We start from the raw sequence: 55515 nt of genomic DNA on the forward strand, positions 1-55515 counted from the left end.
ATCAGCACCGGCGCGCCGGCACCGGTCGCCAGAGCCGAGGCATAGGCGCCGACGGCGAAGAAGCCAGCGAGGCCGAGATTGACGAGGCCGGCGCTGCCCCAGATCAGGTTCAGGCTGAGCGCGAGCAGGCCGTAGATGGCGCAGAGCGTCAGGGTGAAGATCAGATAGGACAGCATCAGGCGGCCCTTTCCCCGAGGAGGCCGCGCGGCCGGAAGGTCAGCATCAGCAGGATCGCGACGAAGCCGACGCCGGTGCGGTAGGTCGCGGGCACGACGAGCAGCGCAAGCTCCTCCGCGATGCCGAGCATCAGCGCGCCGGCGACCGCGCCGGGGATCGAGCCCAGACCGCCGAGCACGGCGGCGGCGAAGACCGAGAGCAGCACGCGATAACCGGTGAGCGGGTCGATCGAGGTGTCCAATCCGATCAGCACGCCGCCGACGCCGGTCAGGCCAGCGCCGAGAAAGAGCGTGACGATCGCGATCTTCGCGGGGTCGATGCCCTTGAGCCGGGCGAGGTCGGGATTGTCGGCGACGGCGCGCATCGCCTTGCCGAAGCGGGTATAGCGCAGGAACAGGAACATCGCCGCCATGATCGCGACGGCGAGCAGCAGGCTCTGGAGCTGCTGCGGGCCGATGCGCAGGTCGCCGAAGCGCATGTCGCGCGCGATCGGCAGGTCATAGCCGCGCATCTCGTTGCCGAAGATGAAGCGGACGATGTTCTCCAGCACGAGATTGAGCGCGATCGAGGCGATGGCCACGATCAGCGCGCCGTTGCCGCGCAGGCGCTTCAGCGAGGTTTCCTCGGCGACGACCCCGACGAAACCGGTCACCGCGAAGGCGACGAGGAGCGCGGCCGGTATCGGCAGCCCCATCGCGACATTCGCCCACCAGGCGGCAAAGGCGCCGATGGTGGCATAGGCCGCGATGGCGAAGTTCGGATAGCGCAGCACCGCGAAGATGGCGGAGAAGCCGATGGCCGGGACGGCGATCAGCGTCCCGGTCATCACCCCGTTGATGAGCGCCTGCAGGAGCTGGCTCACGCGATCTTCACCAGCGCCAGCTTGCCGCCTTGAACCTGCTCGTAGCGGAACTGGCAATCGGCGATGTCGCCGGTCTCGGTGAAGTCGCAGGGGCCGCTGGCGCCGTCGTAATCGACCGGCTGCTTGGCGGCGATCGCCTTGAGCCCGTCGATGGCGTTGTCGACCTTGGCTCCGCCCTGCGCCTGGCTGACCTTGCGGACCGCATCCTTGATCGCGGTGCCCGACGTGTCGCCGGCGATGGCGATCGCCATCAGGATCAGGTTGATCTGGTCGTAGACCTGGGTGGTGTAGGGATCGGGCGAGGCGACGCCGATCATCTTGACCAGCCTTGCATAGGCCTTGGATCCCTCGGCCGGCGAGGGCGCGATGGTGAAGGTCTTGTCGACCACCTCGGCCGGCACACTCTCGACCAGCTTCTGGTTGACCGCATAGCCGAAGGCGACCTTCAGCCCCGTATAGCCGGCGCGATAGGCGTCCTTCAGCATGACGGCGGTATCGGGCGTGTAGCCGCCGAAGATGATCGCGTCGGGCTTGAAGCGCAGCACCTCGTCGACCTCGCTGCGATAGGCCGGCTTCTTGTCGTCATAGATCAGCGAGCCGGTCTCGCCGCCGGCCTTCTTCACGGCCTCGGTGATGTTGTCGAACTGGCTCTTGGCGAAGGGCGTCTGCGGCGAGAGGAAGAAGACGCGCTTGGCCTTCTCTGCGATGCAGAACTCGCCGAACTTGCGGCCCTGCAGCGTCGTGTTCGGCTGGGTGCGGATCAGGTAGCCCTGATGCGGCAGCTGCGTGATCGAATCGGCGCCGGAGACAGTCGCGAGGAAGGTCTTCGATTCCCAGCACAGCGGGGCCACGGCGGTGGTGACCGCGGAGGACCAGGTGCCGAGGATGGCCGAGACCTTATCGACATCGATCAGCTTGCGGGCGGCGCGCACGCCGGCTTCCGGGCTGGTCTGGTCGTCTTCCGAGATCAGCTCGACCTTGCGGCCGAGCACGCCGCCTGCGGCATTGACCTCGTCGACGACGGCCTTGACCGCCTTGACCATGACCGGGCCATAGGGACCGCCGGCGCCGGTGAGCGGCGTCAGCGTGCCGATTTTGATCGGGGCGCCCTGCGCGAGCGCGCGGCCGGGCAGGGCGGAGAGGCCGGCAAGTGCGGCGGCGCCAGCCAGAAGCGTGCGGCGGTCGGTCGTGAAAGCGGTCATGATGTTCCCCTGTTGTCTTGTTGGTTTGATGTCGTGTCGGCGTCGTCCTAGCCGCCGAGGAAGAGCCGGCGGATTTCGGGATCGGTGGCGAGCGCGGGGCCCGCGCCCTCGCGGCTGTTGCGGCCGGAGACCAGCACATAGCCGCGCGTCGAGATCTGCAGAGCTTCGAGCGCATGCTGCTCGACCATCAGGATGGGCAGGCCGCCCTTGTTGAGGGCGACGATCGCGTCGAACAATTCATCCGCCGCCTTGGGCGAGAGCCCGGCCGTCGGCTCGTCGAGCAGGAGCAGGGCAGGGGCGTTCATCAGCCCCATCGCCATGGCGAGGATCTGGCGCTGGCCGCCCGAGAGCGTGCGCGCCAGCGCCTTGCGCTTCTCCGCCAGCATCGGATAGCGCGCATAGAGCTCCTCAGCGCGCGCGCCGACCTTGCCCGGCTCCTGGAAGCCGCTGATCTCGAGATTCTCGGCGACCGTCATTGCGCCGAACACGTTGCGCTCCTGCGGCACGAAGCCGATGCCGGCCTTGGCCCGCCCGAGCGCGTTCTCGCGGGTGACGTCGCCGCCCTTGAGCCGGATGGTGCCATCGCGCGCCTGGACCAGACCGGCGATCGTCTTGAGCAATGTCGACTTGCCGGCGCCGTTCGGGCCGATGATCGAGACGATCTCGCCGGGTGCCACCTTGAGAGAAGTGCCCTTCAGGATCTGCTCGGCCGCGCCATAGCCTGCGACGACACCGTCGACGGTGAGCAACTCACCCTGTGCCGCGCTCAATGACGCCTCCCGAGATAGGCTTCCTGCACGCGTGTGTCGGCGGCGACCTCGTCGAACGTGCCCTGTGTCAGCGTCTTGCCCTCGGCCATGACGATGACGGGCGCGCAGAGCTTCTTGATCAGCCCCATGTCGTGCTCGATCAGGCAGATGGTCAGCCCATCGCGGTTGAGCGCGACGAGATGCGCGGCGATCTGCTCGGTCAGGCTCGGATTGACGCCGGCCATCGGCTCGTCGAGCAGCAGCAGCTTCGGCTCGGCCATCAGCGCACGGCCGATCTCGACCAGCTTCTTCTGGCCGCCGGAAAGCGCGGTCACGGGATTGTCGAGCACATGGTCGAGCTTCAATCGGCGGGCAATGCCGAAGGCGCGCTCGGACAGCTCGGCCTCGCGCCGCTTGGCCCCGCCCGTGCCGATCAGCCCGGCCAGCAGGCCTTCGCCCGGCTGGTCCGCGCCATAGAGCATCAGATGCTGGAACACGCTGAGCTTGGGAAAGCCGCGCGCGAGCTGGAAGGAGCGCACCAGCCCCGCCGCGACGAGCTTCTCCGGCGGCATCCCGGCCGTTTCCGTCGTGCCGAGCCGGACCGATCCGGCCTGCGGCCGGTAGAGCCCGGAGACCGCATTGAAGAGGGTCGACTTGCCGGCTCCGTTCGGCCCGATCAGCCCGGTGAATGAGCCCTGCGGCACCGCGAAATCGACGCCGCGCAATACCTGCACGCCGTAGAAGCCGAGCTTCAGCCCATGGATGGTCAGTGCAGCCGTCATGCCGTCGCCGTCTTGCGCCGGCCGGTGAGGGCGGCCGCGGGTTTCATCGGGAAATGCTGCCGAACCTGCTGCTTCCAGAAGCCGAGCAGCCCCTCGTAATAGGCCGGATCGTTCGGCCGCAGCACGGTCTGGCTGATCATGCCGCGCACCAGGCACATCGTCGCGTTCATCACGGTGCGGGTATGGTCGGGGTCGGTGCCGGCGCGGGCGGCGAGCGCGGTCCAGACCGCATCGAGCCCGGCATGGAATTCCTTGACCGTCGGAATGAGATCGGCGCGGAAGGCCGGGTTGTGGCGGGCCTCCGGCAGATATTCCATCGTCACGTAGAACAGCCGGTCGTCCATCATCCGCCAGGCGTAGTCGACGATCTCGTCGCTGGAGCCGCCGCGCGCCATGAAATCCTCGGCGAAGCGGTGCAGGTCGCGGGCTGCCTTGCCCAGCATGTCGGCGACGGAGGCGCTGATGATCGCCTCGCGCCCGGCGAAATGATGGGTCAAAGCCCCGCGGGAGACCCCGGCCATGCGGGCGATCTCCGGGGTGGTGGTGCGGGCCAGCCCCTGGTCGTGCAGCAGGTCGATGGTCGCGTTCATCAGCCGCGCGGATGTCTCCGCGCTGCGCTCCTTCTGCGATCGTCGCTTGCCGGAAACCCTCATGCCGACCTCGCTCCCCTGACGATTGGAAAACGGTGTGACTCAACTTACAAACAGTCAAGCCTGTTTTTTGAAAGCCGAGAGAGTATCCTGAATGCGGGACCTGTCGTGACTTTCAAAGGAGCGGGCATCCCGGGCGGAGCGCAGCGGATCGTCGTCATGGTCGGGCTTGTCCCGGCCATCCACGTCTTCATTGATGCCGTGCGGTGTCCAAGACGTGGATGCTCGCCACAAGGGGCGAGCATGACGTGAGCTGGAACCGCGCCTTCGCGGAAAGGATCCTACCAGGGCCGCCGCGGCCCGGTGTCGATATGGATCAGGCCGTTCCAGTAGACATGATGGCCACCGACCTCGGGCATGGCGCGCACCCATTCCAGCACGGCGCGGGGCCTGGCGCCGGGGACGCGGAAATCCATCGCCTGGCAGCCCTTGTGATAGGAGCCGCGCCGGGCGCGCCAGGGCGGCCGCCAGGTCGAGGTCACCTTAACCGCCCCGTACTTGTCGGCGATCTTGCCGAGAATCTGCTTCAGCTCCTGCGGCAGGCAGGCGGTCGAGGTGCCGGGATCGGTCGAGATGCCCGGTCGCTCCGCCCGCTCGTTCGGGTCGAAGTCCGGCTCGGCGCCGGCCTTCTGGCCGGGCGTCAGCTTCGGCCATTCGACACCCTCGTCGTCGTCCGGCTCGCCGGGGCTGGGCGGTGACGCGGGAGACGCCGGCGTCTCCGATCCCTTTGTCACCGCAGGCGTCTCTTCGGAGAAGGCCAGCGCGGGCGTATCGGGGGCGGAGGCGCGCGGCGTCGGCGGCGGTACCACGATCGGCGGCAGTTTCGGCGTGCCTTCGAGATCGAGGTCGAACGGGCGCTGCGGCGGTAGCGGCGCGCGCATCGGCTCGCCGTCCTGAGCGCGGATAACGGTCGTCGAGAGCAGCAGGGCGAGCGCCGGCATGGCCAGAACCCGCGGAAGGCCGGCGCGGGTCATCGTGCCGTCATGCGTCCGGATTCAGCTGGCAAGGAGGAGGGGCGAGGGGCACGAAACATCGCAGGCCTTTCGGGGAGAGCGCTCGCACAGCCGGCAACGATTCGGCAGGGTGAACGGATGATTGCCGTTCCCGCATGCCGAAAGCAGGCGGTTTTGTCGGATTTTCGCCACTGCTCTGCAGGGCGATGGCGGGACGTGGCCGGATTTTGCCGCATTCTGCGCTGGGTTCAACCCGGATACGGCGATTGTGCGGCGCGGCGGAGTCTTGCTTCATTCTAATCGAGGGTCTAAGCGACTGGGACAGCGCGCCGCCCCACGGCCGTCTGAAGTGAGTTCGACCATGCAAGCTGCCACGGTGCCTTCCATCCTGAGCGACTACCTGCCTCTGGTGCTGTTCATCGGCGTCTCGGCGGTCATCGGCCTGGCCCTGCTCATCGCGCCCTTCGCGATCGCCTATTCGAAGCCGGATGCGGAAAAGCTCTCGGCCTATGAATGCGGCTTCAACGCCTTCGACGATGCGCGCATGAAGTTCGACGTCCGGTTCTACCTGGTCGCGATTCTCTTCATCATCTTCGATCTGGAGGTCGCGTTCCTGTTCCCCTGGGCCGTCGCCTTCGGCGGGCTCGGCTGGTATGGCTTCTGGTCGATGATGATCTTTCTCGGCGTGCTCACCGTGGGTTTCATCTACGAGTGGCGCAAGGGCGCGCTGGAGTGGGACTGACTGTCGGGTTGCGAGGCGGCGCTCCGCTTTCGATCCGGCAGGCAAAGGTTCACAAGGATTAGGTTATGGCAATCACAGCGATCGATCGTGGTGATCCGCTCGTTGCGCAGGCGCCGAGGGGCTTGCTCGGTCCCGACGGCAAGCCGCTGGGGACGCGTGATCCCTTCTTCGTCGAGATCAACAACGAGCTGGCCGACAAGGGCTTCCTCGTCACCGCGACCGACGATCTGATCAACTGGGCCCGCACGGGCTCGCTGATGTGGATGACCTTCGGCCTGGCCTGCTGCGCCGTCGAGATGATGCAGCTCTCGATGCCGCGCTACGATGTCGAGCGCTTCGGCTTCGCGCCGCGCGCCTCGCCGCGCCAGTCCGACGTGATGATCGTCGCGGGCACGCTGACCAACAAGATGGCTCCCGCTCTGCGCAAGGTCTACGACCAGATGCCGGAGCCGCGCTACGTCATCTCGATGGGCTCCTGCGCCAATGGCGGCGGCTACTACCACTACAGCTACTCGGTGGTGCGCGGCTGCGACCGCATCGTCCCGATCGACATCTATGTCCCGGGCTGCCCGCCGACGGCAGAGGCGCTGCTTTACGGCGTCCTGCTGCTGCAGAAGAAGATCCGCCGCACCGGCACGATCGAGCGCTGAGCGCTCCGTCGGTCGATGCTGCAGGCGATGAAGGTGAGACGATGAGCGAAGCGCTCGTACAACTCGGCGAAGAGATCAAGGCCGCGCTGCCCGGCGCGGTGACGGAGGCGGTCGTCGCCTTCGAGGAGCTCACGATCCATGCCGAGGCGGCTTCGATCGTCGCGGTCCTGCGTGCGCTCTACAGCGATCCGCGCTTCCGCTTCGTGAACTTCACCGATCTCGCCGGCGCCGACTATCCCGGCCGCGAGAAGCGCTTCGACGTCGTCTACCATCTGCTGGCGCCGCATCATAACCGCCGCATTCGCGTCAAGGTCCAGACCGACGAGGCGACGCCCGTCCCCTCCGTGATCGAGGTCTTCCCGGCGGCGAACTGGTTCGAGCGCGAGGCTTACGACTTCTACGGCATCCTGTTCTCCGGCCATCCTGACCTGCGCCGCATCCTCACCGATTACGGTTTTGAGGGTTATCCGCTGCGCAAGGACTTCCCGCTGACCGGCTTCGTCGAGGTCCGCTACGACGACGAGCAGAAGCGTGTCGTCTACGAGCCGGTGAAGCTCAACCAGGAATTCCGCAACTTCGATTTCCTCTCGCCGTGGGAAGGCACGGACTACGTGCTGCCGGGCGACGAGAAGGCGAAGGGGGCGTGATGACGGCTGCGGCGGAAAAACTCTCCGGCGGTTGTCTCTGCGGTTCCATCCGCTTCACGGCGACGCCCAAGAACGATGAGATGGATGTCTGCCATTGCGGCATGTGCCGGAAATGGAGCGGCGGCGTCTTCATGGCCGTGTCCTGTGGCGACGTGACGATCGAGGACGACAGCCAGCTCGGCAGCTACGTCTCGTCCGAATGGGCGATGCGGCAGTTCTGCCGGAACTGCGGCTCGAGCCTGTTCTGGCGCCTGCGCGAAGGCGAGGGCCATGTCGCCGTGGCCTTCCAGAGCTTCGACGACACCGGATCGTTCAAGTTCCTCGAAGAGATCTTCATCGATGAAAAGCCGGCGCTTTATGCCTTCGCCGGCGAGCGCCCGCGGCTGACGGGTGCCGAAGTGATGGCGCGCTTCCAGGCGCAGCAGGAAGGCCGGTCATGACCGAGCACAATATCCGCAATTTCTCGATCAATTTCGGCCCGCAGCACCCGGCCGCGCACGGCGTGCTGCGCCTCGTGCTGGAGCTCGACGGCGAGATCGTCGAGCGCGTCGATCCCCATATCGGCCTGCTGCATCGCGGCACCGAGAAGCTGATCGAGGCCAAGACCTATCTCCAGGCTGTGCCCTATTTCGACCGGCTCGACTATGTCGCGCCGATGAACCAGGAGCATGCCTTTGCGCTCGCGGTCGAGCGCCTCGTCGGCGTGACCGTGCCGCGCCGCGGCCAGCTCATCCGCGTGCTCTATTCCGAGATCGGCCGCATCCTCTCGCATCTGCTCAACGTCACCACGCAGGCGATGGACGTCGGCGCCCTCACGCCTCCGCTCTGGGGCTTCGAGGAGCGCGAGAAGCTGATGATCTTCTACGAGCGGGCCTGCGGCGCGCGCATGCATGCGGCCTATGTCCGGCCCGGCGGCGTGCACCAGGATATCCCGGTCTCGCTGATTCATGACATCGCCGAGTGGTGCGATCCCTTCCTCAAGGTCTGCGACGACCTCGAAGGGCTGCTCAGCGACAACCGCATCTTCAAGCAGCGCAACGTCGATATCGGCGTGGTCGATCTCGAAACCTGCTGGAAATGGGGCTTCTCGGGCGTGATGGTGCGCGGCTCCGGCGCGCCCTGGGACCTGCGCAAGTCGCAGCCCTACGAGTGCTACGAGGAGATGGAATTCGACATCCCCGTGGGCAAGAACGGCGATTGCTTCGACCGCTATCACATCCGCATGGAAGAGATGCGCCAGTCGGTGCGCATCATGAAGCAGTGCTGCGACAAGCTCTTGGCGCCTGATGGCGGCGGCCCGGTCTCCTCGCTCGACGGCAAGATGGTTCCGCCCAAGCGCGGCGAGATGAAGCGCTCGATGGAAGCGCTGATCCACCACTTCAAGCTCTATACCGAGGGCTACAAGGTGCCGGCCGGCGAGGTCTATGCCGCCGTCGAGGCGCCGAAGGGCGAGTTCGGCGTCTATCTGGTCTCCGACGGCACCAACAAGCCCTATCGCTGCAAGATCAAGGCCCCGGGCTTCGCCCATCTCCAGGCCATGGATTTCATGTGCCGCAAGCACATGCTCGCCGACGTCTCCGCGATCCTCGGCTCCCTCGATATCGTCTTTGGTGAGGTGGACCGCTAATGTCCGTCCGTCGTCTCGCGCCCGATCCCATCCAGCCTGCCTCCTTCGCCTTCACCGCGGCGAACGAGAACTGGATCGACCAGCAGATCGCCAAGTACCCCGAAGGCCGCCAGGCTTCCGCCGTCATCCCGCTTCTGTGGAAGGCGCAGGAGCAGGAGGGCTGGGTCTCGCGCGCCGTGATCGAGACCGTCGCGAAGCGCTTAGGGATGGCGCCGATGCGCGTGCTGGAGGTCGCGACCTTCTACACGATGTTCAACCTGCAGCCGGTTGGCGAGTTCTTCGTCCAGCTCTGCGGCACGACGCCCTGCGCCCTGCGCGGTGCGGAGGCGCTGAAGAAGGTCTGTGAGGACGTCATCGGCCCGCAATCGACCGTGACCGCCGACGGCAAGCTGTCCTGGCTCGAGGTCGAGTGCCTGGGCGCCTGCTGCAACGCCCCGATGGCGCAGATCAATGTCGATTACTACGAGGACCTGACGCCGGCTTCCTTCCGCCAGCTTCTCGACGACATGCGCAATGGCCGCGCCACCAAGCCCGGCCCGCAGAACGGCCGCACCGGCTCCGAGCCGGAAGGTGGCCCGCAGACGCTGACCGACAAGGCGCTCTATGACGGCTCGATGATCGGCGCCGGCGACTGGCAGAAGCGCGTCGTCGAGCAGCGCAAGGCTGCCGCCGAGGCCGCCGCCGCCAAGGCCGCCGCCGAGGCTGAGGCCAAGAAAGCTGCCGAAGCCGAGGCGAAGAAGGCCGAGGCGACCCCGGCCGCCGTCGCTACCAAGCCTGCGACCGAGACGGCCGCTGCCGGCCGTCCGAAGCCCTCTGCTCCCGCCCAGCCTTCGAGCGCCGCGAACGATACGCCGGCCGCCAAGGGCAAGGTCGAGAAGAAGGATGTCGCCGAGGCTGCCAAGCCTGCTGCTACGGCCAAGCCTGCTGCTGTGGCGAAGCCCGCGCCTGCGCCGGCTGCAACCGACGAGAGCAAGCCCGAACTGCTGACCGCCGCGCGCGGCGGCAAGGGCGACGATCTCGAACTGATCTGGGGCGTCGGGCCGAAGCTGGCTAAGATGCTCAACGAGATGGGGGTCTGGCATTACGACCAGATCGCCAAATGGACACCGGCGGAGCTCGCCTGGGTCGATGCGCGGCTGACCGGCTTCAAGGGCCGGGCGCTGCGTGACGACTGGATTGCTCAGTCGAAGAAGCTCGCGACGGGCTGGCGCCCGGAGTCGAAGCTTGGCGACAAGCCGGCAGAGTGAGGCACTAGGACATGCTCGCAGATCGCGATCGCATCTTCACCAATCTCTACGGCCTGCATGACCGTACCCTGAAGGGTGCGATCCAGCGCGGCGCCTGGGATGGCACCAAATTCCTGCTGGAGCAGGGCCGGGACTGGATCATCGACGAGATGAAGAAGTCCGGTCTGCGCGGCCGTGGCGGCGCCGGCTTCCCGACCGGGCTGAAATGGTCGTTCATGCCCAAGGTCAGCGACGGGCGCCCGCATTATCTCGTCGTCAACGCCGACGAGTCGGAGCCGGGCACCTGCAAGGACCGCGAGATCATGCGCAACGACCCGCATACGCTGGTCGAGGGCTGCCTGATCGCCTCCTTCGCCATGGGCGCGCATGCGGCCTATATCTATATCCGCGGTGAATATATCCGCGAGCGCGAGGCGCTGCAGCGCGCCGTCGACGAGGCCTATGCCGCCAAGCTCATCGGCAAGGACAACGTCCACGGCTATCCCTTTGATCTCTATGTGCATCACGGCGCCGGCGCCTATATCTGCGGCGAGGAGACGGCGCTGCTGGAGAGCCTCGAAGGCAAGAAGGGCATGCCGCGGCTGAAGCCCCCATTCCCCGCCAATATGGGCCTCTATGGCTGCCCGACCACGGTGAACAATGTCGAGTCGATCGCGGTCGCGCCGACCATCCTGCGCCGCGGCGCGAGCTGGTTCTCCTCGCTCGGCACGCCGAACAATGTCGGCACCAAGGTGTTCTGCATTTCCGGCCACGTGAACAAGCCCTGCAACGTCGAGGAGGCGATGGGCATCCCGTTCCGTGAGCTGATCGAGAAGCATTGCGGCGGCATCCGCGGCGGCTGGGACAACCTCAAGGCGGTCATCCCCGGCGGTTCTTCGGTCCGCATGGTCCCGGCCGAGCAGATCATCGACACGCCGATGGATTTCGATTCGCTCTCGAAGCTGCGCTCCGGCCTCGGCACGGCGGCGGTCATCGTGATGGACAAGTCGACCGACATCGTCCGCGCCATCGCCCGCATCAGCCATTTCTACAAGCACGAGAGCTGCGGCCAGTGCACGCCCTGCCGCGAAGGCACGGGCTGGATGTGGCGCGTCATGGAGCGCATGGCCGAGGGCCGCGCCCAGAAGCGCGAGATCGACATGCTGCTCGACGTCACCAAGCAGATCGAGGGCCACACCATCTGCGCGCTCGGTGACGCAGCCGCCTGGCCGATCCAGGGCCTGATCGCGCATTTCCGTCACGAGATCGAGCAGCGCATCGACGACTATGCCGCCAATCCGCACAGCGAGCCTGTGCGCCTGATGGCGGCGGAGTGAGACCATGACGAAACTCCTCATCGACGGCGTCGAGGTCGACGTACCCGCCGAGTACACGGTTCTCCAGGCCTGCGAGGCGGCTGGCGCCGAGGTGCCGCGCTTCTGCTTCCACGAGCGCCTCTCGATCGCCGGCAACTGCCGCATGTGCCTCGTCGAGGTGAAGGGTGGCCCGCCGAAGCCGCAGGCTTCCTGCGCCATCGGCGTGCGCGATCTGCGCCCCGGCCCGAACGGCGAGCCGCCGGTCGTCCTGACCAAGTCGCCGATGGTCAAGAAGGCCCGCGAAGGGGTGATGGAGTTCCTGCTCATCAACCACCCGCTGGATTGCCCGATCTGCGACCAGGGCGGCGAGTGCGACCTGCAGGACCAGGCCATGGCCTATGGCGTCGACACCTCCCGCTATGCCGAGAACAAGCGCGCGGTCGAGGACAAGTATATCGGCCCGCTGGTCAAGACCTCGATGACGCGCTGCATCCAGTGCACGCGCTGCGTCCGCTTCACCACCGAGGTCGCCGGAGCCTCCGACCTCGGCGCCATCGGCCGTGGCGAGGACATGGAGATCACGACCTATCTCGAGCAGGCGATGTCGTCGGAGCTGCAGGGCAACGTCGTCGATCTCTGCCCGGTCGGCGCGCTGACGTCCAAGCCCTACCAGAACAAGGCCCGGCCCTGGGAGCTCTCCAAGACCGAGAGCATCGACGTGATGGACGCCGTCGGCTCGGCCATCCGCGTCGACTCGCGCGGCAAGGAAGTGATGCGCATCCTGCCCCGCCTCAACGAGGCGGTGAACGAGGAGTGGATTTCCGACAAGACCCGCCATGTCGCCGACGGCCTGCGCACGCAGCGTCTCGACCGGCCCTATATCCGCGAGAACGGCCGCCTGCGCCCCGCGAGCTGGAACGAGGCTTTCGCCGCCATCGCCAACAAGGTGAAGGCGACGGCGCCTGAGAAGATCGGCGCCATCGCCGGCGATCTCGCGGCGGTCGAGGAGATGTTCGCGCTGAAGAGTCTGATCGCCTCGCTCGGCTCCGCCAATCTCGACGCCCGCCAGGACGGCACCAAGCTGCATCCGAAATTCGGCCGCGCTTCTTACGTCCTCAACGCCGGCATCGCTGGCATCGAGGATGCGACCTCGCTGCTGATCATCGGCTCGAACCCGCGCCGCGAGGCGCCGATCCTGAACGCACGCATCCGCAAGCGCTGGCTGCGTGGCGACTTCAAGGTCAGCGTCATCGGCGACAAGGCCGACCTGACCTACGCTTACGATTATCTCGGCGCCGGCCCGGAAACGCTGGCCGAAATCGTCAAGTCGGCCAAGGCCACTGGGGCCAAGCCGATGGTGCTGGTCGGGCAGGGCGCTCTCGCCCGCGCCGACGGCGAGGCCGTGCTCTCGCTCGCCGCCAAGGCGGCGCAGGCGCTCGGCGCCGTCGCCGAGGGCTGGAACGGCTTCGGCGTGATCCACACCGCCGCCGCCCGCGTCGGCGCGCTCGATCTCGGCTTCGTGCCGGGCGAGGGCGGTCTCGATGCCGCCGCGATGGTGAAGCCGGGCGCGCTCGACGTGCTCTTCTTGCTCGGCGCCGACGAGATCGAGGTGCCGGACGGCGTCTTCGTCGTCTACCAGGGCACGCATGGCGACAAGGGCGCTCACCGCGCCGACGTCATCCTGCCGGGCGCGGCCTATACCGAGAAGTCCGGCACCTATGTGAACACGGAAGGCCGTGTGCAGATGGGCGACCGCGCCACCTTCCCGCCGGGCGATGCCCGCGAGGACTGGGCGATCCTGCGCGCGCTCTCAGGGGCTCTCGGCAAGACACTGCCCTTCGACTCGCTGCCCGGCCTGCGCAAGGCGCTCTACGAGGCGCATCCGCATTTCGCGGCGCTTGACGGCCTCCCGGCCAACGACGCCTCGGAGATCGGCAAGCTCGCCGGCCTCGGCGGAAAGACCGACAAGGCGGGCTTCGCGCCCGTCGTCGCCGATTTCTATCAGACCAACCCGATCGCGCGTGCCTCCGCCGTGATGGCGGAATGCTCGGCGCTGGCCTCCGGCCGGCATCAGCAGGCGGCGGAGTAAGCGACCATGAACTGGGACCTCGTCCTCGATATCGCGATCATCCTCGGCAAGAGCCTGCTGCTGCTGGTCTGCCTGCTGGTCTTCATCGCCTATATCCTGCTGGCCGACCGCAAGGTCTGGGCGGCGGTGCAGCTCCGCCGCGGCCCGAACGTGGTCGGACCCTGGGGCCTGTTCCAGAGCTTCGCCGACCTGATCAAGTTCGCGCTCAAGGAGCCGATCATCCCGTCCGGTGCCAACAAGGGCATCTTCCTGCTGGCGCCCTTCATCTCCTGCCTTCTGGCGCTCGGCGCCTGGGCGGTGATCCCGGTGGCGGAAGGCTGGGCGATCGCCGACATCAATGTCGGCGTGCTCTATATCCTCGCGATCTCCTCGCTCGGCGTCTACGGCATCATCATGGCCGGCTGGGCCTCGAACTCGAAATACCCGTTCATGAGCGCGCTGCGCTCGGCGGCGCAGATGGTGTCCTACGAGGTCTCGATCGGCTTCGTGATCATCACCGTGCTGCTCTGCGTCGGCTCGCTGAACCTCTCGGCGGTGGTCGAGGCGCAGCAGAACCGCGGTTTGGCGCATGCGCTCGGCGTGCCGTGGCTCTCGATCCTGAACTGGTACTTCATCCCGCTCTTCCCGATGTTCGTGGTCTTCTTCATCTCGGCGCTGGCCGAGACGAACCGGCCGCCCTTCGATCTGGCCGAGGCGGAATCCGAGCTCGTGGCGGGCTTCATGGTCGAGTATTCCTCGACCCCGTACCTGCTGTTCATGCTCGGCGAATACGTGGCGATCATGACCATGTGCTCGCTGACCACGATCCTGTTCCTCGGTGGCTGGGCGCCGCCGGTCGCGCTGCCGCCCTTCACCTGGCTGCCCGGCGTGTTCTGGTTCGCGCTCAAGGTCTGCTTCGTGTTCTTCATGTTCGCGCTGGTTAAGGCCTTCGTGCCGCGCTACCGCTACGACCAGTTGATGCGCCTGGGCTGGAAGGTCTTTCTGCCGCTCTCCATCGGTAGCGTCGTGATCGTGGCGCTGGTGCTGCAGTTGACCGGCTGGGGCCCGGTCGCGGGATGAGTTGGGCCGGCCCGCTCGGCGCCCTGATCGGCTTCGGGCTCGGCCTGCTGGAATACCGGCTGATGTCGGCCGTGGTGATCGGGGCGCTCCGGCGCACGGATCGCTCGGAGACCGAAGCCGAGAGAGCTGACTACGAGCGCCGCATTCGCATCCTGCGGGCGGTGCTGGTTGTGATGACGATCGGCGTGATGCCGGTCCTGGGTTTCGTGATCGGCCGGACTGTGTTCGGCTGAGGATGTAAAGGACGAAGGCGATGTCACTCGCGCAAGCCGCAAGGGGCCTGCTGCTGAAGGAGTTCGTCGGGGCTATCGGCCTGTCGATGCGCTATTTCTTCAAGCCGAAGGCGACGCTGAACTACCCGTTCGAGAAGGGCCAGCTTTCGCCGCGCTTCCGTGGCGAGCACGCACTGCGCCGCTATCCGAACGGCGAGGAGCGCTGCATTGCCTGCAAGCTCTGCGAGGCGATCTGCCCGGCGCAGGCCATCACCATCGAGGCCGGCCCGCGCCGCAACGACGGCACGCGCCGCACCACCCGTTACGACATCGACATGACCAAGTGCATCTACTGCGGTTTCTGCCAGGAAGCCTGCCCGGTCGATGCCATCGTCGAGGGGCCGAATTTCGAGTTCGCGACCGAGACCCGCGAGGAGCTGTTCTACGACAAGGACAAGCTGCTCGCGAACGGCGCGCGCTGGGAACGCGAGATCGCGCGCAACATCGCGATGGATGCGCCCTATCGGTGATCGACCGACCTCCGGCGTCGTCCCGCGATGATGCCGAAGGGTGCGATTGAGTTCACAGACCCGCCGTGCGGTTGTCCCGCCCGGCGGGCCTGATTATAGACGCTCCAAATTGCTGCGGGCCTTCTGAGTCCCGGAGCACGAACCAAACGAGGACCGCGCCGAAAAGGGGCGGGAAGGGCTGGCCGAGATGAATGCCGCAGCGGCTTTCTTCTATCTCTTCGCAGGGGTGACCGTGGCATCCGCCTTCATGGTGGTGACCTCGCGCAACCCCGTGCATTCCGTGCTGTTCCTGATCCTGGCCTTCGTCAACGCGGCCGGGCTCTTCATGCTGCTCGGCGCCGAGTTCCTCGCGATGCTGCTGGTCGTCGTCTATGTCGGCGCGGTCGCGGTGCTCTTCCTCTTCGTGGTGATGATGCTCGACGTCGATTTCGCCGAGTTCCGCCAGGGCTTCCTGAATTACCTGCCGATCGGCGCGCTGATCGGCTTCATCTTCGCCGTCGAGCTGCTGCTGGTCGTCGGCGCCTGGGTCATCGATCCGCAGATCGTCAAGGCGCCGGTCGCCGCGATCCCGGCGGGCATCTCGAACACCGAGGCGCTCGGCCGCGTGCTCTACACCCAGTATGTCTATTACTTCCAGGCGGCCGGCCTCGTGCTGCTCGTCGCCATGATCGGCGCGATCGTGCTGACGCTGCGCGACCGCGCCGGCATCAAGCGCCAGCACGTCCCGACGCAGAACGCCCGCACCAAGGACGCGGCGATGGCGGTCAAGCAGGTGCCTTCGCGCGCCGGTGTCCCCGAGGAGATGGCGTGATGACGATCGGACTGGGCCATTATCTCGCCGTCAGCGCCATCCTCTTCACGCTCGGCGTGCTCGGCATCTTCATCAACCGCAAGAACGTCATCGTCATCCTGATGTCGGTCGAGCTCATCCTGCTCTCGGTCAACATCAACTTCGTCGCCTTCTCGAGCTTCCTGAACGACATCGTCGGCCAGGTCTTCGCGCTGCTCGTGCTCACGGTGGCGGCGGCTGAGGCCGCGATCGGTCTCGCCATTCTCGTCGTCTACTTCCGCAACCGCGGCACGATCGCGGTGGAAGACATCAACATGATGAAAGGCTGAGCGCACCCACGCGCCTGGACCTCACTGCCATGTATCACGCGATCGTCTTCCTCCCTCTCATCGGCTTCCTGATCGCCGGCCTCTTCGGCCGGCTGATCGGCGCGCGCGGCTCCGAGATCGTCACGACCTCGCTGCTGATGGTCTCCGCCGCCCTGTCCTGGGTCGCGCTCACCCAGGTCGGCTTCGGCTCCGGCACGACCCGCGTGCAGGTCGCGAGCTGGATCTCCTCCGGCGAATTGCAGGTCGACTGGGCCTTCCGCGTGGACACGCTGACGGCGGTGATGCTGGTCGTGGTCAACACGGTCTCCAGCCTCGTGCACCTCTACTCGATCGGCTACATGCACGAGGACGAGCACCGCTCGCGCTTCTTCGCCTATCTCTCGCTCTTCACCTTCGCGATGCTGATGCTGGTGACGGCGGACAACCTCGTCCAGATGTTCTTCGGTTGGGAGGGCGTCGGCCTGGCCTCCTATCTGCTGATCGGCTTCTGGTACCAGAAGCCCTCGGCCAATGCGGCTGCGATGAAGGCCTTCATCGTCAACCGCGTCGGCGATTTCGGCTTCCTGCTCGGCATCTTCCTGATCTTCGTGCTCTTCGGTGCCGTCACCTTCGACGCCATCTTCCCGCGCGCCGGCGAGATGGTGAGCCAGAGCTTCCGCTTCCTTGGCTATGACTGGAACGCCCTGACCCTGACCTGCCTGCTGCTGTTCATGGGCGCGATGGGCAAGTCGGCGCAGTTCCTGCTGCACACCTGGCTGCCGGACGCGATGGAAGGCCCGACCCCGGTTTCGGCCCTCATCCATGCCGCGACGATGGTCACGGCCGGCGTGTTCATGGTGGCGCGGCTGTCGCCGGTGTTCGAATACGCGCCCGTCGCGCTCACCGTTGTCGTCGTCATCGGCGCGACCACGGCCTTCTTCGCGGCGACGGTCGGCCTCGTGCAGAACGACATCAAGCGCGTCATCGCCTATTCGACCTGTTCGCAGCTCGGCTACATGTTCGTCGCGCTCGGCGTCGGCAATTACGGCGCCGGCATCTTCCACCTCTTCACCCATGCCTTCTTCAAGGCGCTGCTGTTCCTGGGCGCCGGCTCGGTCATCCACGCGATGCATCACGAGCAGGACATGCGCCACATGGGCGGCCTCCGGAAGCACATCCCCCTGACCGCCGCCGCCATGACGATCGGCACGCTGGCGCTGACCGGCTTCCCGGGCTTCGCCGGCTACTTCTCGAAGGACGCCGTCATCGAGAGCGCCTATGCCTCGGTGGCGCATGGCGGCCTCGCCTCGTCCTATGCCTTCGTGCTGCTGGTCGTCGCAGCCGGCATGACCTCGTTCTACTCCTGGCGGCTCTATTTCATGACCTTCGAGGGCGCCCCGCGCTGGGGCCATGGTCACGACGCGCATGGTCACGGCCATGACGATCACGCCCATGCCGCTGATGGGCACGACGATCACGGCCACGGCCATGACCACACGCCGCATGAGAGCCCCTGGACGATGCTGGTTCCGCTCGCCGTGCTCTCGCTCGGCGCGATCGTGGCCGGCTACGCCTTCAAGGAAGCCTTCATCGGCCACGACTTCGAGCATTTCTGGAAGTCGGCGCTGTTCATGGGCAAGGACAACCACATCCTGCACGCCATGCACGAAGTGCCGAAATGGGTCGTCTGGTCGCCCTTCGTGGCGATGGTGATCGGCTTCGCGCTGGCCTGGTACATGTACGTCCGTCGGCCCGAGATCCCGGGCAAGCTGGCGGCCGCCAACCCGGCGCTCTACCAGTTCCTGCTCAACAAGTGGTACTTCGACGAGCTCTACGACTTCCTGTTCGTCAGGCCCGCGAAGTGGCTCGGCCGCTTCCTCTGGAAGAAGGGCGATGGCCTCGTCATCGACGGCTTCGGCCCGGACGGCGTCTCGGCCCGCGTGGTCGACGTCACCAATCGGGTGGTCCGGCTTCAGACCGGCTATCTCTATCACTATGCCTTCGCCATGCTCATCGGTGTCGCTGGGCTCGTGACCTGGTATCTCGTGGCGCGCGGGTGAGATGATGTTCGGTTTCGGTATCCTCACCGGTCTCCTGATCCTGCCGCTGGTCGGCGCTGCCTTCATCCTGGTGCAGCGTGGCGACGAGGCTTCGGTCAACTCCAATGCGCGCTGGGCGGCGCTCGTCACGACGGTGCTCACCTTTGTGCTGGCCTGCGTCGCCTGGGGGCGCTTCGACACGGCCAATCCCGGCTTCCAGCTGGTCGAGACCCATGGCTGGGTTTCGGAGTCCATCAAGTTCAAGCTCGGCGTCGACGGCTTCTCCTTCCCCTTCATCGTGTTGACGGCGTTCCTGATGCCGTTCTGCATCCTCGCGTCCTGGACCTCGGTCGAGAAGCGGGTGCGCGAGTACATGATCGCGTTCCTGGTGCTGGAAGCGCTGATGATCGGCGTCTTCGCTGCGCTCGATCTCGTGCTGTTCTATCTGTTCTTCGAGGCCGGCCTGATCCCGATGTTCCTGATCATCGGCATCTGGGGCGGCAAGCGGCGCGTCTACGCCTCCTACAAGTTCTTCCTCTACACGCTGCTCGGCTCGGTGCTGATGCTGCTGGCGGTGATGGCGATGTACTGGAACGCCGGCACCACCGACATCCCGACACTGCTGGCGCACAAGTTCCCGTCGCAGATGCAGCCCTGGCTGTGGCTGGCCTTCTTCGCCTCCTTCGCGGTGAAGATGCCGATGTGGCCGGTCCATACCTGGCTGCCCGACGCCCACGTCGAGGCGCCGACCGCCGGCTCCGTCGTGCTGGCGGCGATCCTGCTGAAGATGGGCGGCTACGGCTTCATCCGCTTCTCGATTCCGATGTTCCCGGAAGCCTCGGCCCTGTTCGCGCCGCTGGTCTTCGCCCTCTCCGTCATCGCCATCGTCTACACCTCGCTGGTGGCGCTGATGCAGGAGGACATGAAGAAGCTGATCGCCTATTCCTCGGTCGCCCATATGGGCTTCGTCACGATGGGTCTCTTCACCCTGACGCCGCAGGGCATCCAGGGTGCGATGTACCAGATGGTCAGCCACGGGCTGGTCTCCGGCGCGCTCTTCCTCTGCGTCGGCGTGATCTACGACCGCATGCACACCCGCGAGATCGCCGCCTATGGCGGGCTGGTGAACCGCATGCCGGCCTATGCCGTGGTCTTCATGATCTTCACCATGGCCAATGTCGGCCTGCCCGGCACGTCCGGCTTCGTCGGCGAGTTCCTGACGCTGCTCGGCGCCTTCCGCGCCAACCCCTGGGTGGCTTTCATCGCGACGTCGGGCGTCATCCTCTCGGCTGCCTACGCGCTCTGGCTCTACCGCCGCGTCGTCTTCGGCGAGCTGGTCAAGCCGGAGCTGAAGGACATCAAGGACCTGAACCCGCGTGAATTCGTGATCCTGGTCCCGCTCGTCCTGCTGACAATCTGGTACGGCATCCAGCCGCACACGATCCTCGACGCCTTCGCGGCGCCGACCGAAGCGCTCATCAAGAACTATCAGGCAGCCCTCGCCGTCGCCAAGACGGCGCTGGCGGCCGCGCAGTAAGGTCTCGTCATGGCTCTGCCCGCTCTCGGCCCGGCCCTGCCGGAAATCATCCTCGCCCTCGGCGCCATCACGATGGTGCTGGTCGGTGCGATCCAGGGCGAGCGCGCCACGCGCCTGCTCGAAGGGCTGGCGCTCGCGCTGCTCGCGGTCGCGCTGGTGATGGTTGTCTCAGGCAGCGGCAAGATGCTGACCTTCAACGATGGCTTCATCGTCGACGGCTTTGCCCGCTTCATGAAGGTGCTGACGCTGCTCGGTGCCGGCGCCTCCATCCTGCTTTCGGCCGATACGCTGCGGCGCCAGGGCACGATGCGTTTCGAATTCCCGATCCTGGTCGTGCTCGCGACGATCGGCATGATGATGATGATCTCGGCGAACGATCTCATCAGCCTCTATGTCGGCCTCGAGCTGCAGTCGCTGGCGCTCTATGTCGTCGCCGCATTCGACCGCGACAACGCGAAATCGACCGAAGCCGGCCTGAAGTATTTCGTGCTCGGCGCGCTCTCCTCCGGAATGCTGCTCTATGGCGGCTCGCTGGTTTACGGCTTCACTGGCACCGTCACCTTCCCGGGCATCGCCGCGGCGACGGCGGGCGGCCATGCCGGCATCGGCCTGATCTTCGGCATCGTCTTCATCGCCGCCGGTGTCGCCTTCAAGATCTCGGCCGTGCCGTTCCACATGTGGACGCCGGACGTCTACGAGGGCGCGCCCACCCCGGTCGCGGCCTTCTTCGCCTCGGCGCCCAAGATGGCCGCCATGGCGATGGTGATCCGCGTCTTCATCGGCGCCTTCCCGGGCGCGATCCATGACTGGCGCCAGATCATCGTCTTCATCTCGATCGCCTCGATGGCGCTCGGCGCCTTCGCCGCGATCGGCCAGCGCAACATCAAGCGCCTGCTCGCCTATTCCTCGATCGCCAACATGGGCTACGCGCTGGTCGGCCTCGCCGCCGGCACGGCCGAGGGCGTGCAGGGCGTGATGACCTATATGGCGATCTATCTCGCCACGACACTTGCCGCCTTCGCCTGCGTGCTGATGATGCGCCGCGACGGCAAGCTGGTCGAAGACATCTCGGAACTCGCCGGCCTGTCCCGCACCAATGGCTGGATGGCGTTCGCGATGTCGATGATGATGTTCTCGCTTGCCGGCATCCCGCCGCTCGCGGGCTTCTGGGCGAAGTGGTACGTCTTCCTCGCCGCGATCAATGCGAAGCTCTATGTGCTCGCCGTCATCGGCGTGCTGACCAGCGTGGTCGGCGCCTATTACTACCTGCGCCTCGTCAAGGTGATGTATTTCGACGAGCCGAAGCCGGCCTTCGAGACGTCCGATCTCGGCGTTCGCGCGGTGCTGCTGGTCTCGGCGGTCTTCGTGCTGGTGCTCTCGCTGGTGCCGGCACCGCTCTTCGACTCGGCGGCTGCTGCGGCCAAGTCGCTGTTTTGATGTCTCCCCGCCATGGTCGGGCTTGTCCCGACCATCCACGTCTTCGGTCGGCGAGCGTGGTGTTCAAGACGTGGATGCTCGCCACAAGGGCGAGCATGACGGCGTCGACCAACTCCCATGCTCGGTGAGGCCGCCCGCGCCGCGGGCTATCGGCTGATCGTCCGCGACGAGGTCGGCTCCACCATGGAGGAGGCGCGTCGCGCGCTCGATCAGGGCGAACCGGGCAAGCTCTGGATCGTCGCCCGCAGCCAGAATTCCGGCAGGGGTCGTCATGGCCGGCAATGGGGCTCGCCGCCCGGCAATCTCTACGCCAGCCTGCTGCTGACCGATCCGTGCGAACCGGCGCTGGCGCCGCAACTGGGTTTCGTGGTGGGCCTCGCCTTGCACGATGCCGCCGCGAAGCTGCTTGGTCCGGCCGCATCCGGGCTGAAGCTGAAATGGCCGAACGACCTGCTGCTCGACCGCGCCAAGACCTCCGGCCTGCTGCTGGAGGGCGAGAGCCGGGCAGGGCGGCTCAACATTATCGTCGGCTGCGGCGTCAACATCGCCTCCTGCCCTCCCGATACGCCCTATCCCGCTACCTTTCTCAAGGCTACGGCGCCGCAGGCCAATGTCGAGGCCATGCTCACGGGCCTGAGCGACGCCTTCGCCCGGCGCTTCGCCGTCTGGTCGCAAGCCGGCGGCTTCGGCCCGACCCGCGCCGCCTGGCTGGAACGCGCCGCCTTCCTGGGTGAGACCATCACCATCCGCCTGCCCGAAGGGCCGCTCACCGGCATCTTCATCGGCCTCGACCCGACCGGGCGCCTCGAACTCGAAACCGAAGCCGGCCGCCGCGTCATCGATGCCGGCGACCTCTTCTTCGGCCCTCCGGGCTGATCCAGCCATCTCTCCAGCCTCCGTCGATCTGGAGGCTACCTTGCTGGCGTGCTAGGGCTCGTTGCCATCACGCGGCATAAGATCAAGCCATTGCCAAAATCAGGATTGCCAGTGACCCGTTCCAGCGACCAGCTCGTCTTCGTTCCCCTCGGCGGCCTCGGCGAGATCGGCATGAACGCCGCTCTCTACGGCTTCGGGCCCGAGGGACGGCGAAAGTGGATTCTGGTCGATTGCGGCCTGTCCTTCGCCGGGCCGGAGGCGCCGGGCGTCGATATCGTCCTGCCCGACCTGCGCTACATCATCGAGGAACGGGCGAACCTGCTCGGCATCGTCATCACCCATGCCCATGAGGACCATATCGGCGCGCTCGCGGCGCTGTGGCCCTCCCTGCGTGCGCCGGTCTATTGCACGCGCTTCGCCGCCGGCCTTCTCGCCACGCGCCGCCTCTCGGAGCCTGGCGCGCCGAGCGTCGAGATCAACGTCGTGCCGCAGGGCGGGGCGATCACGCTCGGTCCGTTCGATATCGAGTTCGTGCCGGTGGCCCACTCGATCCCGGAATCGAACGCGCTGGCGATCCGCACGCCCGCCGGCCTCGTCGTCCATACCGGCGACTGGAAGATTGATCCGACCCCGCGCGTCGGCCTGCCCACCGACGAGAAGCGCCTGCGCGAGCTCGGCGACGAGGGCGTTCTGGCGCTGATCTGCGATTCGACCAATGTCATGCGTGACGGCACGAGCCCGAGCGAGGCCGATGTCGCCGCCAAGATGAAGGAACTGGTCGCCTCGGCGCCGGGGCGCGTCGCCGTCACCACCTTCGCCTCCAATGTCGCGCGCCTGCGCGCCGTCGCGGAAGCCGCGATGGCCAACGACCGCGAGGTCGTGGTCGTCGGCCGTGCGATGGACCGCGTCATCGATGTCGCCCGCGAATGCGGCTATCTCGACGGCATTCCCGGATTCCGCGCGGTCGATGCCTATGGCTACCTGCCGCGCGACAAGGTCGTGGCGCTGGTCACCGGCAGCCAGGGCGAGCCGCGCGCCGCGCTCTCGCGCATCGCCTCGGATGACCATCCCGAGATCGCGCTCTCGCCCGGCGACCGCGTGATCTTCTCCTCGCGCACCATTCCCGGCAACGAGAAGTCGGTCGGCAACATCCTGAATGCGCTGGCCCGCGACAAGATCGAGATCATCACCGACAGGACGCATCTGGTCCATGTCTCCGGCCATCCGCGCCGCGAGGAGATGGCCCGGCTCTATGGCTGGCTGAAGCCGCAGATCGCGATCCCCGCCCATGGCGAGGACCTGCATCTCGCTGAGCATGAAACCTTCGCCAGAAGCCTCGGCGTGAAGCATGTGCTGCGCGCCGGCAACGGCGACGTGGTCGCGATCTCGGGCGAGGGCGCCCGCAAGGTCGACGAGGTCCGGCATGGCCGGCTCTACCAGGACGGCTCGCTGCTGGTGAACGCTCTCGAGAAAACCATTCAGGAGCGTCGCCGCCTGTCCTTCGCCGGCATCGTCTCGATTGCGGTGGCTATCGACGACAAGGGTGGCATCGCCGGCGAGCCGGAGATCGCCGTGCTCGGCCTGCCGCCGCGCACCCTCGGCGGCATCGATTTCGACGAATACGTCGCCGATACCGTGGGCGATCTGCTCGATAATATCCCGAAGGCCCGCCGCCGCGACCCCGAGGCCCTGCGCAACGCGCTGGAGCGCGGCGTGCGCAGCGCCGTCAACGACGAGTGGGGCAAGAAGCCGCTGGTGCATGCTCTCGTGATCGAGGTGTAGAAAGGCCGTACGGCCACGCCGGAGAGGATGAAGATGATCGGACGCCTGAACCACGTCGCCATTGCGGTGAAGGACCTCGAAGCCTCCACGGCGCTCTACCGCGACACGCTGGGTGCGCGCGTCTCGCAGCCACAGCCTGAGCCGGAGCACGGCGTCACGGTCGTCTTCGTCGAGCTGCCGAACACCAAGATCGAATTGCTGGAGCCGCTCGGCGCCGACTCGCCGATCGCGAAGTTCCTCGAGCGCAATGCGGATGGCGGCATCCATCACATCTGCTACGAGGTCGACGACATCCTCGCGGCGCGCGACCGGCTGAAGGCCCAAGGTGCCCGCGTGCTCGGCTCCGGCGAGCCGCGCATCGGCGCCCACGGCAAGCCGGTGCTCTTCCTGCACCCCAAGGACTTCCTCGGTACGCTGGTCGAACTCGAACAGGCCTGACGACAATGACCGCCATTGCTTTTCTCGGCCAGCCGGAAGCCGGCTCGCCACGCCCCTTCAGCGCCGCGACCGTCGCGGGCGGGCTCGTCTTCGTCTCCGGGCATTCGGCGCCGCATGACCCGGCGCGTGGCGTCCATCGCGGCGCGACACCCGCCGAGGAGGTCCGCAATGCGCTCGGCCGCGTCGCCGAGATACTGGCGGAGGCGGGAAGTTCCCTCGACCGCGTCGTGCAGATGACGATGCTGATCACCGACCCGGCCGATTATGCCGCCTGCAACGCCGAATACGTGAAGCATTTCCCCGGTGGCCTGCCGGCCCGTCATACTGCGCGCTTCGGCGTGCCGACCGAGGCGAAGGTCGCCTTTTCCTGCATCGCGCTCGCGGGGGCCTCAGCATGAATATCGTCGGCGGCCTCGCGCTTTATTTCGTGATCTGGTGGATCACGCTCTTCGCGGTGCTGCCCTTCGGCATCCGCAGCCAGCACGAGGCAGGCGAGGTCGTGGCCGGCACCGAGCCTGGCGCGCCCGTGTTCCCCGGATTGCTGAAGAAGGCCGTCATCACCTCGCTGATCGCGGCCGTGATCTTCGCCGGCGTCTGGTATCTCTGGGTGAGCTACGACATCTGAGGTCAGGCGCATCCGCTCAGGGTACCGCCCAAGAAAAAAGGCAAGGCCGATGCCTTGCCTTTGGTAGTCCGCTTTTACCGCTGCACCGGCGCACGTCTCCGAAAAGCGTGCGACTCATTTTGCAAGGCGGGCGTTTGTTCCTCCCAAGACCTGGTCCGCAGCGCTTCGACTGGCAAAGCGCTCCCAGCGCCGGAAGGATTAGCCGATTGTGACGGCTCTGTCACCAGTTTAGGCAGCATCAGCCTGGAATTTTTGCAAGATTAGTCTTCCTTGCACTTGTGCAGTGCAGCAAGGGCGGGCGCGTGTCGATCCGATGCCTTGTTCCGGTCAAAGGATAGGGCTATCGACCGGCATCCGCCGGGCTCGCCGGCGGCCATGGAGATTTTCATGCTGCGCAGCTCGCTCGCCGCCCTTGCCGTCGTCGCCTCGCTCGGTTTCGCCCAGGCACAGAGCCCGAAGGCCGATCCGGAAAACACCGTCATCCTCGAGACCAAGGATGGCCCCGTGACGATCCGCCTGCGGCCGGATCTCGCGCCGAAACATGTCGCCCAGATCAAGGCACTGGTGAAGCGCGGCTTCTATGACGGCATCGTCTTCCACCGCGTCATCGACGGCTTCATGGCCCAGACCGGCGATCCGACCGGCACCGGCACCGGCAAGTCCGACCTGCCGAACCTGCCCGCCGAGTTCACCCCGACGCCCTACAAGGTCGGCTCGCTCGGCATGGCCCGTTCGTCCTCGCCGGATTCAGCCAATTCGCAGTTCTTCATCTGCTACGAGGGCTGCGGCTCGCTGACCGGCCAGTACACGCTCTTCGGCGAGGTCGTTTCCGGCATGGATGCCGTGCGCAAGATCAAGAAGGGCTCCAGCGCCAATAACGGCCAGGTGAGCAATCCCGACAAGATCGTCCGCATGCGCATGCAGGCCGACGCCAAGTAAGCCGGCTCAAAGCGGGCAGGACGAGCCGGGGAGGTGCGGCGATGCTTCGGACGGCCCTGATCGGGATCGCCCTGGTGCTCGGCCTGGGCGGAGCGCTCGCGCAGGAGACGCGCGATCTCGGCCTGCCGCCGCCGTCCGGCTCGCAGAATCCGGTTCTGCCCCCGCCTTCGGGCTCGCAGAACCCGATCTTGCCGCCGCAGAGCGGCCAGCGCTACAATCCGGGTGTCGGCGGTCCCTTCAGGGGCGACGACATTCCCGGCCTCGACCAGCGCCGGCTCGGTTCGCCGCGCGTTCTGCAGGGCACTGGCGAGATCGGGCTGATCGGTCAGGTCACGCCTGACGCGCCGCCGGACGGCACGGAAACCGTCGACCGGCTCGACGAGATCGCGCCGGCTGTGCGGCGCTGCTGGAACCCGCCGCCATTGCCCGGCGATCTGACGGGCGCGATGGTGTCGCTGCGCTTCAGCCTGCGGCGTGACGGCAGCCTCTTCGGGCAGCCGCGCGTCACCTGGGAGACCAAGCGCGGCGATGCCGCATTCCAGCAGCGCTTCAGCGATTCCGCCGTCGCCGCGATCCGTTCCTGCACGCCGATGAGGTTGTCGGCGGGCCTCGGAGCGAGTATCGCGGGGCGACCCTTCACCATCCGCTTCCACGGCCGCACGCGGCTCAATGAAAGGCAAACCTGATGTCCCTCGATCCCGAGAACACCCTCGTCATGGAAACCACCAAGGGCAAGGTGGTCATCAAGCTGCGTCCCGATCTCGCGCCGGGCCATGTCGAGCGCATCAAGCTGCTCGCCCGCGAGGGCTTCTATGACGGCATCGTCTTCCATCGCGTCATCGACGGCTTCATGGCCCAGGTCGGCTGCCCGCACGGCACCGGCACCGGCGGTTCGAGCTATCCGGACCTGAAGCAGGAGTTCAACGCCGAGCCGCATGTCCGCGGCATCTGCTCGATGGCCCGCGCCCAGAACCCGAACTCGGCCAACAGCCAGTTCTTCATCGTGTTCGACGATGCCCGTTTCCTCGACAAGCAGTACACCGTCTGGGGCGAGGTCGTTGAAGGCATGGACAATGTCGACCTGATCAAGCGTGGCGAGCCGGTGCGCGATCCCGATTCGATCGTCTCGATGAAAGTGATGGCCGACGCGGCCTGATCATCGTGGATGTCGGGCTCTTCGATTTCGACCTGCCCGAGGACCGTATCGCGCTGAGGCCCGCAAGCCCGCGCGATGCGGCGCGGCTGCTCGTGGTGCGCCCGGACGCACCCGAGCCGCTGGAGGATCGCGGCATCCGCGACCTCGTCGCGTTGCTTGAGCCCGGTGACGCGCTCGTCCTCAACGACACGCGCGTCATCCCGTCCCGCTTGCGCGGACGGCGCTATCGCGGTGAGGATTCGGCCCGCGTCGAGATCATGTTGCACAAGCGCGAGAGCGAGGATCGCTGGCTCGCCTTCGCCCGGCCGGCCAAGAAGCTCGCCATCGGCGAACGTGTGGTTTTCGATTCGGACGCCGCCAGCAATGCCTGCGAACTCGGCCGCCTGCACGCCGAGGTGATCGCCAAGGGCGAGGGCGGCGAGGTCGAATTGCAGTTCAGCCTGACCGGCGCCTATCTCGACGAGGCGATCGAGCGGCTCGGCGAATTGCCGCTGCCGCCCTATATCGCCGGCAAGCGCCCGACCGACAGCGCCGACACGGCCGATTACCAGACCAATTTCGCCCGGAAGGACGGCGCCGTCGCCGCCCCGACCGCGGGCCTGCATTTCACGCCGGAGCTATTGGCGGCGCTGGAGGCGCGCGGCGTCAGCCGGCATTTCGTCACGCTCCATGTCGGCGCCGGCACCTTCCTGCCGGTGAAGGCGGAGGACACCGACGACCACCGCATGCATGCCGAGTGGGGCACGGTCTCAGCCGAGACGGCTGCCGCGCTGAACGCCGTCAAGGTGAAGGGCGGGCGGATCGTCTGCGTCGGCACGACCTCGCTGCGCCTGATCGAGAGCGCGGCCGCCGAGGACGGCACGATCCGGCCGTTCTCCGGCGACACCGCAATCTTCATCACGCCGGGCTACCGCTTCCGTGCGGTCGACATGCTGATGACGAATTTCCATCTGCCGCGCTCGACACTCTTCATGCTCGTCTCCGCCTTCTGCGGACTCGACATGATGAAACGGGCCTATGCCCATGCGATCGCGGCAAATTACCGCTTCTACTCCTACGGCGATGGCAGCCTGCTCTTCCGGGCAGGCTGACCGCGCCCGCAGGCCTTACTTCGCCGGCAGCGGCGGCACGCCCTTCTGCCAGACCGGCCAGTCCGCGACGATGTGATCGACCACCTTCGAGCCCACCGCCGCGACATTGGCGACGGTCTCGGCGAAGCCGCCCGCCGTTTGGCCCGGCGCCGGGTCGAGATGCTGCAGCGTCGTCTCGTTCGGGTTGCCCTGGTCGAAATTGACAGCGCCGCGCAGGCTCATGATCCGGTCAGTGCCGAATTGCCGCTTGATCACCAGCGTGATCGCGGCCGCCTCCATTTCGGTAATGACGTAGTCGTCGGCGCCGTAGAGCTTGGCCATATATTGCGCCTCCTTCGACAGGCCCGGCCCGTGGAAGAAGGTGTCGCCGGTCATATGCGTGCCGACCTGTACGGAGGGCGCGGCCTGCGCCTTCTTGTCGGGGTAGCGCATGCGATACTGCTTCGCGGAGTCGGAATCCTGAAGGTTCACGCCGGAGCCGAGCTTCACCGCCCAGTTCACCAGAACCGGGTTGAGCTGGAAGACGCGGTAGCTCTCATAGCCCTTGCGCGGCATGAAGACGGGCTCGCCCGGCTTGCCTTCCTCCGGCGCCCAGCGATGACCGAGATCGTAATCGACCAGCCAGCTCCCCCAGGAGACATCGCCGATCGTACCGCGCGAAGGCGGCGTGCCGGCGACGCCGCTCAGCACGAAATAGGCCTGCGAGAAATCATAGGCCGGGTCGAGCAGGATCGCCTGCATCGAGGAGGACGAATTGACCTTGCCCATGCCGAGCACGCTGCCGCAGACGCCGTCGCTGTTGCAGAAGACCGGCTTCAGCGCGCCCTTGACCTCATGCGGCTGGCTCGCCTTCCAGTAGCGCTCGTACCAGTGCTGGAACTCGCCGGCCCGGTCGCCGGTATTCTCGCCGATCTCGAACATCGCGGCGATGAACACCTTGACCTTGATCGGTTGGGTCTGCGCGGCAGCAGGGGCCGCGAGCGCACCAAAGGCGGCGAAGGCGAGGGCGGCGAGGCCGGCCCGTCTGGTTGTCGTCTGCTTCATGGAACTCTCCACGGCCGAAAGCTGAAAGGCCGTCCGGGGCGGGCGCAGCAGGGGCCGAGCCAATTTTGCCATGTTCGGAGCCCGCTCGTCCATCATGGTCGATGCTCCATGCACTGAACCGGCTCGCATTCCCCGGCTGAAAATGCTACCGGGCTCCCAACAGGGATTTTGACAGTCAAATGGCCGATATTTTTCGCGAGATCGAAGAGGAAGTCCGCCGCGACAAGGCGGCGGAGCTCTGGAAGAAATATGGCTGGGTCATCACCGGCCTCGCCGTGCTGGCGGTGCTGGCCGTCGCCGGCTGGCAGTTCTGGCTGCACCGCGAGAATCAGGCCTCGCAGGCCGTCGGCGCGCGCCTCGAAGCGGCGCTGAAATCCTCGCGTGACGGCGACGCTACCCAGGCCGAGACCATCCTGAAGGAGCTCTCGACCACGGCGCCGGCTGGCTACCGCCTGATCGCCCGCTTCCGCCTCGCGGCCGAGACGGCCAAGCGCGACCCGGCCGCCGGCGCCGCCGCCTTCGACGCCCTCGCCGGCGACGCCTCGCTCGACCAGACCTATCGCGACCTCGCGAAGCTGCGCGCCGGCATCCTGCGCGTCGATCTCGCGCCCTATCCGGAGATCAAGGCGGCGCTGGAGCCGCTGGCCTCTGCCCAGGGCGTCTGGCGCCACACGGCTCGCGAGTTCCTCGGCATCGCCGCGCTCAAGGCCAACCTCTTCGAGGATGCCGGGCGCTGGTTCGATGCCGCGATCACCGATCCGCAGGCGCCGCGCGGCCTGCGCCAGCGTGTCGAGCTCTATCTCGCTCTGGTCCGTGGCGGCCCCGTCACGGTGAAGAACTGAACCGGAGCCTCGCTCCAACGCCGCCGCCGCCCCGGTCCTTCGCTTCGGCGAACCGGGACGACGGCGAAAATGTGTGAAATCTGATGACAGCCATCGTCGCCCTGATCGGGCGCCCCAATGTCGGCAAGTCGACGCTGTTCAACCGGCTGGTCGGCAAGAAGCTCGCCCTGGTCGACGACCGGCCGGGCGTGACGCGCGACCGCCGCGAGGGTGACGCTACCCTCGGCCATCTCCGCTTCAAGGTGATCGACACCGCCGGTCTCGAAGAGGCCGACAAGGAATCGCTGGCCGGCCGCATGCGCGCCCAGACCGAGACCGCGATCGCGCAGGCCGATGTCGTGCTCTTCATGATCGACGCCCGCCTCGGCATCACGCCGATGGACCAGCCCTTCGCCGATCTGGTGCGCCGCTCCGGCAAGCCCGTGATCCTGCTCGCCAACAAGGCCGAGGGGAAGAAGGGCACCGACGGCATCATCGAGTCCTACGGGCTCGGCCTCGGCGATCCCGTGCCGTTCTCGGCCGAGCATGGCGAGGGCACCTCGGACCTGCTCGAGGCGCTCGCGCCTTACATCCCCGATGAGCCCGAGGACGACGAGGACGAGACGGCCTGGGCGGACGTTCCCGCCGCCGATTCGGATGACGAGGAGGATATCGATCCCGATCGTCCCTTGCGCGTCACCATCATCGGCCGCCCGAACGCCGGCAAGTCGACGCTGGTCAACCGCATGATCGGCGAGGACCGGATGCTGACCGGCCCCGAGGCCGGCATCACCCGTGACACCATCTCGGTCGACTGGGAATGGCGCGGCCGCAAGGTCAAGCTCTTCGACACCGCCGGCATGCGCAAGCGCGCCCGCATCGAGGAGAAGCTGGAGAAGCTTTCGGTCGCGGATTCGCTGCGCGCGATCCGTTTCGCCGAGGTCGTCGTCGTGCTGCTCGACGCCACCATCCCCTTCGAGAAGCAGGACCTGACGCTGGTCGACCTGACCGAGCGCGAGGGCCGCTCCGTCGTCATCGGCCTCAACAAATGGGACCTCGTCGCCGACAAGCAGGGCCTACTGGCCGAGCTCAAGGAGAAGGCCAACCATCTCCTGGCGCAGGTCCGCGGCGTGCCGATCATTCCGCTCTCCGGCCTCGCTGGCGAAGGCATCGACAAGCTGATGCAGGGTGTGTTCTCCGCCTACGGCGTCTGGAACCGCCGCGTTTCGACCGCGCGGATCAATCGCTGGCTCGAAGGCGTGCTCTCGGCGCATCCGCCCCCGGCCGTGGCCGGACGGCGCATCAAGATCCGCTACATGACGCAGGCCAAGGCCCGCCCGCCGACCTTCGCGCTGTTCGGCAACCAGCTCGATCATCTGCCGGTGTCCTACACCCGCTATCTCGTCAACAATCTCCGGGAAGCCTTCGAATTGCCGGGCACGCCGATTCGGCTGCATCGCCGCGGCGGCGACAATCCCTATGACAAGGGGCGCAAGAGCTGATGAGGGTCGCTGTCGTCGGGGCCGGTATCGCCGGGCTTTCCACCGCCTGGTCGCTGAGCAAGCGCGGGCATGAGGTGACGCTGTTCGAGCAGGCGCCGCAGATCCCCAACCCCTATGCGGCCTCGGGCGACCAGCACCGCATCATCCGCCGCGCCTATGGCGGCGCCGACGGCTATGCCCGCACCATCACCGAGGCCTTCGACGCCTGGAGTGAACTCTGGGCCGATCTCGGCAAGCAGCATTACGCGCCTTGCGGCGTGCTCGGCATCTCCCAGACCGAGGGCGACGAGGGCGAGGAGTATCGCGAGGGCCTCGACCGCATGGCCTCGCCCTACGAGCTCTACGAAGCAGGCGAGGCCGCCCGGCGCTATCCCTTCATCGATCCGGCGACGATCCGCTACGCCTATCTCAGCCCCGAGGGCGGCGCGCTGTTCCCGGCCCGTATCGCCGCAGACATGGTCCGCCTGCTGCGCGAGCGTGGCGTCACCTTGCGCGAGGGCGCGACGGTCACTTCGATCGATCCCGAGACCGGCCGCATCGGATTGGCGGATGGCGAGGCGGCGAGCTTCGACCGCATCGTCGTCAGCTCCGGCGCCTGGGTGCTGAAGCTCCTGCCGGAGCTTGCCGATGTGCTGACGACCTATCGTACCGCTGTCGCCTATCTCGACCCGCCCGAGGACCTGAAGGCTGCCTGGCAGGTCGCTCCGGTGATCGTTGATGTCGGCGGCACGGTCGACGGCTATGTCCTGCCGCCGGTCGACGGCACTGGCCTCAAGGTCGGCGCCGGCGTGCACAAGCGCCCGCGCCAGCCCGACGAGGAGCGCGAGCCGCGGGCCGGCGAAGGCGAGCAGATTCGCGATTATTTCGCGCCGCCCTTCGCACGCATCGCCGAATATCGCGTCGATCGCGTCGTCACCTGCGCCTACACCTTCACGGCGGATCGCAAGTTCTTGTCGCGGCAGATCGGCCGCGTGACGGCCGTCTCGGCCTGCTCCGGCCATGGCTACAAGTTCGGCGCGGCGGTCGGCCGGCGCGTCGCGGCTGCGGTCGAGAGCGGCGATCAGGCCGGCCTGCTGCGCTGGCTCAGGGCCGAGTGACCGGCGCAGGCGCGCCTGCATCGCGCGCCGAAAGGGCCTTGGCCTTCGCCTCGTCAGCTGCCGCCTCGGCCTCCTGGCCGGCTGCGCGTCTGGCGGCTGCGCGGAAGCGATAATTATCGTCGGCATCCGGCGCGAGACGGATCGCCTCGCTGAAGTCGGCGATGGCGCGGTTGGTGTCGCCCTTGCTGAAATGGGTCAGGCCGCGGAACGACCAGGCTTTTTCGAGACGCGGCGCCAGAGCGATGGCGCGATCGAGATCGGCGAGAGCCTTGGCGGGCTCGCCGAGCGAGGCCTGGATCGACGCACGCGTGATGAAGAACTCAGCCTGCGATGGATCGAGCCCGATGGCCGTATTGAGGTCGCTCAGGGCTCGCGGCAAGTCACGCATGTAGAGCAGCCGGGCCTGGCCGCGCTTCCAGAAGGCGATGGCCGTCTTTGGTGCGAGCGCGATGACACGGCCATAATCGGCAAGCGCCTGCGTATAGGCCGCGCCCGTTCCGGGTGCCAGGAGATCGGCGCGATCCAGAAGGGTGGCGACAAGCGCCTCACCCGTAAGCCCGTGGTGCTCGACCAGCGCGTTGCAGGCGGCGAGAGCCTTGTCATGGCGCGCAATGATCTGAGCCGGATCGGATGAGGGCTCGTTATGCCCTGAACGGCAGATCTGGCGCAGGTCCGCGACGGAATCGGCAAGAGCCGGTCCCCCGATCAGGACGGCGGCGAGGCAGAGGGCTTTCGACCAACGGACGGAAGGCAAAACCACGCTGTCTCCTTCGTCTTGGTATGGCCGCGTCTCAGGCCGGCAACTGCGGCGTCAGCACCTTGCCCTGCGGGAAGTCGAAGATCTTGCCGCTCTCGGCCCAATCGGGCGAAGCCAGCCGGACCAGATGCGGCGCCAGCTCCTCCGGCGTCTTCAGCGTCTGCGGGTCTTCGCCCGGCATGGCCTCGGCCCGCATCTTGGTGCGCACTGGCCCCGGATTGACCAGCATGAGCTTGACCGGGGTCGTCGCGGTCTCGGCCGCGTAGGTACGCCCCAGCGCCTCTACGGCGGCCTTGGAGACCGAATAGGGGCCCCAATAGGCCGTGCATTTATGCGCGGCGCCCGAGGTCATCAGCAGGACGCGGCCGGCATCGGATGCGCGCAGCGCCGGATCGAGCGCCTTGAGCAGGCGCCAGTTGGCAGTGACGTTGATGTCGAGGACCTTGGCCCAGTCCTTCTCGGTGACATGGTCGAGCGGGCTCAGCGAGCCGAGCACGCCGGCATTGGCGAGCAGGATGTCGAGCTTGCCCCAGCGCTCCGTCACGGCGTGGCCGAGCTTCTCCAGCCCGCCGGCGTCAGCGAGGTCGAGCGGCACCAGGGTGGCGCTGCCGCCGATCGCTACGATCTCGTCATCGAGCTCCTCGAGCGCGCCGGCCGTGCGGGCGAGCGCGATGACATGGGCGCCTGCCTCGGCGAAGGCCAGCGCCGCGGCGCGGCCGATGCCGCGCGAAGCGCCGGTGACGAGCGCGACGCGCCCCTTGAGCGGTTGGGTCATGATGAAAGTCGCCCCGTTTCCCTCGCGCCGTCATCCCGGACAAGCCGCGATAGCGGCGCCGATCCGGGATCCATTCCGGAGCGCTTCCGATGAACGTTCAGGCATGGATCCCGGGTCTGCGCTTCGCTTCGCCCGGGATGACAGCCCTTGTGGAAAAGCTCAGCCGGCTTCGGCCAGCAGCGAGATCCGCTGCTTGGCGCTCTCGCCGATCAGGTCGGTCAGCGAGGTCGGATAGTCGCCGGTGAAGCAATGGTCGGTGAATTGCGGCCGGACGGGATCGCGCCGCTCATGGCCCATCGCCCGGTAGAGCCCGTCCACCGAGATGAAGGCCAGCGAATCGGCGCCGACGAACTGGCGCATCTCCTCCAGCGAATGGGTCGCGGCGAGCAGCTTCTCCCGATCGGGCGTATCGATGCCGTAATAGTCGGGATGGGTGATCGGCGGCGAGGAGATGCGGAAATGCACCTCCTTGGCGCCGGCCTCGCGCATCATCTTCACGATCTTGAACGAGGTCGTGCCGCGCACGATCGAGTCGTCGACCAGGATGATGCGCTTGCCCTCGACCACCGAGCGGTTGGCCGAATGCTTCAGCTTGACGCCGAGCTCGCGGACCTTCTGCGTCGGCTCGATGAAAGTGCGGCCGACATAGTGGTTGCGGATGATGCCGAGCTCGAACGGGATGCCGCTGGCCTGGGCATAGCCCAGCGCCGCCGGCACGCCGGAATCCGGCACGGGCACGACGACATCGGCCTCGGTCGGCGCTTCCTGCGCCAGCACGGCACCCATCGCCTTGCGGCGCTCGTAGATGCTGCGGCCCTTCACGATCGAATCGGGGCGGGCGAAGTAGATGTATTCGAAGATGCACGGCCGCTCGGCCACCGGCGGGAAGGGCTTGTGGCTCTCGATCCCGCTCTCGGAGATGATCACGACCTCGCCGTTCTCGATCTCGCGGACGAACTTGGCGCCGATGATGTCGAGCGCGCAGGTCTCCGAGGTCAGGATCGGGCAGCCATCGAGATCGCCGAGCACGAGCGGGCGGATGCCGAGCGGATCGCGCGCGCCGATCAGCTTCTTGTTGGTCATGCCGACGAAGGCATAGGCGCCCTCGATCTGGCGGATCGCCTCGATGAAGCGGTCGACGAATTGCTGCTTGCGGCTGCGCGCGACGAGATGCAGCAGCACCTCGGTATCGGAGGTCGACTGGTAGATCGCGCCGTCGCGGACAAGGTTGCGGCGCAGCGTCAGCCCGTTGGTCAGGTTGCCGTTATGCGCGACGGCGAAGCCGCCGCCATGCAGTTCGGCGAAGAGCGGCTGGACGTTGCGCAGGATCGTCTCGCCGGTGGTCGAGTAGCGGACATGGCCGATGGCCTGCTTGCCCTTGAGCTTGTCGATGACGCTCGCTTCCGAGAAGGCGTCGCCGACGAGGCCGAGGCGGCGCTCCGAGTGGAAGCGCTTGCCGTCGAAGGAGACGATGCCCGCCGCCTCCTGGCCGCGATGCTGAAGCGCGTGCAGGCCGAGCGCCGTCAGCGCTGCCGCGTCGGCATGGCCGTAGATGCCGAAGACGCCGCATTCTTCCCGGAGCCGGTCGGCATTGGGGTCGAAGGCGGTATCACGCTCGGTGTGCGAGATCATGTCGAGCTCCACGCGCTGGGACGGTTTAGCTGAGCCTCAATTAGGGACGGGCAGGCGCCGGCGCAACCGGGGCTGGCGCCACCGGTGCCGGCGTCGCGGGGCTGCGCGGCTCTTCCGCCGGAGCCTCGGGCGCGGTCTCGGTGGTCTGCTTCTTCAGCAGGTTCTTGATGAAGTCGGCGTTGACGTCCTGCGGCAGCATGGAGATCAGCGAACGGCCGGTCTCTTCGAGCATCGGCTTGGCCTTGGCATCCTTGGCCCAGACCGGCATCTTCTCGGCGCCGACCAAGGCTGCGAAGAACAGATAGCCGATCACCGCCAGCAGCAGGCCGCGCGCCGCACCGAAGACGAAGCCGAGCGTGCGGTCGAGCGCGCCGATGCGCGAATCCAGTACGAAGTCCGAGACCCGCGCCGTGATCAGCGAGACGACGATCAGCGTGCCCAGGAACAAAGCCGCGATCGAGGCGACCAGCGCGATCGTGCCCTGCGCCGAGCTTGCCGGGATGTATTGCTGGATGAAGGGCACGAGCTGCGGGTGGAAAAGCCAGGCGACGACTGCCGCGGCGACCCAGGAGGCGATCGCAAGCACCTCGCGCGTGAAGCCGCGCACGGCTGCGAGCAAAGCCGAGATCAGAACCACGCCGATGACGACGAGATCAAGAATGGTGACAGGCATTGGGAGGGCCGCTTTGCTGTGGTCAGGTGCCGGCCAGCCGGAGCAGGGCGGCCGTTTCGGCTTTGCTATACGCGTTCCCGCCCTCTGCGTCACCCTTTCGGCGGAGTCATTTCACATCTCTGCGAGGTGCACGCGCCGCGATATCGGCAACGAGTTCCGTGACATGGCCGAAACGCCTGAGCGAGAGCCCGTTGCCGTCGCCATGATCGGTGCCGCCGCTCGGCATCAGCGCCGCCTCGAAGCCGAGCTTGGCGGCCTCCCGGAGGCGCGCGGCCGCGACCGCGACCGGGCGAATCGCGCCCGAGAGCGCGATCTCGCCGAAATAGACCGCTTCCTGCGGCAGGGTCGCGCCGCTCAGCGAGGACACCAGCGCCGCGGCGACCGCGACATCGGCCGCCGGCTCGTTGACGCGCAACCCCCCGGCGACATTGAGATAGACGTCATGCTGGCCGAGCCTCAAGCCCCCATGCGTTTCGAGCACGGCCAGCACCATGGCGAGCCGGCTGTTCTCCCAGCCGACGACAGCGCGCCGCGGCGTGCCGAGCGCGGTCGGGGCGACCAGCGCTTGGATTTCGACCAGCACGGGCCGTGTGCCCTCCATGCCGGCGAAGACGGCGGCGCCCGGCGCCGGCTGGTCACGCCCCGCCAGGAACAGCGCCGAGGGGTTCGTCACCTCCGACAGGCCCTTGCCGGTCATCTCGAAGACGCCGATCTCGTCGGTCGCGCCGAAGCGGTTCTTCTGGCCGCGCAGGATGCGGAACGAGTGCGCGCCTTCGCCTTCGAAGGAGAGCACGGCATCGACCATGTGCTCGACCACGCGCGGGCCGGCGATCTGCCCGTCCTTGGTGACATGGCCGACCAGGATCAGGCAGGCGCCGCTGGTCTTGGCATAGCGGATCAGCGCCTGGGCCGAGCCGCGAACCTGCGTCACCGTGCCCGGCGCGCTCTCGACCTCACCGGACCACATCGTCTGGATCGAATCGATTACCACCAGGGCAGGGCGCTCGCCCTGGCCCAGCGTCGCGATGATGTCCTCGACATTGGTCTCGGCCGCGAGATCGACCGGCGCCTCGGCCAGCCCCATCCGCTCGGCCCGGAGTCGCACCTGCCCGGTCGATTCCTCGCCCGAGACATAGACGACGCGCCGGCCGGCCTTGGCGAGCGCCGCGCAGGCCTGCATCAAGAGCGTCGACTTGCCGATGCCGGGATCGCCGCCGATCAGCAGCACCGAGCCCGGCACGAAGCCGCCGCCGGTGACGCGGTCCAGTTCGCCGATGCCGGAGACGATGCGTGGCGCGTCCTGCGTCTCGCCCTTCAGCGTTTCCAGCGCGAAGACGCGCCCGCGGGCTCGCCCGCCGGAGGAAAGACGCCCGCCGCCGGGAACGGGCGCGGCTTGCGCTTCTTCGACCAGCGAGGACCATGTCCCGCAGGCGTCGCACTTGCCCTGCCAGCGGTGATAGACCGCGCCGCAGGCCTGGCAGTGATAGGTGGGACCGCGCTTGGCCATCAGCCGCCGATATAGCGCCGCTGGTAGCGGCGGCCGAGGCTCGTGAGGATTTCGTAGCCGATCGTCTTGGCGCCGCCGCCGACCGTTTCGAGATCGAGCGGGCCGCCGATCAGGGTCACGCTCGCACCGCGCTTGGCGGCATCCGCGGGAGCATCGGTGACGTCGATGATGATCAGGTCCATCGAAACCGAGCCGACGAACGGGCAGGAGACGCCATCGATCAGCACCGAGCCGCCGGTCGAGGTATCGGTCCAGCTGCCGTTGCGCGGATAGCCATCGGCATAGCCGAGGCAGATCGTGGCGAGCTTGCGCTTGCCCTTGGCCGTCCAGCGGCCGTTATAGCCGACCTGCGTGCCGGCCTCGACCTCGCGGGTCTGGATGATCGTCGCCTCCAGCCCGACGACCGGCTTCATCGGATTCGGCTGCCCGGGCGTCGGATTGCCGCCATAGAGCGCATAGCCCGGCCGGGTGAGCTGGTAGGACGGGCAGTCCTTGAGGAAATGACCCGACGAATTCTTGAGCGAGGCCGGCACCTCGGGCAGGGCCGCCGCGATCTCGGCGAAGGCGGCGATCTGGCGGGCATTGGCCGGGTCGGTCTCGACTTCGGACGAGGCGAAATGGCTCATGACCAGCCCGATTCCGGCCGCCGCGATCACGCCCGAGCGCTCGCGGGCGAGATTGAGACCCTCGCCGGGCCAGAGGCCGAGCCGGTTCATCGCGGTGTCGACATGCAGCGCCGCCGGCCGGACCTGCGCACCGGTCTGCCGGAACGAGGCCCATTCCAGCAATTCCTCATGCGAGCCCAGAACCGGCGACAGGCCATGCGCGGCGAAGGTCTCGGCGGCGCCGGGCAAAAGCCCGTTCAGCACGTAGATCGTGGCGTCCGGTGCGACCTTGCGGGCGCGGATGGCCTCCGAGACATGGGCGACGAAGAAGCTCTTGCAGCCTGCTTTCGCCAGCGCCGTCACGGCGGGCTCGATGCCGATGCCATAGGCGTCGGCCTTGACCACGGCGCTGGCTTCGGTGCCGGCGCGCTTGCCGAGCAGGCGCCAGTTCGAGATCAGCGCGTCGAGATCGATGGTGAGGGTCGCACCGAAGGCGGCGGAATCAGGCAGGTCGGCAGGCATCATTCACGGTCCGGCAGGCGCATCTCATCGGCGCGATCGGAGAAGCGTGTCACATCCGCGTCGAACTGCAAGGCTACGGCGCCGGTCGGGCCGTGACGCTGCTTGCCGATGATCAGTTCGGCGACGCCGTGCATCGCCTCCATCTCGATCTGCCACTTGTTGTGCTCTTCGGTCCCCGGCCGCGGCTCCTTGCCCTTGAGGTAGTATTCCTCGCGGTAGACGAACATCACCACGTCGGCGTCCTGCTCGATCGAGCCGGATTCACGCAGGTCCGAGAGCTGCGGGCGCTTGTCGTCGCGATTTTCGACCTGGCGCGAGAGCTGCGAGAGCGCGATGATCGGAACGTTGAGCTCCTTGGCCAGCGCCTTCAGGCTGGTGGTGATCTCGGTCAGCTCCTGCACGCGGTTCTGGCTGTTCTTGGACGAGCCGGAGAGGAGCTGCAGGTAGTCGATGAACAGGACGTCGAGCCCCTTCTGGCGCTTCAGCCGCCGGGCGCGGGCCATCAACTGCGCGATCGAGATGCCGCCGGTCTGGTCGATATAGAGCGGCAGCTTCTCGATCTGGGCGGCGACATCGGTCAGGCGGGCGAAATCGCCTTCGGTGATGCGGCCCTGCCGGATCTTGTAGGAGGAAATGCTCGACTGCTCGGCGACGATACGGGTCGCAAGCTGATCGGCCGACATTTCGAGCGAGAAGAAGCCGACGATGCCGCCATCGACCGACTTGATCGAGCCGTCCTCCTGCCGCTCGCCGCGCCAGGCCTTGGCGATGTTGAAGGCGATATTGGTCGCGAGCGAGGTCTTGCCCATGGCGGGGCGCCCGGCGAGCACGAGCAGGTCCGAGCGCTGCAGGCCGCCCATGCGCTGGTCGACGTCGCGCAGGCCCGTCGAGATGCCCGACAGGCCACCGGCGCGCTGGTAGGCGCTCGCCGCCATGTCGATGGCGAGGCGCAGGGCGCCGTCGAATTTCTGGAAGCCGCCTTCGTAGCGGCCCTTCTCGGCGAGCTCGTAGAGCCGGCGCTCGGCATCCTCGATCTGCTCGCGCGGCGCCATCTCGACCGGCGCGTCATAGGCGACGTTGACGAGGTCCTCGCCGACGCCGATGAGCTGGCGGCGTATCGCGAGGTCGTAGACCGTCCGGCCGTAATCGGCGGCGTTGATGACGGTCGTCGCCTCGGCGGCGAGGCGGGCGAGATACTGGCTCGGCGTGATCTCGCCGAGATCGAGGTCGTTGACGAAGGTCTTGAGCGTGATCGGCGTCGCGACCTTGCCGGCCCGGATGAGGCTCGATGCCAGCTCGTAGATGCGCTGGTGGATCGGCTCGAAGAAATGGTCCGGCAGCAGGAAGTCGGAAACGCGGTAGAACGCGTCGTTATTGACCAGGATCGCGCCCAGCAGCGCCTGCTCCGCCTCGATATTGTGAGGCTGGACGCGGAATTCGGCCTCGCGGTTGTCGAGGCGGGCGACGAGGGCGGTGACGGGGGCCATGGCTGCCTTGGTAAGTAAGCTCTTACTTACGTGTTCAAGCCGGCATTCGACCGCGGGTAGCGGAACGCATGGCGGCAACTGAGTCGGAGTGAACCTAGTTTAGCACTCCGCCAGCTTCTGCCAGCATGTTGAGGGTCTATTCCCGCAGTTCACAGGACAGACGAAAAAGGCGCCGTGTTGCCACGGCGCCCTTGACTCGTTTCGGGAGCGATAAGGCTCAGCGATCGTCGTCGCCACCGGCTTCGGCCAGCGCCGCACCGACCTCGAGGCCGAGATCGTCGAGATCGAACCTCTCCTGGGCCGTGACGTTCTCGCCTGCGGCCTGACGGTCGGCCTCTTCAGCCGAGCGGGCGACGTTGACGGTGACGGTGACCGCGACTTCCGGGTGCAGCACGACCGGGACGGTGTGCAGGCCGAGCGTCTTGATCGGGGTGTTCAGGGTCACCTGGCCGCGCGAGACGTTGAAGCCGTCCTTGGTCAGGGCCTCGGCGATGTCACGGGTCGAGACCGAGCCGTAGAGCACGCCGGACTCGCCGGACTGGCGCAGGATGGTGACGCTCTGGCCGTTGAGGCGCTCGGCGACCGCATCGGCTTCCGACTTCAGCTCGAGGTTGCGGGTCTCGAGCTCGAGCTTCTGGCTCTCGAAGCGCTTCTTGTTGTCTTCGGTGGCGCGCAGCGCCTTGCCGCGGGCGAGCAGGTAGTTGCGGCCGAAGCCGTCACGGACCTTCACGACGTCGCCCATCTGGCCGAGCTTGGCGACGCGTTCGAGCAGGATCACTTCCATTTTGTCTTCTCCTTGATCTGTCTGTGGTCAGGGTTTCAGGAACGGGTAGGCGGAGGCGGCAGCGCGGCCTGCCTGCGCAGGCCGAGAAGCGTGTCAATGACGCCGGCGATCGCGAGCAGCGGCGTCAGCAGGGCCTGCATCACGACGAGCGCGACATAGACCGAGATCAGCATCGGCATCCGCCAGGCACGGCCGCGCGAGATGTCGTGCAGCGTGGCGAGCCCGCTGAACATGAAGGCGGCGAGCAGCGCGCCGACGAAGGCCATCGCGGCGACGCCGATGAAGCCGCCCGTGGTTGCGACGAAGGCGCCGGCGATCAGCAGCAGCAAGGCCTGCCGCGGCAGCGTGGTCGAGGGAATGAAGGGCCAGGGGCGCGGCAAACGGTCGGACATCTTCACCGTGCGGGCCGCGAGCCAGAGATTGGCCGTGATGGTGGTGACGAAGGAGGCGCCGATGCCGAGCGGCACGGCCGGAGCCAGGCTGTCGGCCAGCTCCTTCACCTGGATATCGGCGGGCAATGCGATCAGCTTGCCGCGCACCATCTCGCCCAGCAGGTTCTCGATCATGCGCGCGATCACCGAGCGATAGGTCTCGTAATCGGTGGTCATCACCAGCGCGCTGCCGACGGTCGCGAGCGCCGCTGTGGCAGCGATCCAGAGCAAGAGGTTGCCGAGCGGATACCACTCGACCCGGCCCTCGATGTCGCCGCGGGCGAGCAGGGCGAGATAGGCGATCCACCAGGCCGGCAGGCCGATGATCAGGGCAAAGGCGATGCCGCCGGTGGGAGCCAGCGCAACCGCGACGGCGAGCGCACCGGCCACCGTGGCGAACAGCCCCGAGCGGTGGTTCCAGCCCAGCGATGCGATGAAGATCGGGAGGGGAGCGGCCGAATACAGCAGGGCAGCCAGCGGCGATCCGGTGATCACCACTGAGAAGAGCAGGGCCGAAACGAGGCCCGCGCCGATGCCGACAATCGGAATCATTTAAGTCCGTCCTGCTGTCCCGCTGCTCGCAAGCCTTGTGGGCTCGGCAGGGTGAGAGGCTTCTGGCCTCAACGAACCCGAGGGAGTTTCACCGACGGGCGACTGGTTGATCTTGAAAGCGAGAACCGGAGGCGAAGGGTACGCCTCCGGAATTTATCGTGTGCCGGAACCGAACGAACGGCTCAGCGGATGACGTAGGGCAGCAGGCCGAGGAAGCGGGCGCGCTTGATCGCCTGGGCGAGCTCGCGCTGCTTCTTGGCGGAGACCGCCGTGATGCGGGACGGAACGATCTTGCCGCGCTCGGAGATGTAGCGCGAGAGCAGACGCACGTCCTTGTAGTCGATCTTCGGGGCGCCTTCGCCCGAGAAGGGGCAGGACTTGCGGCGGCGGAAGAAGGGGCGGCGGGCGCCAGCGGATGCAGTCGACATTCTCAGGCCTCCGCTTCGGCGGTTTCGGTCGCTTCGTCGTCACGGCGCGGACGATCACGGCGCGGGCCGCGGTCGAAACGGTCGCCGCCACGCTCCGGACGGTCGTCGCGGTCACGCTTCTGCAGCATGGCCGACTGACCTTCCTCGAGCTCCTCGACCTTGATGGTCATGAAGCGCAGGATGTCCTCGTTGATGCGCATCTGGCGCTCCATCTCCAGCACGGCGGCGGAGGGAGCCTCGATGTTCAGCAGCGTGTAATGCGCCTTGCGGTTCTTCTTGATGCGGTAGCCGAGGGACTTGACGCCCCAGTACTCGACCTTGCGGATGGCGCCGCCATTCGCTTCGATCACGCCCTTGAACTGCTCGACAAGAGCTTCGACCTGCTGCGCGCTGACATCCTGCCGCGCGAGCAGCACATGCTCGTACAATGCCATATGTGGCCTTCCTTGTTTCACCCTGCTTCGCCCGGCGCGGAGCCCTCCGAGCCCTGGATAAGGCCCGACAGGATTTCATCGAAGGCGGAGACACGGGATGACGGTTCCGAAGAACCTGCGCTCTTCCTTGCGGGCAAGCGCCATCCGTTCAGCCTCCGGCCGAACAAGCAGGAGGCGGTGGTTACAGTGTCCGGTGCGCCGTGGCAACCGGAATCTCGTGTGGACGAGCGTCTGTCGGGCGGAAAAGATGGGCGTTGTGCTTGACTTGGCCGCTAAACCGATGTGACAGCCCCGTCATAATACATAAGTAGTGAAGAACGAGGCGTTCCGCACATGACCACAGCCTTCATCTTTCCGGGCCAGGGTTCGCAGGCCGTCGGCATGGGCAAGAGCCTGGCCGAGAACTTCGCCGTCGCGAAGGCGGTCTTCGACGAGGTCGATGCGGCGCTGTCGCAGAAGCTCTCGGCCGTGATGTGGGAAGGGCCTTCCGAGGAGCTGACCCTGACGGCCAATGCCCAGCCGGCGCTGATGGCGGTGAGCCTCGCGGTGGTGCGGGTTCTGGAAAGCGAAGCCGGGCTCGACCTGAAGCGCGATTCAGCCTTCGTCGCCGGTCATTCGCTCGGTGAGTATTCGGCGCTGGCCGCGGCCGGGACCTTCTCGATCGGCGATGCCGCCCGCCTGCTGCGCATTCGTGGCGACGCCATGCAGAAGGCCGTGCCGGCGGGGCAGGGCGCGATGGCGGCGCTGCTCGGTGCCGAGCTCGATCTCGCCCGCGAGATCGCCACGGCCGCAGCGCAGGGTGAAGTCTGCGAAGCCGCCAACGACAATGGCGGCGGCCAGGTCGTGCTCTCCGGCGCGAAGGCTGCGATCGAGCGCGCCATCGCGCTCGCCGGCGAGCGCGGCGTGAAGCGCGCCATGCTGCTGCCGGTTTCCGCACCCTTCCATTGCGCCCTGATGCAGCCGGCAGCCGATGCGATGCGTGATGCCCTCGCCAAGGTCGCGATGCAGGCGCCGGTGGTGCCGGTTGTCGCCAATGTCGGTGCCGCGCCGCTGAGCGACCCCGATGCGATCCGGGCTTCGCTCGTCGCGCAGGTCACCGGTACGGTGCGCTGGCGCGAATGCGTGCAGGCGATGGCGGCCGCTGGCGTCACCGATTTCGTCGAGGCCGGCAGCGGCAAGGTGCTGGCCGGGCTCGTCAAGCGTATCGTCGCAGGCGCGGCGCCGGTCTCGATCGGCACGGCCGATGACGTTGCGGCCTGGAAGGCCCGCAAGGAATAAGTGCAGAAACCCGGGACGGGCTGCAGCGGCAGGATGCCGAACAAGGGGAGCGAACATGTTTGATCTGACCGGCCGCAAGGCCCTGGTGACCGGCGCGACAGGCGGCCTCGGCGGCGCCATCGCCCGGACACTGCATGCGCAGGGTGCCAGCGTCGCGATCTCCGGAACGCGCGCGGAAGCGCTCGAAGCGCTGGCGGCCGAGTTCGGCGAGCGCGTCGTGATCGCGCCCTGCAATCTCTCCGACAAGGATTCGGTCGAGGCGCTCGTGCCGACTGCCGAGGAGAAGCTTGGCGGGCTCGACATTCTCGTCAACAATGCCGGCATCACCCGCGACAACCTGTTCATCCGGCTCAAGGACGAGGACTGGGACAGCGTGCTCGCGGTCAACCTCACCGCGGCCTTCCGGCTGTCGCGCGCCGCGGTGAAGTCGATGATGCGCCGCCGCTACGGCCGAATCGTCGCGATCGGCTCCGTCGTCGGCACGATGGGCAATCCCGGCCAGGGCAACTACGCCGCCGCCAAGGCGGGCCTGATCGGCATGTCCAAGGCGCTCGCAGCCGAGGTCGCGAGCCGCAACATCACCGTCAACGTGGTCGCGCCGGGCTTCATCGAGTCGCCGATGACCCAGGCGCTCAACGACAAGCAGCGCGAGGGCATCCTCTCCGACGTGCCGATGGGGCGGCTGGGTGAGGGCGCGGATGTGGCCGCGGCCGTCGCCTTTCTCGCCAGCACGGAGGCCGGCTACGTGACCGGGCAGACGCTGCACGTCAACGGCGGAATGGCAATGATCTAGGGGCGTTAGCGCCCATTCCGAATCGGCTTTGATAAGCCGGAAGCGCTCTCGCCAGCCCGTAAAGGGTATGTTAACTAGCGCCGTCTCGCTGCCGCCGGGCGTTCCGAGGGGACTTGACGAAACCTCGGTTGTTGCGTTTGTGCAGGCTTCAAGCTTTCCGGATCGCGGGCACCCTCCAGGTGGCGCGGCGGCTCGGAATGAGATTCCTCCACCGCGTCGCACCCCTGCGATGCGTTTTCAGTTTCAAAGTCTAAGGAAGAGACCCATGAGCGATGTTGCCGAGCGCGTGAAGAAGATCGTGGTCGAGCACCTCGGCGTCGAGGCCGACAAGGTCGTCGACGGCGCCAACTTCATCGAGGACCTGGGCGCGGACAGCCTCGACACCGTCGAGCTCGTGATGGCCTTCGAGGAAGAGTTCGGGGTCGAGATCCCGGACGATGCCGCCGAGACGATCGTGACCGTCGGCGACGCCGTCAAGTTCCTGTCGTCGAAGAGCGCCTGATCGACCTTAAGGGTTGGTCTACGCAGAAAGAGCCATGGCTTCTCGCAGTTATCCGATGCGGCGTGTTGTCGTAACCGGGCTCGGCATGGTGACGCCGCTTGCATGCGGCGTCGAGCCGACCTGGTCGCGCCTTCTTGCCGGTGCCAGCGGCGCCGGCCCCATCACATCCTTCGACGCCAGCGATCTGCCGGCGCGGATCGCCTGCAACATCCCGCGGGGTGACGGCAGCGACGGGACCTTCAATCCCGATCAGTGGATGGAGCCGAAGGAGCAGCGCAAGGTCGATGATTTCATCGTCTTCGCCATGGCGGCGGCCACGCAGGCGTTGCAGGACGCCGGCTGGAAGCCGGAAAGCTACGAGGATCAGACCCGCACCGGCGTCGCCATCGGCTCCGGTATCGGCGGGTTGGGCGGTATCTACGAGGCTTCGCTCCTGCTCAAGGAGCGCGGCCCGCGCCGCCTCTCGCCTTTCTTCATTCCCGGCCGCCTGAGCAATCTGGCGGCGGGTTATGTCTCGATCGAGCACGGGCTGAAAGGCCCGAATCACGCCGTCGTGACCGCCTGTTCGACCGGTGCGCATGCGATCGGCGACGCCTCCCGCATGATCGCGCTGGGTGATGCCGAGGTCATGGTCGCAGGAGGCGCCGAATCCGCGGTGAACCGCATCGGCATTGCCGGCTTCTGCGCCTGCCGCGCGCTTTCGACCGGTTTCAACGACACGCCCGAAAAGGCTTCGCGTCCCTATGACAAGGACCGCGACGGCTTCGTGATGGGCGAGGGCGCCGGCGTCGTCGTGCTCGAGGAACTCGAGCACGCGCTTGCCCGCGGCGCGCATATCTATGCCGAAATCGTCGGTTACGGCATGTCCGGCGACGCCTATCACATCACCTCGCCTTCCGAGGATGGTGACGGCGCCTACCGTTGCATGCAGGCCGCGCTGGACCGCGCCGGCATCACGGCGTCCGACCTTGACTATATCAATGCCCACGGCACCTCGACGCCGCTCGGCGACGAGATCGAATTGCGCGCCGTCGAGCGGTTGCTGGCCAATGCTTCGAGGCGTCCGTCGATGTCGTCGACCAAGTCGGCGACCGGCCATCTGCTCGGCGCTGCCGGTGCGATCGAGGCGATCTTCACCGTGCTCGCCATCCGCGACCAGACCGCGCCCCCGACGATCAATCTCGACAATCCTTCGGTCGAGACCGAGATCGACCTGGTGCCGCATGTCGCCCGCAAGCGCGAGATCGATTACGCCCTGTCGAACTCCTTCGGTTTCGGCGGCACCAATGCCTCGCTGGTGATGCGGCGCTACAGGCCCGAGCATTGAACCGCTGCGAAACAGCGCGGTTTCGCCATAATCTTGGGTAGAGTTGGCGACGACTGCGGCTGAATGCGTGATTCCGCGTTCACAGCCGCACCGAAACCGGCTCTAATGCCGTCGCCCGACTGAGTGCGGCTGCATGCCCACTCCGGCAGGCGCGGTCCAGTTTGCACCGTGCCGAGACCATCACCCCCGTGCTGCGAGCGTCCTGATCGTGAATGATACGCCCCGCGTCGCCCCGAAGAGTCCGAGCGAGGCCCTCAAGCCCGTAGCGCCGCCGGCGCCGCCGCCGAAGGTTCGCCGCCGCCGGCGCAGCCCTTTCCTGTCGATGCTGAGCGGGCTGTTCACGGTCGCGCTCGTCGGCGCCGGCGTGGTCGGCGCCGGGATCGCCGTCGTCTCGAACCAGAGCAAGGCGCCGGGGCCGCTGGCCAGCGACCGGGCCGTGATCATCCCCAGGGAGAGCGGGCTCACCGAGATCGCCGAACTGCTGCAGCGCGAGGGGCTGATCGAGCACCCGCTTTCGTTCCGCGTCGCCGCCGTCGTCGGCGGTGACTGGCACAAGCTCAAGGCCGGCGAGTACCTGTTCAAGGCGCGTATCAGCCCCCAGGAGATCCTCGACATCATCTCGAGCGGCAAGGTGGTCGAGCATTCGATCACCATTCCCGAGGGGTTGACGAGCGAGCAGGTCGTCGAGCGGCTGCGCAACAACGACCTCCTGACCGGCGAGATCGCACAGGTGCCGAAGGAAGGCTCGATCCTGCCTGACACCTATCGCTTCCCGCGCGGCTTTTCGCGGAAGGGCATCATCGATCAGATGGGGCGGAGCCAGAATGCGATCTTGAAGAGCATTTGGCTGCGCAAGCCCGCTGATCTCCCGATCAAGACACCCGAGGAACTCGTCATCCTCGCCTCCATCGTCGAGAAGGAGACCGGCCGTGCCGATGAGCGCCCGCGCGTCGCCGGCGTCTTCATCAACCGTTTGAACCAGAAGATGCGGCTGCAATCCGACCCGACGATCGTCTACGGCCTCGTCGGCGGCAAGGGCACGCTCGGCCGGCCGATCCAGCGCAGCGAGATCACGCAGGCGACGCCCTACAACACCTATGTCATCAACGGCCTGCCGCCGGGGCCGATCGCCAATCCCGGCCGCGCCGCCATGGAGGCGGTGGTCAACCACTCGCGGACCAAGGACCTCTACTTCGTCGCCGACGGCAGCGGCGGCCACGCCTTCGCCGAGACGCTGGAGCAGCACAACCGCAATGTCGGACGCTGGCGCCAGATCGAGACGACGCGGACGCAGCAGCAGGGCGGCAAGCCGCCGGCCGAGGCCGTCGACAAGGTCGAGCCGCCGGCCGGTCCCGACAACCGCACCGAGGCGCCCGCCATGACCCAGCCCGCGGCCGACAATACCGGCTCCGCCGGCGTCCCCGTCGCCCAGCCGACCGGAGCGATTGCGGGAACACGCGCCCGCGCCTTCGACGCTTCGGAAGGCACGGCGCGGGATCCGCTGCTCAACAAGAGCTTCGACCTGAACTCGCCCAAGCAGGTGCCGCAGCTCAAGCCCTGAGTTGCAGGCCCCGGAAGGCTCGCAATCCCCATTTTCCGGCGGCAGCCCGCTTGCTGTCATGGATGCGCGCCACTACGGTCCCGCCGATCTTGAATGAAGGCGGCAGGGGCAATGTCCATCGAAAGCATGACGGGCTTTGCCCGCGCGGCGGGAACGGCCGGAGTCCATGGCTGGGCCTGGGAAATCCGCAGCGTCAACGGGCGTGGGCTCGATTTGCGTGTCCGTGTCCCGCCCGGCTTCGAGGTCCTCGCCGAGGCCGCTCGCAAGAAGCTGGGCGCTGCCTTCTCGCGCGGAACGCTGCACGTCAACCTTGCCGTCACCAGCGATGCCGGGCCGCCGCGCCCGCGCGTCAACGAGGCCGTCCTGGCCGCGCTGCTCGAGGCGGTCGAAAGGCTGCCGCCGGCCGCCGGCATCAATCCGCCATCCTATGACGGGCTGCTCGGCATCCGCGGCGTCGTCGACTATGCCGACGAGGCGCAGGACGCGCTCGGCGCGGTCGAAGCTCCGGCCCTTGCCGGCCTTGAAGCCGCCACCGATGCCTTGAAGGAAGCGCGGGCTGCCGAAGGGCGCGCGCTCGAAGCGATCGTTCTCGGTCATCTCGAAACCATCGCCCGCCTCGCCGGCGAGGCGGAGGGGCACCCCGCCCGCAGCACTGAGGCGATCCGCGCCCGGATTGCGGCTCAGGTCGAGGCCCTGCTCGGGGCGAATAACGGCTTCGATCCGCAGCGCCTCCATCAGGAAGCGGCATTGATCGCCGTGCGCGCCGATATCCGGGAAGAGATCGACCGGTTGCAGGCCCATGTCGCGGCTTTGCGGGAATTGCTGACCAAGGGTGGGCCGATTGGCCGCAAGCTCGACTTCCTCTCGCAGGAATTCGGCCGCGAGGCCTCGACGCTCTGCGCCAAGGCCAATGATCCCGGCCTGTCGCGCATCGGGCTCGAGCTCCGCACGGTCGTCGACCAGATGCGCGAGCAGGTCCAGAACGTGGAGTGAGCCGGATGGCTGCCGAGACCCTTCACCCGGCCCGCCGCGGCCTCATGCTGATCCTGTCTTCGCCGTCGGGCGCGGGCAAGACGACGCTCACCCGCAATCTCAAGAGCGAGAACAATCTCGACCTGTCGATCTCGGTGACGACCCGCGCCAAGCGCCCGTCCGAGATCGAGGGCGTGCATTACCGCTTCATCGATCGTGCGGCCTTCGACACCATGCGCCAGCACAATGACCTGCTGGAATGGGCTGAGGTCCACGGCAATGGCTACGGCACCCCGCGCAAGGAGGTCGAGGCCTCGCTGGCGGCCGGGCGCGACGTGCTGTTCGACATCGATTGGCAGGGCACCCAGCAGATCGTCAAGAAGGCGCGGGCCGATGTCGTCACCATCTTCATCCTGCCGCCCTCGATGGCAGAGCTGCGCTCGCGCCTGATCCGCCGCGCCGAGGATGCCGAGGAGGTCATCGTCAAGCGTCTCGCCAATGCCCGTGACGAGATCGCGCGCTGGAACCAGTACGATTACGTCATCGTCAACAACGATCTCCAGGCGGCCTACGAGTCGATCAAGGCAATCCTGACGGCCGAGCGCCTGAAGCGCAGCCGCGCGGTCGGCCTCAACGACTTCGTCGACCAGCTTCTGACCGAAGAGCTGCCCTGATCAGCGCTGCGCGGCCAGCGCGTTCGCCAGCCTGACGAAGCCCGAGACCGGTATCTCCTCGGCGCGCGCCGTCTCGTCGAGGCCGGCGGCCGCGATGATCGGGGCGGGGTCGGGCAGCACGGCCTTCAGGCTCTGCCTGATCATCTTGCGGCGCTGGCCGAAGGCCGCCAGCGTCACCCGCTCCAGCAGGCGCCGGTCGCAAGGTTCAGGCTGCGCACGCGGGATCAATTGCACGATCGACGAGGTGATCTTCGGCGGCGGCACGAAGGCGCTGCGCGGCACGTCGAACAGAATCTTCGTCTCGCAGCGCCAGTTCGAGAGCACGGCAAGCCGGCCGTAATCGGCGCGCTCATCCGGCGTCGCGACGATGCGCTCGGCGACCTCGCGCTGGAACATCAGCGTCAGCGAATCCCACCAGGACGGCCAGGGTTCGAGGCTGAGCCAGCCGACCAGCAATGGCGTCCCGATATTATAGGGCAGGTTGGCGACGATCCGCGCCCGCCCGCCACCGAGATGCGGCGACAGGTCGACCGCGAGCGCGTCGCCGTCGATGACCTCCAGGCGCCCCGGATAATGCGCCGCGATCTCGGCGAGCGCCGGCAGGCAGCGCCGGTCGCGCTCGATCGCGATGACGCGGCCGGCGCCGTTGGCCAATAGCGCCCGCGTCAGCCCGCCGGGGCCGGGGCCGATCTCGACCACCGTCTGGCCGTCCAGCGGCCCGGCTGCGCGTGCGATCCGGCTCGTCAGGTTGAGATCGAACAGGAAGTTCTGGCCGAGCGCCTTCTGCGCCATCAGCCCATGGCGCTCCACCACCTCGCGCAGCGGCGGCAGGTCGTCGATCTGGCTCATGAAGCGGTGTCCGTGACAGTGCGCTCGGCCATCCGGGCGGCGAGCTTCAGGGCGGCGCAGAGGCTGTCCGGCCGCGCGATGCCCTGGCCTGCGATGTCGAAGGCCGTGCCATGGTCCGGCGAGGTCCGGATGAAAGGCAGGCCGAGCGTGACGTTGACGCCGTCGTCGAAGGCGATCGTCTTGATCGGGATCAGGGCCTGGTCGTGATACATCGCCAGCGCCGCGTCGTAGCCGGCCCGCGCGCGGGCATGGAACATCGTGTCGGCCGGATAGGGGCCGTGCGCATCGATGCCCTCGGTCCGCAATTGGGCGATGGCGGGCGCGACGATCGCGGCGTCCTCATGGCCCATCGTGCCGTCTTCGCCGGCATGGGGATTGAGCCCGCTGATCGCAAGTCGTGGCCGGGCGATACCGAACCGGCTGCGCAGCTCGGCGGCGACGATCCGGCCGGTCTCGACGATGAGCGCCGTGGTCAGAAGCTCGGGCACGCGGCGCAGTGGCTCGTGGATCGTCACCGGCACGACAGCGAGTTCCTCGCACCAGAGCATCATCACCGGGCGCGGCGCGACACCACCTCGCGCAGCCAGATGCGCCAGATATTCCGTATGGCCGGGATGCTTGAAGCCGGCCTTGTAAAGCACTGATTTCGCGATCGGATTGGTCACGATGCCTGCGGCTTCGCCAGCATAGGCCGCGGCGACCGCCCGGTCGATGGAGCCGATCGTACTTGCGGCTGTCGCCGGATCAGGCTTGCCGGGAACGACGGTGCCAGCCCCGGAAGCGAGCGGAATCACCGGCAACGCATCGGCAAAGGCAGCTCCGGCACTGCGCCAGTCGCAGATATGCAGCGGCACGGTCCATCCAAGCTGCTCGGCGATACGGGCGAGGTGATCGGGGTCGCCAATACAGGCGAATGCGGGCACCGCGCGTTCGCGGCGCTCCAGCCAGGCGCGAAGCGTCAGTTCCGGCCCGATGCCGGCCGGGTCGCCCTGTGTCAATGCGAGCGGCTTGGCCGGCAAGACGAACTCCGCGCCTTGAAGAAGGATCCGGCCCGTCGCTTCGGGCCGGTACGACTAGTTCGACGAGGTGACGCCGTCGCTCGACGAGGAGGCCCCGCCAAGGTTCTGCGAGTAGCTGATCTCGCCCAGCGTGCGCAGTTCGAGGCGGAACATGACCGTGCGCGTATCCTTCGTCGCCCCGGCCTGGCGGTCGGCATAGCTCTGCGAATAGCTGATGTCGAAGACCGTGCACTCGTCGGTGTAGTTGATGCCGAACGAGGTCGAGGCGGTCTGGAACGGCCCGCTGTTCGGATAGATCGGGACAGCGGATGCCGCGGGAGCCGCCGCGTAGGCCGCATAAGCGTCCCGGTAGCGCTCGCGATCGTATTTGTACTTGTCGAGATCGAACAGCACGCCGGCCCGCAGGCGCCAGTTCTCGGCGACCTTGAGCGAGCCGTTGAGCGACAGGCCCTCGCGGCGGCGCGAGATGCCGAGATCGGGCTGGGGCTCGTAGCGGCCGTAACCGACCGAAGCGGAGATGATGCTGTTGGAATAGGTCGCGGCGGCGTCGATCCGCTGGGCTTCGAAGGTCGTCGAATTGAGGCGCGTCGCGCCGGTCAGGAAGAAGCCCTTGAACGGCGAGAGCTGGGCGCGGGCGACATAGTCGGAATTGCGGGTCTCCAGACCGGAGTTCAGGCCGGTATTGATCAGGTCGCCACCGGCGAAGGAATTCCGCCCTCCGAGCTGGTAGGACTGGCCGATGAGCAGGTTGGCGAAGGCTTCCTGGCCGAAGCGCCCGGTATAGAGCGCGCCGACATTCGCGCGGGTCCCGCCCTCGACGCGGTCGAAGCCGGAGAACTTGCCGCTCCACTCGAACAGGTTGTTGGCGTCGAAGACCAGACTTTGCGCATCCTCGTTGGCGACGCGCAGGCTGTTCGTCTCGTTCGGCCGCGCGACGATCTGCGCCACCGGCTCGATGATATGGGTGCCCCAGCCGGTCTTGGCGACGAACGGGTAGCGGTACATCAGGCCGATCGCCGGCATCACCCGGCCGAAGACCTCGTCGGAAGTGTCGGCGATCGTCGAGACGCGCGAATTGATGAGGCCGCTGGTGTCGGGGTTGATCGAGAAGACGTCGGCGCGCACCGAGGCATAAGGCGTCCACATCTGCCCCAGCGGGTCGATGAAGTTGCGCCGCCAGGCGACCTGGGCGGTCGCACGCGAGACATTGCCGGCAAGGCCGCGCACGAGGCAGTGGTTCTTGTCGTAGACGGCGCAGCCGTCATAGAGCGAATAGCTCGGCGTCCTGATCAGGTAGCTCTTCTGCTGCGGCAGCTCCGAGAAGGCGGCCGTGTCGCGCGTCAGGCTGGTGATGTTGACGTTGAACGAGAGCTCGCCGCCGAGGAAGGACGGCTTGTGGACGCGCTTGTCGTAGTCCAGCACCGGCAGCACGACGGGCTGTTGCTTCTGCCAGTCCTGATAGTTCAGGGGCTGGAAATAATAGCCGCGCAGGTCGAACCAGGCGCTCTCGCTCTGGCCGTTCAGATAGGCCGTCGAGATCGATTCCTGCAGATAGGTCGTGGCGCTGAGGCTCTCGTTGCGGATGCGGTAGTTCTTGTAGAACCAGCGATCCGTCGACATCGAGGCGTTCCAGCCGACGCTCCAGCGCGGGTTGATGAAGAACTTGCCGTTCGTCTCCACCGAACCGCGGAATTCCTTGTCGCGCGGGCCGAGCGGGCTCGCCAGGTAAGCATCCTTGTCCTGCTGGAAGATGCCGGAGGCCCGGATCGCGTAGGAACCGTTGACCAGCCGATGCCGCCATTCCACCTGGCCGAGGAAGCCCTGGCGGCTGAAATAGGTCGGCGTGAACGTCAGGTCGTAATTCGGCGCCAGGTTGAGGAAATAAGGCAGGCCGACGCCGTAGCCGAGCGCCGAGGTGTTGATGAAGCGCGGCGACAGGAAGCCGGACTTGCGCTTCACCGTCGAATCCGGGCCGGACATGTATGGGATATAGGCCATCGGGATGCCGGCGAACTCGACCCGGGCATCCTCGTAATAGATCGTCTGCTCGGACTTCTTGTGGATGATCCGCGCGGCGCGGACCTGCCAGAGCGGCGGCCGTTCGGGATTGTCCTTGCAGGGCTCGCAGGCCGTGTAGATGCCCTTGTCGAAGACGAAGGTCTCGCCATCCGTCCGCTCGGCGCGGGGGGCCGAGAAGCGGGTCTTGTCCGGATTCACGACGCGCAGCGAGTCGATGAAGCCGTCGCGGAAATCGTCCGTCAGGTTGAACTTGTCGCCGGTGATGACCGTGCCGTTGGCTTCGGTGATCCGGGCCTTGCCGATGGCGGTGACGCGCTTGTTGCCCTGGTCGTAGATGACGCGATCGGCCTCGATCGTCCGGCCCTGATACAGGATCTGGACGTCGCCGACGGCCGCGACCGTCTTCTTGTCGTTGTCGTAGACGAGTTCACGCGCATCGACGACCATCCGGTCCTGCGGCTTCGCCGCAGCCGTGGTCGCAGGCTTGGGCTGCGTGCCGGCCGCCCGATTCTGGGCATAGGCCGGCCCGGCCAGCAGATAGGCCAGGCTGGAGGCGAGAGCCGTCGCCGCAGCAAAGCGCGCTAGCCGGTTCACTCCTGGACCCATCTCGTAAACTCGAAATTAACCATAGGCACAGTACGTTTCACCCATCTTCCTGATGGAGGAGGGCGAGTGCTCCCAGCATTGCCCCCAATGCTGCAGGCAACCACGCCGCGACGATCGGATTGACGATTCCCGACGATCCGAGTTCCTCCGACAGTTGTGTCGCCACATAGAGCACGAACCCCGCAGCGACGCCACCTATCACCAGTCTGGTCACACCACCAAACCTGAAAAATCTTAAGGAAACCGAAGCGGCCACGAGCACCATCGCGATCAGCAGCAGCGGACGCGCCATAAGCGACTGATAACGCAGCTCATAGGGGGTCGTGTCGAGACCGGCGCGCTGCGTCCGGTCGATCACGGCCGGCATCGACCA

Annotated in this window: 58 protein-coding genes (2 of these 58 running past the window's edge); 35 read left to right on the forward strand and 23 right to left on the reverse strand. The window is 66.9% G+C overall.

The window, feature by feature from the left end; all coding sequences use genetic code 11:
- The 7 genes from BLQ70_RS17005 to BLQ70_RS17035 form a co-directional block, all read right to left on the reverse strand.
- Nucleotides 1-176, reverse strand: partial view of a branched-chain amino acid ABC transporter permease gene (locus BLQ70_RS17005; protein ID WP_091859007.1) — the 5' portion only. 736 nt of this gene lie to the left of the window's left edge; only the first 176 of its 912 coding nucleotides appear in the window; its start codon is at nt 174-176; its stop codon lies off the left edge, out of view.
- Nucleotides 176-1039 (reverse strand): branched-chain amino acid ABC transporter permease, encoded by an 864-nt coding sequence (locus BLQ70_RS17010; RefSeq protein WP_244492850.1) that lies wholly within the window; start codon nt 1037-1039, stop codon nt 176-178. Before BLQ70_RS17010 ends, BLQ70_RS17005 begins: the two co-directional genes overlap by 1 nt.
- On the reverse strand, nt 1036-2241 hold the full coding sequence (locus BLQ70_RS17015) for an ABC transporter substrate-binding protein (protein ID WP_091859010.1): 1206 nt from the start codon (nt 2239-2241) through the stop codon (nt 1036-1038). Before BLQ70_RS17015 ends, BLQ70_RS17010 begins: the two co-directional genes overlap by 4 nt.
- A gap of 47 nt (nt 2242-2288) precedes the next feature.
- Nucleotides 2289-3011: an ABC transporter ATP-binding protein gene (locus BLQ70_RS17020; protein WP_244512063.1), complete on the reverse strand. Its 723-nt coding sequence runs from the start codon at nt 3009-3011 to the stop codon at nt 2289-2291.
- Entirely contained in the window at nt 3008-3772 is a 765-nt protein-coding gene (locus BLQ70_RS17025) for an ABC transporter ATP-binding protein (RefSeq protein WP_091859015.1), read from the reverse strand. The genes BLQ70_RS17020 and BLQ70_RS17025 overlap by 4 nt, the downstream gene beginning before the upstream one ends.
- A complete protein-coding gene (locus BLQ70_RS17030; protein WP_244492848.1) occupies nt 3769-4362 on the reverse strand; it encodes a TetR/AcrR family transcriptional regulator in 594 nt (197 codons plus the stop codon). Before BLQ70_RS17030 ends, BLQ70_RS17025 begins: the two co-directional genes overlap by 4 nt.
- Nucleotides 4363-4703: 341 nt before the next feature.
- Nucleotides 4704-5396: a YcbK family protein gene (locus tag BLQ70_RS17035; protein WP_091859017.1), complete on the reverse strand. Its 693-nt coding sequence runs from the start codon at nt 5394-5396 to the stop codon at nt 4704-4706.
- Nucleotides 5397-5736: 340 nt separating this feature from the next.
- Between BLQ70_RS17035 and BLQ70_RS17040 the strand changes: the two genes are divergently transcribed.
- The 25 genes from BLQ70_RS17040 to queA all read left to right on the forward strand — a co-directional run bounded on the left by BLQ70_RS17040 (nt 5737) and on the right by queA (nt 28491).
- Nucleotides 5737-6117 (forward strand): NADH-quinone oxidoreductase subunit A, encoded by a 381-nt coding sequence (locus tag BLQ70_RS17040; RefSeq protein ID WP_061968175.1) that lies wholly within the window; start codon nt 5737-5739, stop codon nt 6115-6117.
- A gap of 65 nt (nt 6118-6182) precedes the next feature.
- Complete coding sequence (locus BLQ70_RS17045; protein ID WP_061968173.1) at nt 6183-6767, forward strand: NuoB/complex I 20 kDa subunit family protein; 585 nt, start codon at nt 6183-6185, stop codon at nt 6765-6767.
- 41 nt (nt 6768-6808) lie between these two features.
- The gene (locus BLQ70_RS17050; RefSeq protein WP_091859019.1) at nt 6809-7414 is read left to right on the forward strand and encodes an NADH-quinone oxidoreductase subunit C; all 606 of its coding nucleotides are present in this window, start codon (nt 6809-6811) and stop codon (nt 7412-7414) included.
- The gene (locus BLQ70_RS17055; protein WP_061968170.1) at nt 7414-7854 is read left to right on the forward strand and encodes a GFA family protein; all 441 of its coding nucleotides are present in this window, start codon (nt 7414-7416) and stop codon (nt 7852-7854) included. Before BLQ70_RS17050 ends, BLQ70_RS17055 begins: the two co-directional genes overlap by 1 nt.
- Nucleotides 7851-9041 carry an NADH-quinone oxidoreductase subunit D gene (locus tag BLQ70_RS17060; protein WP_061968168.1) on the forward strand — a complete coding sequence of 397 codons (1191 nt, stop codon included), beginning with the start codon at nt 7851-7853 and terminating at the stop codon, nt 9039-9041. The genes BLQ70_RS17055 and BLQ70_RS17060 overlap by 4 nt, the downstream gene beginning before the upstream one ends.
- Nucleotides 9041-10288: an NADH-quinone oxidoreductase subunit NuoE gene (gene nuoE, locus BLQ70_RS17065; protein WP_091859021.1), complete on the forward strand. Its 1248-nt coding sequence runs from the start codon at nt 9041-9043 to the stop codon at nt 10286-10288. Before BLQ70_RS17060 ends, nuoE begins: the two co-directional genes overlap by 1 nt.
- A gap of 11 nt (nt 10289-10299) precedes the next feature.
- Nucleotides 10300-11604 (forward strand): NADH-quinone oxidoreductase subunit NuoF, encoded by a 1305-nt coding sequence (nuoF, locus tag BLQ70_RS17070; protein ID WP_091859024.1) that lies wholly within the window; start codon nt 10300-10302, stop codon nt 11602-11604.
- Nucleotides 11605-11608: 4 nt separating this feature from the next.
- Nucleotides 11609-13672: an NADH-quinone oxidoreductase subunit NuoG gene (nuoG, locus tag BLQ70_RS17075; RefSeq protein ID WP_091859027.1), complete on the forward strand. Its 2064-nt coding sequence runs from the start codon at nt 11609-11611 to the stop codon at nt 13670-13672.
- Between the two features lie 6 nt (nt 13673-13678).
- Nucleotides 13679-14731, forward strand: coding sequence for an NADH-quinone oxidoreductase subunit NuoH (gene nuoH / locus BLQ70_RS17080; RefSeq protein ID WP_061968162.1), 1053 nt, complete (start codon nt 13679-13681; stop codon nt 14729-14731).
- Complete coding sequence (locus tag BLQ70_RS17085) at nt 14728-14964, forward strand: hypothetical protein (protein WP_091859029.1); 237 nt, start codon at nt 14728-14730, stop codon at nt 14962-14964. The genes nuoH and BLQ70_RS17085 overlap by 4 nt, the downstream gene beginning before the upstream one ends.
- 20 nt (nt 14965-14984) lie before the next feature.
- Nucleotides 14985-15473, forward strand: coding sequence for an NADH-quinone oxidoreductase subunit NuoI (nuoI, locus tag BLQ70_RS17090; protein ID WP_038367698.1), 489 nt, complete (start codon nt 14985-14987; stop codon nt 15471-15473).
- A gap of 187 nt (nt 15474-15660) precedes the next feature.
- Nucleotides 15661-16284, forward strand: coding sequence for an NADH-quinone oxidoreductase subunit J (locus BLQ70_RS17095; protein WP_091859032.1), 624 nt, complete (start codon nt 15661-15663; stop codon nt 16282-16284).
- Entirely contained in the window at nt 16284-16592 is a 309-nt protein-coding gene (gene nuoK / locus BLQ70_RS17100) for an NADH-quinone oxidoreductase subunit NuoK (protein ID WP_047575211.1), read from the forward strand. Before BLQ70_RS17095 ends, nuoK begins: the two co-directional genes overlap by 1 nt.
- A 29-nt stretch (nt 16593-16621) precedes the next feature.
- Nucleotides 16622-18631 (forward strand): NADH-quinone oxidoreductase subunit L, encoded by a 2010-nt coding sequence (gene nuoL, locus BLQ70_RS17105; RefSeq protein ID WP_091859036.1) that lies wholly within the window; start codon nt 16622-16624, stop codon nt 18629-18631.
- Nucleotides 18632-18635: 4 nt separating this feature from the next.
- Nucleotides 18636-20147, forward strand: a complete 1512-nt coding sequence (locus tag BLQ70_RS17110; RefSeq protein WP_061968156.1) for an NADH-quinone oxidoreductase subunit M — start codon at nt 18636-18638, stop codon at nt 20145-20147.
- Nucleotides 20148-20156: 9 nt separating this feature from the next.
- Nucleotides 20157-21584: an NADH-quinone oxidoreductase subunit NuoN gene (gene nuoN, locus BLQ70_RS17115; protein WP_061968154.1), complete on the forward strand. Its 1428-nt coding sequence runs from the start codon at nt 20157-20159 to the stop codon at nt 21582-21584.
- A 117-nt stretch (nt 21585-21701) separates the two neighbouring features.
- Entirely contained in the window at nt 21702-22460 is a 759-nt protein-coding gene (locus tag BLQ70_RS17120) for a biotin--[acetyl-CoA-carboxylase] ligase (RefSeq protein WP_091859039.1), read from the forward strand.
- A gap of 111 nt (nt 22461-22571) precedes the next feature.
- Nucleotides 22572-24242: a ribonuclease J gene (locus tag BLQ70_RS17125; RefSeq protein WP_091859041.1), complete on the forward strand. Its 1671-nt coding sequence runs from the start codon at nt 22572-22574 to the stop codon at nt 24240-24242.
- A gap of 33 nt (nt 24243-24275) precedes the next feature.
- Nucleotides 24276-24680: a methylmalonyl-CoA epimerase gene (mce, locus tag BLQ70_RS17130; RefSeq protein WP_091859718.1), complete on the forward strand. Its 405-nt coding sequence runs from the start codon at nt 24276-24278 to the stop codon at nt 24678-24680.
- Between the two features lie 5 nt (nt 24681-24685).
- On the forward strand, nt 24686-25078 hold the full coding sequence (locus tag BLQ70_RS17135; protein WP_061968148.1) for a RidA family protein: 393 nt from the start codon (nt 24686-24688) through the stop codon (nt 25076-25078).
- On the forward strand, nt 25075-25305 hold the full coding sequence (locus BLQ70_RS17140) for a DUF1467 family protein (RefSeq protein ID WP_061968147.1): 231 nt from the start codon (nt 25075-25077) through the stop codon (nt 25303-25305). Before BLQ70_RS17135 ends, BLQ70_RS17140 begins: the two co-directional genes overlap by 4 nt.
- Before the next feature lie 387 nt (nt 25306-25692).
- On the forward strand, nt 25693-26244 hold the full coding sequence (locus BLQ70_RS17145; RefSeq protein ID WP_061968145.1) for a peptidylprolyl isomerase: 552 nt from the start codon (nt 25693-25695) through the stop codon (nt 26242-26244).
- A 41-nt stretch (nt 26245-26285) separates the two neighbouring features.
- Nucleotides 26286-26930, forward strand: a complete 645-nt coding sequence (locus BLQ70_RS17150; RefSeq protein ID WP_061968144.1) for a hypothetical protein — start codon at nt 26286-26288, stop codon at nt 26928-26930.
- Complete coding sequence (locus BLQ70_RS17155) at nt 26930-27400, forward strand: peptidylprolyl isomerase (protein WP_091859044.1); 471 nt, start codon at nt 26930-26932, stop codon at nt 27398-27400. The genes BLQ70_RS17150 and BLQ70_RS17155 overlap by 1 nt, the downstream gene beginning before the upstream one ends.
- A 5-nt stretch (nt 27401-27405) precedes the next feature.
- Nucleotides 27406-28491, forward strand: a complete 1086-nt coding sequence (queA, locus tag BLQ70_RS17160) for a tRNA preQ1(34) S-adenosylmethionine ribosyltransferase-isomerase QueA (RefSeq protein ID WP_091859046.1) — start codon at nt 27406-27408, stop codon at nt 28489-28491.
- Nucleotides 28492-28506: 15 nt separating this feature from the next.
- Here the strand turns inward: queA and BLQ70_RS17165 are convergent, their stop codons facing one another.
- Complete coding sequence (locus BLQ70_RS17165; protein WP_139163574.1) at nt 28507-29535, reverse strand: purine-nucleoside phosphorylase; 1029 nt, start codon at nt 29533-29535, stop codon at nt 28507-28509.
- A 179-nt stretch (nt 29536-29714) separates the two neighbouring features.
- On the opposite strand from BLQ70_RS17165, the gene BLQ70_RS17170 reads away from it, so the two are divergent.
- The 3 genes from BLQ70_RS17170 to BLQ70_RS17180 all read left to right on the forward strand — a co-directional run bounded on the left by BLQ70_RS17170 (nt 29715) and on the right by BLQ70_RS17180 (nt 32955).
- Nucleotides 29715-30377, forward strand: a complete 663-nt coding sequence (locus BLQ70_RS17170) for a tetratricopeptide repeat protein (protein ID WP_091859049.1) — start codon at nt 29715-29717, stop codon at nt 30375-30377.
- 83 nt (nt 30378-30460) lie between these two features.
- Nucleotides 30461-31858, forward strand: a complete 1398-nt coding sequence (gene der, locus BLQ70_RS17175; RefSeq protein ID WP_061968136.1) for a ribosome biogenesis GTPase Der — start codon at nt 30461-30463, stop codon at nt 31856-31858.
- Nucleotides 31858-32955, forward strand: a complete 1098-nt coding sequence (locus BLQ70_RS17180) for an NAD(P)/FAD-dependent oxidoreductase (protein WP_091859052.1) — start codon at nt 31858-31860, stop codon at nt 32953-32955. The genes der and BLQ70_RS17180 overlap by 1 nt, the downstream gene beginning before the upstream one ends.
- On the opposite strand, the gene BLQ70_RS17185 is transcribed toward BLQ70_RS17180, so the two are convergent.
- From BLQ70_RS17185 to rpsF, 11 genes are all read right to left on the reverse strand, one after another.
- Entirely contained in the window at nt 32942-33709 is a 768-nt protein-coding gene (locus BLQ70_RS17185) for a tetratricopeptide repeat protein (protein ID WP_091859055.1), read from the reverse strand. The genes BLQ70_RS17180 and BLQ70_RS17185 overlap by 14 nt on opposite strands.
- 37 nt (nt 33710-33746) lie before the next feature.
- Nucleotides 33747-34487: an SDR family NAD(P)-dependent oxidoreductase gene (locus BLQ70_RS17190; RefSeq protein ID WP_170843451.1), complete on the reverse strand. Its 741-nt coding sequence runs from the start codon at nt 34485-34487 to the stop codon at nt 33747-33749.
- Nucleotides 34488-34646: 159 nt separating this feature from the next.
- Entirely contained in the window at nt 34647-36119 is a 1473-nt protein-coding gene (gene purF / locus BLQ70_RS17195; RefSeq protein WP_061968352.1) for an amidophosphoribosyltransferase, read from the reverse strand.
- Between the two features lie 40 nt (nt 36120-36159).
- Nucleotides 36160-36792, reverse strand: coding sequence for a CvpA family protein (locus tag BLQ70_RS17200; protein ID WP_061968129.1), 633 nt, complete (start codon nt 36790-36792; stop codon nt 36160-36162).
- A gap of 106 nt (nt 36793-36898) precedes the next feature.
- On the reverse strand, nt 36899-38299 hold the full coding sequence (radA, locus tag BLQ70_RS17205; protein WP_061968128.1) for a DNA repair protein RadA: 1401 nt from the start codon (nt 38297-38299) through the stop codon (nt 36899-36901).
- A complete protein-coding gene (gene alr / locus BLQ70_RS17210; RefSeq protein WP_244512064.1) occupies nt 38299-39429 on the reverse strand; it encodes an alanine racemase in 1131 nt (376 codons plus the stop codon). Before alr ends, radA begins: the two co-directional genes overlap by 1 nt.
- Nucleotides 39426-40913 carry a replicative DNA helicase gene (locus BLQ70_RS17215; protein WP_061968126.1) on the reverse strand — a complete coding sequence of 496 codons (1488 nt, stop codon included), beginning with the start codon at nt 40911-40913 and terminating at the stop codon, nt 39426-39428. Before BLQ70_RS17215 ends, alr begins: the two co-directional genes overlap by 4 nt.
- Before the next feature lie 217 nt (nt 40914-41130).
- The gene (gene rplI, locus BLQ70_RS17220; RefSeq protein ID WP_061968124.1) at nt 41131-41697 is read right to left on the reverse strand and encodes a 50S ribosomal protein L9; all 567 of its coding nucleotides are present in this window, start codon (nt 41695-41697) and stop codon (nt 41131-41133) included.
- A 35-nt stretch (nt 41698-41732) separates the two neighbouring features.
- Nucleotides 41733-42680 carry a DUF2232 domain-containing protein gene (locus tag BLQ70_RS17225; RefSeq protein WP_091859061.1) on the reverse strand — a complete coding sequence of 316 codons (948 nt, stop codon included), beginning with the start codon at nt 42678-42680 and terminating at the stop codon, nt 41733-41735.
- Between the two features lie 182 nt (nt 42681-42862).
- Nucleotides 42863-43108, reverse strand: coding sequence for a 30S ribosomal protein S18 (gene rpsR, locus BLQ70_RS17230; protein WP_038367644.1), 246 nt, complete (start codon nt 43106-43108; stop codon nt 42863-42865).
- 2 nt (nt 43109-43110) lie between these two features.
- Complete coding sequence (rpsF, locus tag BLQ70_RS17235; protein WP_061968121.1) at nt 43111-43542, reverse strand: 30S ribosomal protein S6; 432 nt, start codon at nt 43540-43542, stop codon at nt 43111-43113.
- A gap of 333 nt (nt 43543-43875) precedes the next feature.
- On the opposite strand from rpsF, the gene fabD reads away from it, so the two are divergent.
- The 7 genes from fabD (at nt 43876) to gmk (ending at nt 50649) form a co-directional block, all read left to right on the forward strand.
- Nucleotides 43876-44820: an ACP S-malonyltransferase gene (gene fabD, locus BLQ70_RS17240; RefSeq protein ID WP_091859063.1), complete on the forward strand. Its 945-nt coding sequence runs from the start codon at nt 43876-43878 to the stop codon at nt 44818-44820.
- Nucleotides 44821-44875: 55 nt separating this feature from the next.
- Nucleotides 44876-45613 carry a 3-oxoacyl-[acyl-carrier-protein] reductase gene (gene fabG, locus BLQ70_RS17245; protein WP_091859066.1) on the forward strand — a complete coding sequence of 246 codons (738 nt, stop codon included), beginning with the start codon at nt 44876-44878 and terminating at the stop codon, nt 45611-45613.
- Between the two features lie 265 nt (nt 45614-45878).
- On the forward strand, nt 45879-46115 hold the full coding sequence (locus BLQ70_RS17250) for an acyl carrier protein (RefSeq protein WP_061968116.1): 237 nt from the start codon (nt 45879-45881) through the stop codon (nt 46113-46115).
- A gap of 55 nt (nt 46116-46170) precedes the next feature.
- Entirely contained in the window at nt 46171-47442 is a 1272-nt protein-coding gene (gene fabF, locus BLQ70_RS17255; protein WP_061968115.1) for a beta-ketoacyl-ACP synthase II, read from the forward strand.
- A 208-nt stretch (nt 47443-47650) separates the two neighbouring features.
- Entirely contained in the window at nt 47651-49003 is a 1353-nt protein-coding gene (gene mltG, locus BLQ70_RS17260; protein ID WP_244512065.1) for an endolytic transglycosylase MltG, read from the forward strand.
- 111 nt (nt 49004-49114) lie between these two features.
- Complete coding sequence (locus tag BLQ70_RS17265; RefSeq protein ID WP_091859073.1) at nt 49115-49996, forward strand: YicC/YloC family endoribonuclease; 882 nt, start codon at nt 49115-49117, stop codon at nt 49994-49996.
- A 5-nt stretch (nt 49997-50001) separates the two neighbouring features.
- Nucleotides 50002-50649, forward strand: coding sequence for a guanylate kinase (gene gmk, locus BLQ70_RS17270; protein WP_061968109.1), 648 nt, complete (start codon nt 50002-50004; stop codon nt 50647-50649).
- On the opposite strand, the gene rsmA is transcribed toward gmk, so the two are convergent.
- The 4 genes in view from rsmA to lptG are tightly spaced (at most 54 nt apart) and all read right to left on the reverse strand, a layout consistent with a single transcriptional unit that may run on beyond the window.
- A complete protein-coding gene (rsmA, locus tag BLQ70_RS17275; RefSeq protein ID WP_091859076.1) occupies nt 50650-51498 on the reverse strand; it encodes a 16S rRNA (adenine(1518)-N(6)/adenine(1519)-N(6))-dimethyltransferase RsmA in 849 nt (282 codons plus the stop codon). It abuts the gene before it with no gap.
- Complete coding sequence (gene pdxA, locus BLQ70_RS17280) at nt 51495-52517, reverse strand: 4-hydroxythreonine-4-phosphate dehydrogenase PdxA (protein WP_091859079.1); 1023 nt, start codon at nt 52515-52517, stop codon at nt 51495-51497. The genes rsmA and pdxA overlap by 4 nt, the downstream gene beginning before the upstream one ends.
- A 54-nt stretch (nt 52518-52571) precedes the next feature.
- Entirely contained in the window at nt 52572-55130 is a 2559-nt protein-coding gene (locus tag BLQ70_RS17285) for an LPS-assembly protein LptD (RefSeq protein WP_244512066.1), read from the reverse strand.
- Nucleotides 55131-55179: 49 nt separating this feature from the next.
- Nucleotides 55180-55515, reverse strand: the 3' end of a protein-coding gene (gene lptG, locus BLQ70_RS17290; protein ID WP_061968103.1) for an LPS export ABC transporter permease LptG. Its footprint extends 756 nt past the window's final position; the window shows 336 of its 1092 coding nt (coding positions 757-1092); its start codon lies beyond the right edge, outside the window — the gene reads right to left on this strand; its stop codon occupies nt 55180-55182.

Origin of the sequence: Allobosea robiniae (assembly GCF_900102525.1) — a bacterium.
GTDB classification, from domain to species: domain Bacteria; phylum Pseudomonadota; class Alphaproteobacteria; order Rhizobiales; family Beijerinckiaceae; genus Allobosea; species Allobosea robiniae.

What these genes read in the sequence shown, in the direction of transcription:
- BLQ70_RS17015 (WP_091859010.1), bottom strand. Translation starts at nt 2,241, where the DNA reads ATGACCGCTTTCACGACCGACCGCCGCACGCTTCTGGCTGGCGCCGCC.
- BLQ70_RS17025 (WP_091859015.1), bottom strand. Translation starts at nt 3,772, where the DNA reads ATGACGGCTGCACTGACCATCCATGGGCTGAAGCTCGGCTTCTACGGC.
- BLQ70_RS17030 (WP_244492848.1), bottom strand. Translation starts at nt 4,362, where the DNA reads ATGAACGCGACCATCGACCTGCTGCACGACCAGGGGCTGGCCCGCACC.
- BLQ70_RS17035 (WP_091859017.1), bottom strand. Translation starts at nt 5,396, where the DNA reads ATGACCCGCGCCGGCCTTCCGCGGGTTCTGGCCATGCCGGCGCTCGCC.
- BLQ70_RS17040 (WP_061968175.1), top strand. Translation starts at nt 5,737, where the DNA reads ATGCAAGCTGCCACGGTGCCTTCCATCCTGAGCGACTACCTGCCTCTG.
- BLQ70_RS17045 (WP_061968173.1), top strand. Translation starts at nt 6,183, where the DNA reads ATGGCAATCACAGCGATCGATCGTGGTGATCCGCTCGTTGCGCAGGCG.
- BLQ70_RS17050 (WP_091859019.1), top strand. Translation starts at nt 6,809, where the DNA reads ATGAGCGAAGCGCTCGTACAACTCGGCGAAGAGATCAAGGCCGCGCTG.
- BLQ70_RS17055 (WP_061968170.1), top strand. Translation starts at nt 7,414, where the DNA reads ATGACGGCTGCGGCGGAAAAACTCTCCGGCGGTTGTCTCTGCGGTTCC.
- BLQ70_RS17060 (WP_061968168.1), top strand. Translation starts at nt 7,851, where the DNA reads ATGACCGAGCACAATATCCGCAATTTCTCGATCAATTTCGGCCCGCAG.
- nuoE (WP_091859021.1), top strand. Translation starts at nt 9,041, where the DNA reads ATGTCCGTCCGTCGTCTCGCGCCCGATCCCATCCAGCCTGCCTCCTTC.
- nuoF (WP_091859024.1), top strand. Translation starts at nt 10,300, where the DNA reads ATGCTCGCAGATCGCGATCGCATCTTCACCAATCTCTACGGCCTGCAT.
- nuoG (WP_091859027.1), top strand. Translation starts at nt 11,609, where the DNA reads ATGACGAAACTCCTCATCGACGGCGTCGAGGTCGACGTACCCGCCGAG.
- nuoH (WP_061968162.1), top strand. Translation starts at nt 13,679, where the DNA reads ATGAACTGGGACCTCGTCCTCGATATCGCGATCATCCTCGGCAAGAGC.
- BLQ70_RS17085 (WP_091859029.1), top strand. Translation starts at nt 14,728, where the DNA reads ATGAGTTGGGCCGGCCCGCTCGGCGCCCTGATCGGCTTCGGGCTCGGC.
- nuoI (WP_038367698.1), top strand. Translation starts at nt 14,985, where the DNA reads ATGTCACTCGCGCAAGCCGCAAGGGGCCTGCTGCTGAAGGAGTTCGTC.
- BLQ70_RS17095 (WP_091859032.1), top strand. Translation starts at nt 15,661, where the DNA reads ATGAATGCCGCAGCGGCTTTCTTCTATCTCTTCGCAGGGGTGACCGTG.
- nuoK (WP_047575211.1), top strand. Translation starts at nt 16,284, where the DNA reads ATGACGATCGGACTGGGCCATTATCTCGCCGTCAGCGCCATCCTCTTC.
- nuoL (WP_091859036.1), top strand. Translation starts at nt 16,622, where the DNA reads ATGTATCACGCGATCGTCTTCCTCCCTCTCATCGGCTTCCTGATCGCC.
- BLQ70_RS17110 (WP_061968156.1), top strand. Translation starts at nt 18,636, where the DNA reads ATGTTCGGTTTCGGTATCCTCACCGGTCTCCTGATCCTGCCGCTGGTC.
- nuoN (WP_061968154.1), top strand. Translation starts at nt 20,157, where the DNA reads ATGGCTCTGCCCGCTCTCGGCCCGGCCCTGCCGGAAATCATCCTCGCC.
- BLQ70_RS17120 (WP_091859039.1), top strand. Translation starts at nt 21,702, where the DNA reads ATGCTCGGTGAGGCCGCCCGCGCCGCGGGCTATCGGCTGATCGTCCGC.
- mce (WP_091859718.1), top strand. Translation starts at nt 24,276, where the DNA reads ATGATCGGACGCCTGAACCACGTCGCCATTGCGGTGAAGGACCTCGAA.
- BLQ70_RS17135 (WP_061968148.1), top strand. Translation starts at nt 24,686, where the DNA reads ATGACCGCCATTGCTTTTCTCGGCCAGCCGGAAGCCGGCTCGCCACGC.
- BLQ70_RS17140 (WP_061968147.1), top strand. Translation starts at nt 25,075, where the DNA reads ATGAATATCGTCGGCGGCCTCGCGCTTTATTTCGTGATCTGGTGGATC.
- BLQ70_RS17145 (WP_061968145.1), top strand. Translation starts at nt 25,693, where the DNA reads ATGCTGCGCAGCTCGCTCGCCGCCCTTGCCGTCGTCGCCTCGCTCGGT.
- BLQ70_RS17150 (WP_061968144.1), top strand. Translation starts at nt 26,286, where the DNA reads ATGCTTCGGACGGCCCTGATCGGGATCGCCCTGGTGCTCGGCCTGGGC.
- BLQ70_RS17155 (WP_091859044.1), top strand. Translation starts at nt 26,930, where the DNA reads ATGTCCCTCGATCCCGAGAACACCCTCGTCATGGAAACCACCAAGGGC.
- BLQ70_RS17165 (WP_139163574.1), bottom strand. Translation starts at nt 29,535, where the DNA reads ATGAAGCAGACGACAACCAGACGGGCCGGCCTCGCCGCCCTCGCCTTC.
- BLQ70_RS17170 (WP_091859049.1), top strand. Translation starts at nt 29,715, where the DNA reads ATGGCCGATATTTTTCGCGAGATCGAAGAGGAAGTCCGCCGCGACAAG.
- der (WP_061968136.1), top strand. Translation starts at nt 30,461, where the DNA reads ATGACAGCCATCGTCGCCCTGATCGGGCGCCCCAATGTCGGCAAGTCG.
- BLQ70_RS17180 (WP_091859052.1), top strand. Translation starts at nt 31,858, where the DNA reads ATGAGGGTCGCTGTCGTCGGGGCCGGTATCGCCGGGCTTTCCACCGCC.
- BLQ70_RS17190 (WP_170843451.1), bottom strand. Translation starts at nt 34,487, where the DNA reads ATGACCCAACCGCTCAAGGGGCGCGTCGCGCTCGTCACCGGCGCTTCG.
- purF (WP_061968352.1), bottom strand. Translation starts at nt 36,119, where the DNA reads ATGATCTCGCACACCGAGCGTGATACCGCCTTCGACCCCAATGCCGAC.
- BLQ70_RS17200 (WP_061968129.1), bottom strand. Translation starts at nt 36,792, where the DNA reads ATGCCTGTCACCATTCTTGATCTCGTCGTCATCGGCGTGGTTCTGATC.
- radA (WP_061968128.1), bottom strand. Translation starts at nt 38,299, where the DNA reads ATGGCCAAGCGCGGTCCCACCTATCACTGCCAGGCCTGCGGCGCGGTC.
- alr (WP_244512064.1), bottom strand. Translation starts at nt 39,429, where the DNA reads ATGATGCCTGCCGACCTGCCTGATTCCGCCGCCTTCGGTGCGACCCTC.
- BLQ70_RS17215 (WP_061968126.1), bottom strand. Translation starts at nt 40,913, where the DNA reads ATGGCCCCCGTCACCGCCCTCGTCGCCCGCCTCGACAACCGCGAGGCC.
- rplI (WP_061968124.1), bottom strand. Translation starts at nt 41,697, where the DNA reads ATGGAAGTGATCCTGCTCGAACGCGTCGCCAAGCTCGGCCAGATGGGC.
- BLQ70_RS17225 (WP_091859061.1), bottom strand. Translation starts at nt 42,680, where the DNA reads ATGATTCCGATTGTCGGCATCGGCGCGGGCCTCGTTTCGGCCCTGCTC.
- rpsR (WP_038367644.1), bottom strand. Translation starts at nt 43,108, where the DNA reads ATGTCGACTGCATCCGCTGGCGCCCGCCGCCCCTTCTTCCGCCGCCGC.
- rpsF (WP_061968121.1), bottom strand. Translation starts at nt 43,542, where the DNA reads ATGGCATTGTACGAGCATGTGCTGCTCGCGCGGCAGGATGTCAGCGCG.
- fabD (WP_091859063.1), top strand. Translation starts at nt 43,876, where the DNA reads ATGACCACAGCCTTCATCTTTCCGGGCCAGGGTTCGCAGGCCGTCGGC.
- fabG (WP_091859066.1), top strand. Translation starts at nt 44,876, where the DNA reads ATGTTTGATCTGACCGGCCGCAAGGCCCTGGTGACCGGCGCGACAGGC.
- BLQ70_RS17250 (WP_061968116.1), top strand. Translation starts at nt 45,879, where the DNA reads ATGAGCGATGTTGCCGAGCGCGTGAAGAAGATCGTGGTCGAGCACCTC.
- fabF (WP_061968115.1), top strand. Translation starts at nt 46,171, where the DNA reads ATGCGGCGTGTTGTCGTAACCGGGCTCGGCATGGTGACGCCGCTTGCA.
- BLQ70_RS17265 (WP_091859073.1), top strand. Translation starts at nt 49,115, where the DNA reads ATGTCCATCGAAAGCATGACGGGCTTTGCCCGCGCGGCGGGAACGGCC.
- gmk (WP_061968109.1), top strand. Translation starts at nt 50,002, where the DNA reads ATGGCTGCCGAGACCCTTCACCCGGCCCGCCGCGGCCTCATGCTGATC.
- rsmA (WP_091859076.1), bottom strand. Translation starts at nt 51,498, where the DNA reads ATGAGCCAGATCGACGACCTGCCGCCGCTGCGCGAGGTGGTGGAGCGC.